The 55,022-nt window shown below is 70.8% G+C and carries 58 protein-coding genes (2 of these 58 only partly in view); 28 read left to right on the top strand and 30 right to left on the bottom strand.

Annotated elements, in window-relative coordinates:
- Window positions 1-454 carry the 5' portion of an FtsK/SpoIIIE domain-containing protein gene (locus tag BLT23_RS05040; RefSeq protein ID WP_090046121.1) on the bottom strand. Its footprint begins 1,724 nt before the window's first position, so the window shows 454 of its 2,178 coding nt (coding positions 1-454); its start codon is at window positions 452-454; its stop codon lies beyond the left edge, outside the window.
- Window positions 451-1,917, bottom strand: a complete 1,467-nt coding sequence (locus tag BLT23_RS05045; protein ID WP_090046123.1) for a type VII secretion protein EccC — start codon at window positions 1,915-1,917, stop codon at window positions 451-453. The genes BLT23_RS05040 and BLT23_RS05045 overlap by 4 nt, the downstream gene beginning before the upstream one ends.
- A gap of 88 nt (window positions 1,918-2,005) precedes the next feature.
- Between BLT23_RS05045 and BLT23_RS05050 the strand changes: the two genes are divergently transcribed.
- Complete coding sequence (locus BLT23_RS05050; RefSeq protein WP_425434354.1) at window positions 2,006-2,353, top strand: sterol carrier family protein; 348 nt, start codon at window positions 2,006-2,008, stop codon at window positions 2,351-2,353.
- A 261-nt stretch (window positions 2,354-2,614) separates the two neighbouring features.
- Here the strand turns inward: BLT23_RS05050 and BLT23_RS05055 are convergent, their stop codons facing one another.
- Complete coding sequence (locus BLT23_RS05055) at window positions 2,615-4,579, bottom strand: alpha/beta hydrolase (RefSeq protein ID WP_090046126.1); 1,965 nt, start codon at window positions 4,577-4,579, stop codon at window positions 2,615-2,617.
- Window positions 4,576-4,935: a type VII secretion target gene (locus tag BLT23_RS05060; RefSeq protein ID WP_245743635.1), complete on the bottom strand. Its 360-nt coding sequence runs from the start codon at window positions 4,933-4,935 to the stop codon at window positions 4,576-4,578. Before BLT23_RS05060 ends, BLT23_RS05055 begins: the two co-directional genes overlap by 4 nt.
- A gap of 66 nt (window positions 4,936-5,001) precedes the next feature.
- On the opposite strand from BLT23_RS05060, the gene BLT23_RS05065 reads away from it, so the two are divergent.
- From BLT23_RS05065 to arfB, 5 genes are all read left to right on the top strand, one after another.
- Complete coding sequence (locus BLT23_RS05065; RefSeq protein WP_245743639.1) at window positions 5,002-5,748, top strand: maleylpyruvate isomerase N-terminal domain-containing protein; 747 nt, start codon at window positions 5,002-5,004, stop codon at window positions 5,746-5,748.
- Window positions 5,748-6,089, top strand: a complete 342-nt coding sequence (locus BLT23_RS05070; RefSeq protein WP_090046128.1) for a hypothetical protein — start codon at window positions 5,748-5,750, stop codon at window positions 6,087-6,089. The genes BLT23_RS05065 and BLT23_RS05070 overlap by 1 nt, the downstream gene beginning before the upstream one ends.
- Before the next feature lie 143 nt (window positions 6,090-6,232).
- On the top strand, window positions 6,233-7,738 hold the full coding sequence (gene purF, locus BLT23_RS05075; protein ID WP_090046130.1) for an amidophosphoribosyltransferase: 1,506 nt from the start codon (window positions 6,233-6,235) through the stop codon (window positions 7,736-7,738).
- Window positions 7,739-7,787: 49 nt separating this feature from the next.
- A complete protein-coding gene (gene purM, locus BLT23_RS05080) occupies window positions 7,788-8,849 on the top strand; it encodes a phosphoribosylformylglycinamidine cyclo-ligase (RefSeq protein ID WP_090046132.1) in 1,062 nt (353 codons plus the stop codon).
- A gap of 140 nt (window positions 8,850-8,989) precedes the next feature.
- The gene (gene arfB / locus BLT23_RS05085) at window positions 8,990-9,412 is read left to right on the top strand and encodes an alternative ribosome rescue aminoacyl-tRNA hydrolase ArfB (protein WP_090046861.1); all 423 of its coding nucleotides are present in this window, start codon (window positions 8,990-8,992) and stop codon (window positions 9,410-9,412) included.
- Between the two features lie 12 nt (window positions 9,413-9,424).
- Here arfB and BLT23_RS05090 read toward each other — a convergent pair whose 3' ends face one another.
- On the bottom strand, window positions 9,425-10,918 hold the full coding sequence (locus tag BLT23_RS05090; protein ID WP_090046133.1) for a CoA-acylating methylmalonate-semialdehyde dehydrogenase: 1,494 nt from the start codon (window positions 10,916-10,918) through the stop codon (window positions 9,425-9,427).
- On the bottom strand, window positions 10,915-11,916 hold the full coding sequence (locus BLT23_RS05095) for a LacI family DNA-binding transcriptional regulator (protein ID WP_090046863.1): 1,002 nt from the start codon (window positions 11,914-11,916) through the stop codon (window positions 10,915-10,917). Before BLT23_RS05095 ends, BLT23_RS05090 begins: the two co-directional genes overlap by 4 nt.
- 112 nt (window positions 11,917-12,028) lie before the next feature.
- Between BLT23_RS05095 and BLT23_RS05100 the strand changes: the two genes are divergently transcribed.
- From BLT23_RS05100 to BLT23_RS05145, 10 genes are all read left to right on the top strand, one after another.
- Window positions 12,029-13,024, top strand: a complete 996-nt coding sequence (locus BLT23_RS05100; RefSeq protein WP_090046135.1) for a Gfo/Idh/MocA family protein — start codon at window positions 12,029-12,031, stop codon at window positions 13,022-13,024.
- 2 nt (window positions 13,025-13,026) lie between these two features.
- Entirely contained in the window at window positions 13,027-13,887 is an 861-nt protein-coding gene (locus BLT23_RS05105; protein WP_090046137.1) for a TIM barrel protein, read from the top strand.
- Window positions 13,888-13,901: 14 nt separating this feature from the next.
- Window positions 13,902-14,885, top strand: coding sequence for a sugar ABC transporter substrate-binding protein (locus BLT23_RS05110; protein ID WP_090046139.1), 984 nt, complete (start codon window positions 13,902-13,904; stop codon window positions 14,883-14,885).
- A 74-nt stretch (window positions 14,886-14,959) separates the two neighbouring features.
- The gene (locus BLT23_RS05115; RefSeq protein ID WP_425434355.1) at window positions 14,960-15,949 is read left to right on the top strand and encodes an ABC transporter permease; all 990 of its coding nucleotides are present in this window, start codon (window positions 14,960-14,962) and stop codon (window positions 15,947-15,949) included.
- On the top strand, window positions 15,946-16,716 hold the full coding sequence (locus tag BLT23_RS05120; RefSeq protein ID WP_090046142.1) for an ATP-binding cassette domain-containing protein: 771 nt from the start codon (window positions 15,946-15,948) through the stop codon (window positions 16,714-16,716). The genes BLT23_RS05115 and BLT23_RS05120 overlap by 4 nt, the downstream gene beginning before the upstream one ends.
- The gene (iolC, locus tag BLT23_RS05125) at window positions 16,713-17,645 is read left to right on the top strand and encodes a 5-dehydro-2-deoxygluconokinase (RefSeq protein WP_090046144.1); all 933 of its coding nucleotides are present in this window, start codon (window positions 16,713-16,715) and stop codon (window positions 17,643-17,645) included. Before BLT23_RS05120 ends, iolC begins: the two co-directional genes overlap by 4 nt.
- Window positions 17,642-18,547, top strand: coding sequence for a Cgl0159 family (beta/alpha)8-fold protein (locus BLT23_RS05130; RefSeq protein WP_090046146.1), 906 nt, complete (start codon window positions 17,642-17,644; stop codon window positions 18,545-18,547). Before iolC ends, BLT23_RS05130 begins: the two co-directional genes overlap by 4 nt.
- Window positions 18,544-19,431 carry a 5-deoxy-glucuronate isomerase gene (gene iolB / locus BLT23_RS05135; protein WP_090046148.1) on the top strand — a complete coding sequence of 296 codons (888 nt, stop codon included), beginning with the start codon at window positions 18,544-18,546 and terminating at the stop codon, window positions 19,429-19,431. The genes BLT23_RS05130 and iolB overlap by 4 nt, the downstream gene beginning before the upstream one ends.
- Entirely contained in the window at window positions 19,428-21,281 is a 1,854-nt protein-coding gene (gene iolD, locus BLT23_RS05140) for a 3D-(3,5/4)-trihydroxycyclohexane-1,2-dione acylhydrolase (decyclizing) (protein ID WP_090046150.1), read from the top strand. Before iolB ends, iolD begins: the two co-directional genes overlap by 4 nt.
- Before the next feature lie 116 nt (window positions 21,282-21,397).
- A complete protein-coding gene (locus tag BLT23_RS05145) occupies window positions 21,398-22,390 on the top strand; it encodes an NADH:flavin oxidoreductase/NADH oxidase (protein ID WP_090046151.1) in 993 nt (330 codons plus the stop codon).
- A gap of 72 nt (window positions 22,391-22,462) precedes the next feature.
- Here BLT23_RS05145 and BLT23_RS05150 read toward each other — a convergent pair whose 3' ends face one another.
- The gene (locus BLT23_RS05150; RefSeq protein WP_090046153.1) at window positions 22,463-22,648 is read right to left on the bottom strand and encodes a DUF3073 domain-containing protein; all 186 of its coding nucleotides are present in this window, start codon (window positions 22,646-22,648) and stop codon (window positions 22,463-22,465) included.
- A gap of 173 nt (window positions 22,649-22,821) precedes the next feature.
- On the opposite strand from BLT23_RS05150, the gene BLT23_RS05155 reads away from it, so the two are divergent.
- Window positions 22,822-23,682: a DUF8083 family protein gene (locus BLT23_RS05155; RefSeq protein WP_090046154.1), complete on the top strand. Its 861-nt coding sequence runs from the start codon at window positions 22,822-22,824 to the stop codon at window positions 23,680-23,682.
- Here the strand turns inward: BLT23_RS05155 and BLT23_RS05160 are convergent.
- From BLT23_RS05160 to BLT23_RS05180, 5 genes are read right to left on the bottom strand one after another with little or no spacing between them, the layout of a single operon-like run.
- On the bottom strand, window positions 23,625-24,806 hold the full coding sequence (locus tag BLT23_RS05160; protein ID WP_090046156.1) for an MFS transporter: 1,182 nt from the start codon (window positions 24,804-24,806) through the stop codon (window positions 23,625-23,627). The two genes, BLT23_RS05155 and BLT23_RS05160, sit on opposite strands and share 58 nt — an antisense overlap.
- Window positions 24,807-24,863: 57 nt before the next feature.
- Window positions 24,864-25,433, bottom strand: coding sequence for an RsiG family protein (locus BLT23_RS05165; protein WP_090046158.1), 570 nt, complete (start codon window positions 25,431-25,433; stop codon window positions 24,864-24,866).
- A gap of 60 nt (window positions 25,434-25,493) precedes the next feature.
- Complete coding sequence (locus tag BLT23_RS05170) at window positions 25,494-26,318, bottom strand: beta-keto acid cleavage family enzyme (protein WP_090046159.1); 825 nt, start codon at window positions 26,316-26,318, stop codon at window positions 25,494-25,496.
- A gap of 27 nt (window positions 26,319-26,345) precedes the next feature.
- Entirely contained in the window at window positions 26,346-27,407 is a 1,062-nt protein-coding gene (ygfZ, locus tag BLT23_RS05175; protein ID WP_090046161.1) for a CAF17-like 4Fe-4S cluster assembly/insertion protein YgfZ, read from the bottom strand.
- On the bottom strand, window positions 27,404-27,847 hold the full coding sequence (locus BLT23_RS05180; RefSeq protein ID WP_090046163.1) for a Fur family transcriptional regulator: 444 nt from the start codon (window positions 27,845-27,847) through the stop codon (window positions 27,404-27,406). The genes ygfZ and BLT23_RS05180 overlap by 4 nt, the downstream gene beginning before the upstream one ends.
- 27 nt (window positions 27,848-27,874) lie before the next feature.
- Between BLT23_RS05180 and BLT23_RS05185 the strand changes: the two genes are divergently transcribed.
- Window positions 27,875-28,717 (top strand): aminodeoxychorismate lyase, encoded by an 843-nt coding sequence (locus BLT23_RS05185; RefSeq protein WP_090046165.1) that lies wholly within the window; start codon window positions 27,875-27,877, stop codon window positions 28,715-28,717.
- Window position 28,718: 1 nt separating this feature from the next.
- On the opposite strand, the gene BLT23_RS05190 is transcribed toward BLT23_RS05185, so the two are convergent.
- The 11 genes from BLT23_RS05190 to BLT23_RS05235 all read right to left on the bottom strand — a co-directional run bounded on the left by BLT23_RS05190 (window position 28,719) and on the right by BLT23_RS05235 (window position 37,748).
- The gene (locus tag BLT23_RS05190) at window positions 28,719-31,253 is read right to left on the bottom strand and encodes a glycosyl hydrolase family 18 protein (protein WP_090046865.1); all 2,535 of its coding nucleotides are present in this window, start codon (window positions 31,251-31,253) and stop codon (window positions 28,719-28,721) included.
- A 63-nt stretch (window positions 31,254-31,316) separates the two neighbouring features.
- Window positions 31,317-32,168 (bottom strand): 5-oxoprolinase subunit C family protein, encoded by an 852-nt coding sequence (locus tag BLT23_RS05195; RefSeq protein ID WP_090046166.1) that lies wholly within the window; start codon window positions 32,166-32,168, stop codon window positions 31,317-31,319.
- Window positions 32,165-32,752, bottom strand: a complete 588-nt coding sequence (pxpB, locus tag BLT23_RS05200) for a 5-oxoprolinase subunit PxpB (RefSeq protein WP_090046867.1) — start codon at window positions 32,750-32,752, stop codon at window positions 32,165-32,167. Before pxpB ends, BLT23_RS05195 begins: the two co-directional genes overlap by 4 nt.
- Before the next feature lie 123 nt (window positions 32,753-32,875).
- A complete protein-coding gene (locus BLT23_RS05205; RefSeq protein WP_090046168.1) occupies window positions 32,876-33,499 on the bottom strand; it encodes a heme-binding beta-barrel domain-containing protein in 624 nt (207 codons plus the stop codon).
- A 416-nt stretch (window positions 33,500-33,915) separates the two neighbouring features.
- On the bottom strand, window positions 33,916-34,215 hold the full coding sequence (locus BLT23_RS05210; protein ID WP_090046869.1) for a DUF1416 domain-containing protein: 300 nt from the start codon (window positions 34,213-34,215) through the stop codon (window positions 33,916-33,918).
- A 5-nt stretch (window positions 34,216-34,220) separates the two neighbouring features.
- Window positions 34,221-35,066 carry a sulfurtransferase gene (locus tag BLT23_RS05215; protein WP_090046170.1) on the bottom strand — a complete coding sequence of 282 codons (846 nt, stop codon included), beginning with the start codon at window positions 35,064-35,066 and terminating at the stop codon, window positions 34,221-34,223.
- Between the two features lie 32 nt (window positions 35,067-35,098).
- Complete coding sequence (locus BLT23_RS05220) at window positions 35,099-35,536, bottom strand: DUF4395 domain-containing protein (RefSeq protein WP_090046172.1); 438 nt, start codon at window positions 35,534-35,536, stop codon at window positions 35,099-35,101.
- Window positions 35,537-35,607: 71 nt separating this feature from the next.
- Window positions 35,608-35,685, bottom strand: coding sequence for a putative leader peptide (locus BLT23_RS42235; RefSeq protein ID WP_425434356.1), 78 nt, complete (start codon window positions 35,683-35,685; stop codon window positions 35,608-35,610).
- Between the two features lie 88 nt (window positions 35,686-35,773).
- Window positions 35,774-36,184: a thioredoxin family protein gene (locus BLT23_RS05225; RefSeq protein ID WP_090046173.1), complete on the bottom strand. Its 411-nt coding sequence runs from the start codon at window positions 36,182-36,184 to the stop codon at window positions 35,774-35,776.
- On the bottom strand, window positions 36,181-37,014 hold the full coding sequence (locus BLT23_RS05230; RefSeq protein WP_090046175.1) for an LmeA family phospholipid-binding protein: 834 nt from the start codon (window positions 37,012-37,014) through the stop codon (window positions 36,181-36,183). The genes BLT23_RS05225 and BLT23_RS05230 overlap by 4 nt, the downstream gene beginning before the upstream one ends.
- A complete protein-coding gene (locus BLT23_RS05235; RefSeq protein ID WP_281248819.1) occupies window positions 37,011-37,748 on the bottom strand; it encodes an alpha/beta hydrolase family protein in 738 nt (245 codons plus the stop codon). The genes BLT23_RS05230 and BLT23_RS05235 overlap by 4 nt, the downstream gene beginning before the upstream one ends.
- Window positions 37,749-37,922: 174 nt before the next feature.
- Here BLT23_RS05235 and BLT23_RS05240 point away from each other — a divergent pair, with 174 nt between their 5' ends.
- The 7 genes from BLT23_RS05240 to BLT23_RS05270 all read left to right on the top strand — a co-directional run bounded on the left by BLT23_RS05240 (window position 37,923) and on the right by BLT23_RS05270 (window position 44,840).
- Complete coding sequence (locus BLT23_RS05240) at window positions 37,923-38,675, top strand: response regulator transcription factor (RefSeq protein WP_090046871.1); 753 nt, start codon at window positions 37,923-37,925, stop codon at window positions 38,673-38,675.
- 10 nt (window positions 38,676-38,685) lie between these two features.
- Window positions 38,686-39,561 (top strand): mycothiol synthase, encoded by an 876-nt coding sequence (gene mshD, locus BLT23_RS05245; RefSeq protein ID WP_090046178.1) that lies wholly within the window; start codon window positions 38,686-38,688, stop codon window positions 39,559-39,561.
- Window positions 39,562-39,747: 186 nt separating this feature from the next.
- Window positions 39,748-40,854: a phosphate ABC transporter substrate-binding protein PstS gene (gene pstS, locus BLT23_RS05250; protein WP_090046180.1), complete on the top strand. Its 1,107-nt coding sequence runs from the start codon at window positions 39,748-39,750 to the stop codon at window positions 40,852-40,854.
- A gap of 33 nt (window positions 40,855-40,887) precedes the next feature.
- Window positions 40,888-41,952 (top strand): phosphate ABC transporter permease subunit PstC, encoded by a 1,065-nt coding sequence (gene pstC, locus BLT23_RS05255; RefSeq protein WP_090046182.1) that lies wholly within the window; start codon window positions 40,888-40,890, stop codon window positions 41,950-41,952.
- Window positions 41,949-42,863: a phosphate ABC transporter permease PstA gene (gene pstA / locus BLT23_RS05260; RefSeq protein WP_090046184.1), complete on the top strand. Its 915-nt coding sequence runs from the start codon at window positions 41,949-41,951 to the stop codon at window positions 42,861-42,863. Before pstC ends, pstA begins: the two co-directional genes overlap by 4 nt.
- A gap of 10 nt (window positions 42,864-42,873) precedes the next feature.
- Entirely contained in the window at window positions 42,874-43,650 is a 777-nt protein-coding gene (gene pstB, locus BLT23_RS05265; protein ID WP_090046186.1) for a phosphate ABC transporter ATP-binding protein PstB, read from the top strand.
- 29 nt (window positions 43,651-43,679) lie between these two features.
- A complete protein-coding gene (locus tag BLT23_RS05270; RefSeq protein ID WP_090046187.1) occupies window positions 43,680-44,840 on the top strand; it encodes a hypothetical protein in 1,161 nt (386 codons plus the stop codon).
- A gap of 83 nt (window positions 44,841-44,923) precedes the next feature.
- On the opposite strand, the gene phoU is transcribed toward BLT23_RS05270, so the two are convergent.
- From phoU to BLT23_RS40560, 6 genes are all read right to left on the bottom strand, one after another.
- Window positions 44,924-45,589, bottom strand: coding sequence for a phosphate signaling complex protein PhoU (phoU, locus tag BLT23_RS05275; protein ID WP_090046188.1), 666 nt, complete (start codon window positions 45,587-45,589; stop codon window positions 44,924-44,926).
- Window positions 45,590-45,661: 72 nt separating this feature from the next.
- The gene (locus tag BLT23_RS05280) at window positions 45,662-48,712 is read right to left on the bottom strand and encodes an LCP family protein (RefSeq protein WP_090046190.1); all 3,051 of its coding nucleotides are present in this window, start codon (window positions 48,710-48,712) and stop codon (window positions 45,662-45,664) included.
- Window positions 48,713-49,010: 298 nt separating this feature from the next.
- Window positions 49,011-49,865, bottom strand: a complete 855-nt coding sequence (locus BLT23_RS05285; protein ID WP_090046872.1) for a GGDEF domain-containing protein — start codon at window positions 49,863-49,865, stop codon at window positions 49,011-49,013.
- Window positions 49,866-50,006: 141 nt separating this feature from the next.
- Window positions 50,007-50,459 (bottom strand): hypothetical protein, encoded by a 453-nt coding sequence (locus BLT23_RS05290; protein ID WP_090046191.1) that lies wholly within the window; start codon window positions 50,457-50,459, stop codon window positions 50,007-50,009.
- On the bottom strand, window positions 50,452-51,576 hold the full coding sequence (gene dusB / locus BLT23_RS05295) for a tRNA dihydrouridine synthase DusB (RefSeq protein ID WP_245743647.1): 1,125 nt from the start codon (window positions 51,574-51,576) through the stop codon (window positions 50,452-50,454). The genes BLT23_RS05290 and dusB overlap by 8 nt, the downstream gene beginning before the upstream one ends.
- Window positions 51,577-51,824: 248 nt before the next feature.
- Window positions 51,825-51,962 carry a hypothetical protein gene (locus BLT23_RS40560; protein WP_176946611.1) on the bottom strand — a complete coding sequence of 46 codons (138 nt, stop codon included), beginning with the start codon at window positions 51,960-51,962 and terminating at the stop codon, window positions 51,825-51,827.
- A 196-nt stretch (window positions 51,963-52,158) separates the two neighbouring features.
- Here BLT23_RS40560 and BLT23_RS05300 point away from each other — a divergent pair, with 196 nt between their 5' ends.
- Both BLT23_RS05300 and BLT23_RS05305 read left to right on the top strand, forming a co-directional pair.
- Entirely contained in the window at window positions 52,159-52,836 is a 678-nt protein-coding gene (locus BLT23_RS05300; protein WP_176946612.1) for a DUF4241 domain-containing protein, read from the top strand.
- A gap of 74 nt (window positions 52,837-52,910) precedes the next feature.
- Window positions 52,911-53,405: a DUF6328 family protein gene (locus BLT23_RS05305; protein WP_176946613.1), complete on the top strand. Its 495-nt coding sequence runs from the start codon at window positions 52,911-52,913 to the stop codon at window positions 53,403-53,405.
- Here the strand turns inward: BLT23_RS05305 and BLT23_RS05310 are convergent.
- On the bottom strand, window positions 53,352-54,047 hold the full coding sequence (locus BLT23_RS05310; protein WP_090046196.1) for a hypothetical protein: 696 nt from the start codon (window positions 54,045-54,047) through the stop codon (window positions 53,352-53,354). The genes BLT23_RS05305 and BLT23_RS05310 overlap by 54 nt on opposite strands.
- Before the next feature lie 336 nt (window positions 54,048-54,383).
- Here BLT23_RS05310 and BLT23_RS05315 point away from each other — a divergent pair, with 336 nt between their 5' ends.
- Window positions 54,384-55,022 carry the 5' end (the start) of an MDR family MFS transporter gene (locus BLT23_RS05315; RefSeq protein WP_090046198.1) on the top strand. The gene runs 801 nt beyond the window's last position, so 639 of the gene's 1,440 nt are visible here — the first part of the coding sequence; the start codon lies at window positions 54,384-54,386; its stop codon lies off the right edge, out of view.

Genomic DNA, 55,022 nt, shown 5'->3' on the forward strand with positions numbered 1-55,022 from the left:
TCGGCGAGTGGGTGGTCATCAGGCCCAGCACCAGGCTGCGCAGGGTGTCCCGGCTCGTCGTGTGCAGGTGCGCGCCGATCGGGTACTGCCCGTCGAAGCGGACGAGGTCCACCACCACCCGGTCGCCGTCGTACCCGACCGGGACGCTCGACCAGTCGCCCCGCCACGCCTCGGCCTTGGTGAAGCCGCTCAGGCCGTGCAGTGCGAGGAAGCTCGTCCGCACCCACGGCCGCAGGTGTTCCGGCACCTCGTCCGGGGTGCCGGCGGTGATGACCACCCGGACGTCGTGCCGTGTCGCGAGGATCCACCTGAGCGCCTCGGCGAGACCGGGATCGGTTGCGGCGCAGTGCTTCCAGTCGACCAGCAGCGTCGCGCCGGGTTCGGCCTCGCGTTCGAACCACGGCAGGAAGACGCGGCTGGGCGGTGAGTCGCGGCCCAGGTGGTACGTCCTCACGGCAGGGCGATCTGGACGGCGGTCTTGTCACGCACGGAAAGCCCGATGCCCGGCAGGTGCGGCACGGCCGCCGCGCTGCGCGGGTTGACCAGCGAGGTCGCCGGGTCGTCCAGGCGCAGCTCGACGCCCAGCGCCAGGCTGTCCCTGATGAACGGCGGCACCTGCTCCCACGTGCGTGCGGTGACGACGACGTGCCGTTGCGGGTCGAGAGGTTCGCCGGGACCGTCGAGCAGCTGGAAGGAGCCGAGGTCGCCGAGCACCGCCGCGAGCGTCCGCAGCGCCGTCGACTTGCCGGTGCCGGGTGCGCCGACGATCGCGCCGTGCCGCAGCTCGGCGGTGAACTCCGGCACCAGCACGTCCCGGCGGTGCTCGTACGGCTTGTCGAGCACCCCGATCGCGCCGGGCGGGAGCACGTCGAGCGGTAACGGCTCGCCGTCGTGGCCGAGCGGCGGGAGCAGGATCTCGCGCGCCGTCCCGGCACCGGGCGCGTGCGGCAGGAGGTCGAGCATCTCGTCCAGGTCGAACGTCGGCACGGCGAGCGGCCACTCCGGCAGCTCGTACGGGGTCCGCGGGTCGCCACCGGAGTACAGGACGTGCAGGCCCAGCGTCCGTCCGGCGCGCATGACCGAGAGCAGCACCTCGCGCAACACCGGCTCGCGGTGGAACACCGCCTCGGGCCCGTCGACGCAGACGAGCAGGTCCGGGGCCGGTTCGCCGGTCTTCCGCGCCTCCTGGCGCCTGCCGAGCTCACCGGCCAGCGCGTCCGCCAGGCGCGGCAGCGAGGTGTGGTCCGCCGGGGTGATCATGTGCGCGACCTGCGACGCGAACGACAACGGCTCGAAGACACCGCTGCCGGTGCCGTCCACCAGCAGGTACTGCAGGCGGTCCGCCGAGTGGGTCGCCATGAACCCCAGCAACGCGCACCGCAGCTGCTCGGGGGTGCCCCGGTGCACGGCGCCGCCGATGCCCAGGTTGAAGTCGACGGGCCAGCCGCGGTCGTCCACGCCGATCGTCGCCGTCAGGTCGTCGCGCAGCCACATGTCGCCGAGGTCGGCGTCGATCCCGTGCAGCGCGAGGAAGTCCGTCGGTTCGCCGTGCAGGTGCTTGCGCAGCCGGGGTGGGAGATCAGTCCACTTCCGCGCCGTGACAACGGTTTGCACGCCTCGCGCCGGTCCGAACGCGGCGATCCACTCGACGGTGCGGCCGAGTCCCGGGTCCTGCTGGGCGCACAACGACCAGTCGTCGACCAGCAGCACCGCACCGGTGCGGGCACCGCGCTCGAACCAGTCGAGCAGGGTCCGGCACCCCGACTGGTCGGCGGGGTCGAACGTGGCGGAGACGGGCAACGGGTCGGCGCCGCGGCCGATCCGGTAGACGGCCATGTCCGGCGCTGCCTGCAAAGCCGCCGTCAGCCGCTCCCTGGTCGCCTGCCCGGGACCGACGACGGCGAAGTTCCTGATCACAGCTCAGATATACCAACAGCGCGGGGACGGCCGCTGCCCCTTGGCTAATGTGGGCGGCGTGCCAGCGAAAGCCGTCGACCCCGCCGAGATGCGCGCCGCCGTCGAAGCCGTTCTCCCGTGGCTGCGCGGTGAGGCGGACCAGCCGGAACGTCCCGTGCTGGCCGCCGCGGTCCGGCTGAGCCTGCGCACCCTGGAGCAGATCGCGCCCGGCCGCAGCGTCGAGGTGCGCGTGCCGCCGTTCGCCGCCGTGCAGTGCGTCGAAGGCCCCCGCCACACCCGCGGCACGCCGCCGAACGTGGTGGAGACCGACGCCCGCACGTGGCTGGAGCTGGCGACCGGCGACCTGGGCTGGGAGGACGCCCTGGCCGGTGCGCGGGTGACCGCGTCCGGGACCAGGGCCGACCTCTCACCGCTGCTACCGGTCGTGCGCTTCTAGGCGCTGCGCCAGGAGCTCTGTCTCTCCCCCCGCCACACACCCACCCGCGTGTCACCCGTCCAGCGCTCCCGCCTCCCCAGCGTGACGTGGCTTTAGTACGCGGGGGCCCCGCGTACTGACCACGCGAACGCGGGGGCCCCGCGTGCGGCAGAGGAAACACGGAAGAGAGTTGCGGGCGGAGCGGGGGCGTTACGGACAGTGCTTCTGAAGCATGCCTGGGTCGTCAGCATGCCTGGGGCATCGTGCGCTTTCAGCGCGTTCCTAGAACCACGAGCCGACCTTCTTGATCGCGCCGCCGACGCCCTCGACGACGTCCCGGCCGAGCTCGACCACGTTGCCCACGGTGTCGACGACGACGTCACCGACGTCGCCCGCGACCTCCTTCGTCGTGTTCCAGGCGTGCCCGGCCGCGTCACCCCAGTTGCCCCGCGACACGTCCTCCACGACCTGGCCGCCGCCGCGCCAGAGGTCCTCGCCGATGTCGACGACCTCCTTGCCGGTGTTGACGCCCCAGTCGATGACGGGCCCGATGCCCGGCAGGTTCGACCCCGGCACCTCACGCGGCGTGGGCGCGTCCTGCCAGCGCTGCTCGGTGACGTCGCCGCCGTTGCCGTTGGCGATCTTCGCGAGGTTGCTGAGCGACTCCGACTCCTTGTCGTAGTACGACGAGTGCGCGTGCCCGATCCACGACTCGCCGGACGTGCCGAACGTCTTGGCGCCGAACGAGGAGTCGTAGGGGCCGGTGGACGAGCCGTCCTTGGTGAACCAGTCGCCACTGGTGGCCTGGATGACCGGGTCGTGCTCGGTGCCGCCGACGTAGACGTGCCCGGCACCCGCGGACAGCTGGTCCACGTTCGACGCCCCGACGCCCGGCGAGCCGACGAACACGATGTCGTCCGCCTTGAGGCCGTTGTCCATCGCCGAGTAGCCGACGACCGTGCTGCCGTAGCTGTGCCCGATGACCGTGACGTGCGCGTTGGGGTTCGCGACCCGGTAGCCCTCGACGTCCTGGGCGAGGATCGCGGCGCCCTCGCGGGCCTGCGCGGGGTCGTTCACCTGCCCCGGCAGGAACTCGGGCGCGTCGTAGCCGAGCCACTGGATCGCCGCGCCGTTCGCGCCCATCTCGGCGCTGAGGTTCGCGGCCTGGTCCAAGCCGAAGCTGCTGAGCTTGGACGTGGTGCCCGGCACGCAGACCGCGACGTTGTCGGCCGTGTCCGGGTTGCCGAACGCGACGGCGATCGCGCCCTCCTTGGCACCGGCGCCGTCGGGGCTCCAGGCGAGCACGTACGCGGGCTTGCCGATCTCGCGCGCCTTGTCGTCCGCCTCGACGAGCGCGGCGGCCGCGTCCGTGGAGTTCTTCGCGCGGCGGGACGCCTCGTCGTACTGCTCCAGCAGCCGGGCGCCCTGCGGGTCGTTGCGCAGCGCCCGCTGGCCTTCCGCCGAGTCGGGGTCCACGCCCAGTTCGGCCGCGCGGTCGGCGAGCCGTTGCTGCAGCTCGTTCTTCTGCTGGGTGAAGCGTTCGGCGTCCTGCTTGATCCGCTCGCGGTTGGCCTGGTCCAGCACCGGCGCGGGCAGGCCGCGCAGCTGGCCCAGCTCCTGGAACTTGGTCTTGAGCAGAGCGTCCTTCTCGGCCTGGCTGAGCTTGTTCCACCACTCGGCGACGGCCTTGGGGTCGGTGCCGGGCGGCGGCACGGCGGGCAGCGCCGTCGCGCCCCGCTGGACCGCGCGGGTCCAGCCGCCGTCCGACCGCGCGGACTCCTCGAAGCCGGGCGGGATCTTGGCGAGCGCGCCCGCGTAGGTGCGCAGCACGTTCTCGTACCCGGACTTGACCCTGGTCAGCGCGTCGTTGACCTGGTTGGCGAGCGTGCGCGTCTGCGCCTCGTCCAGGCCCGGCGGGCGGCTGCGCCACACGCTGATCGCCTGGTCGGCCGCGCCGCGCATCTGCCCGTACGCGCGCGAGGCGGCCTGCACGATGTCGACGCCCGCACCGAGGCGGTCACCGGCGGCCCTCGCGGCGGAGACGGACAGCTCGGCGCGCGCCGAGAACTTCGTCGCGGAGTCGCCGGTCCAGTTCGCGACCGCCGTGCTGCCGCCCTTCATGACCGACTGGCCCGCACGGCCCACGGCGCTGATGGCACCGGTGATCGGGTCCGCGGCGGCGGCGATCCGGCCGGGGTCGCCCGAGGCGAGGGGGCGGTAGAGGCTCTCCGGGTCCGTGTAGCTCACTTGCCGTCCCCCAGTCCCTGCATGAGCTTCACCATCGCGGACTCGTGCTCCTCGTCGGTGCGCTGGTAGGTCTCGGCGTTCGACACCAGCCCGTCGGCGGCGTCGGAGATCCACGCGGAACCGCGCTGGAGGTCCTGGGAGTGGGTGCCGACGAACTTCGCGAGCGCGTTCGCGAACTCGGCCGCGGCGTCGACCTGGCCCAGCGCCGAGGCGTCGAGCCTGAGCATCGAGATCATCTCCGCCGCCTCGCGCACCGCGTCGGAGCCGTTGACGAACTCCTTCGACGCGCTGCGCAGCTGTTCGGGCTCAACGCCGAACATCGCCATCGCCACCCCCAAGGTTGGTCTTTGATCCATGCGACGCAGAAGCATCATGGCCGGTTCCCCACTCGGCCGGGTCGCGTTTGGGGCACGATGACGCGCATGGTGCAGACAGGGTGGACGGCTCAGCGGTGGACCGCTGTGTTCATCGAACAGGCAGAGATGTTCCGCAAGGCAGTGGCGGAGGCCGACCCGGCCGCCGAGGTGCCCACGAGGCCGGGCTGGACCGTGCAGGACCTGGTCGTGCACGTCGCCCGCTTCCTGGAGACCTCCACCGTCTACCTGCGCACCGGCAGCCGCACCCAGCTCCAGCCGCCGTCCCCGCCCGCGGGGCTGGCGCCGCTCGAGTACCTGGACCTGCAGCTGACCGCCGCCGCCGAGATCCTCACCGCGGTCCCCGGCAACCGCCCGGCCTGGACGTTCTCCGCCGCCGCCCCCGACCTCGCGTGGGTCTGGCACCGCCGCATCGCCCACGAGACGGTGCTGCGCCGGTTCGACGCGCAGACCGTCGTCCGGCAGGTCGCCGCCACCGACCCGGACCTCTGCGTCGACGGCATCGACGAGGTGCTGACCACGATCGTCGCCGCGAAGCTCGAAGGCGACGTCCCGACCATCGCGCCCGGCACCGCCGTGGTGCGCACGACCGACCTGCCGGAGTCGTGGCTGATCTCGCTGCGGCCGGACGAGGCCCCCGAGATCCGCGCCGCCGCCCCCGGCGAGGAGGGCGACGCGCAGGTCACCGGGGAGGCCGAACTCGTCTACTTCTGGCTGTGGAACCGGATGAACCTCAAGGAGATGTCCGGCGACCAGCGGGTGCTGGACATCCTCCAGGTCGGGCGGGGGCACTGATGCGCAAGGTCGCCGCCGTCCTGCTGGCCTGCCTCGCGGTGGCGGGCTGCGCCTCCGACTGGCAGGAGCAGGTCACCTACGAGGTCGTCGAGGTCTACGACTACAAGATGGCCCCCAGCTCCGAACCGGAGAAGCGGGTCAGGCTGAAGCTCTCCGGCGACGCTCCGAGCGGCGTGCTGTCGAAGGACTCGCTGGCCTCGCAGGCCGTCGCGCTGTCCGACATCGGCGGCGGTGACGTGGCGGCCGGCGACACCGTCACGTGCACCGCGAAGCAGCACTCGTCGGGCGCGGTGCAGACCAACGAGATCAAGACCGAGCTGAGCGGGTGCCGCAGGGCCTGACGGGCCTGGTGGCCCTCATGCCTTCGTCCTGCGGCCGAAGGCATGAGTTTGGTCACCCTGCCAGGGGTTCGATGGGGGTCTACCACGGGGGGCTCCACTTACACTCGGGGTGCAGCAACCCCACTCGTGAGGGAGCCAACTCGGTGGTCGCCGACCATTCCCAGCCCGAACAGGAACCCCGTGAGGAGTGCGGCGTCTTCGGCGTCTGGGCTCCCGGTGAAGACGTCTCGAAGCTCACCTACTACGGCCTCTACGCACTGCAGCACCGCGGTCAGGAGGCGGCGGGCATCTCCGTCGGCGACGGCTCGCAGGTCGTCGTGTTCAAGGACCTCGGCCTCGTCAGCCAGGTCTTCGACGAACAGGTCCTGCAGTCGCTCAAGGGCCACGTGGCCGTCGGGCACTGCCGCTACTCGACGACCGGGTCCACGACCTGGGAGAACGCGCAGCCCACGTTCCGCACCACCGCCGCGGGCTCCGGCCTGAGCCTCGGCCACAACGGCAACCTGGTGAACACCGCCGAGCTGCTGGAGAAGGCCAAGGAGCTCGGCATCGTCGAGCGCAACGGCGCCACCACGGACTCGGACATCCTCTGCGGCCTGCTCGCGCACTCCGCGGCCGACAAGGGCATCGAGCAGGCCGCGCTGGAGCTGCTCCCGCTCGTCCGCGGCGCCTACTGCCTCACGTTCTCCGACGAGAGCACCCTCTACGCCGCCCGCGATCCGCACGGCGTGCGCCCGCTGGTGCTCGGCCGGCTCGAACGGGGCTGGGTCGTGGCCAGCGAGACCGCCGCGCTCGACATCGTCGGCGCGAGCTTCGTCCGCGAGGTCGAGCCCGGCGAGCTGATCGCCATCGACGAGGACGGCCTGCGGTCCAGCCGGTTCGCGACGCCCGAGCCCAAGGGCTGCGTCTTCGAGTACGTCTACCTGGCCCGTCCGGACACGACGATCTCCGGCCGCGGCGTGCACGCCACCCGCGTCGAGATCGGCCGCCGGCTCGCCAAGGAGCACCCGGTCGAGGCCGACCTGGTGATCCCGGTGCCGGAGTCCGGCACGCCCGCCGCCATCGGCTACGCGCAGGCCAGCGGCATCCCGTACGGGTCGGGCCTGGTCAAGAACGCCTACGTCGGCCGGACGTTCATCCAGCCGTCGCAGACCATCCGCCAGCTCGGCATCCGGTTGAAGCTCAACCCGTTGCGCGACGTCATCCGCGGCAAGCGCCTGGTCGTCGTGGACGACTCGATCGTGCGCGGCAACACCCAGCGCGCACTCGTGCGCATGCTGCGCGAGGCCGGTGCGCTCGAGGTGCACGTGCGGATCGCGTCGCCGCCCGTGAAGTGGCCGTGCTTCTACGGCATCGACTTCGCCTCGCGGGCGGAGCTCATCGCCAACGGCCTGGACGACGACGGCATCCGCCGGTCGGTCGGCGCCGACTCGCTGGGCTACGTGTCGCTGGAGCAGCTCATCGCGGCGACCGAGCAGCCCAAGACGCGGCTGTGCTCGGCCTGCTTCGACGGCGAGTACCCCATCGAGCTGCCGCAGGACGCGCTCATCGGCAAGCACCTGCTGGAGGGCCTGAAGGGCGTCTCGGGCTCGGCCGCTCCCGTTCTGCCGAACGGATATGGTGCCGAGGACGCCCTGCGTCGTCCCTAGTCCCGGGTACGTCCCTGAGCACCCCCAGATCCAAGTGGAAGAAGTTGACGTGACCGACAGCGCCAAGGCCACCTACGCCTCCGCCGGAGTCAGTATCGCCGCAGGTGACGAGGCGGTGGAGAAGCTGAAGCCGTGGGCGGCGAAGGCGCACCGCCCCGAGGTGCTCGGCGGCATCGGCGGCTTCGCGGGTCTCTTCCAGCTCAAGCTCGACCGCTGGAAGGAGCCGGTCCTCGCGTCCTCGACCGACGGCGTCGGCACGAAGATCGCGATCGCCCAGGCGCTCGACAAGCACGACACCATCGGCGTCGACCTGGTCGCCATGATCGTGGACGACCTGGTCGTCTGCGGCGCGGAGCCGTTGTTCGTGCAGGACTACATCGCCGTCGGCAAGGTCGTCCCCGACAAGATCGCGGCGCTGGTCAAGGGCATCGCCGAGGGCTGCGTCCAGGCGGGCTGCGCGCTGCTCGGCGGCGAGACGGCCGAGCACCCCGGCCTGATGGGCGAGGACGACTACGACATCTCCGGCACCGGCGTCGGCGTGGTCGAGCAGTCGAAGCTGCTCGGCCCCGACCGCGTCCGCGACGGCGACGTCGTGATCGCGATGGGCTCGTCCGGCCTGCACTCCAACGGCTACTCGCTCGCCAGGCACGTGCTGCTGGAGATCGCGCGGATGCCGCTGGAGGGCCACGTCGAGGAGTTCGGCCGCACCCTCGGCGAGGAGCTGCTGGAGCCCACCAAGATCTACGCCAAGGACTGCCTCGCGCTGATCGCCGAGACGGAGGTCCGCGGGTTCTCGCACGTCACCGGTGGCGGCCTGGCCGCGAACCTGGCCCGCGTGCTCCCCGACGGCCTGCACGCCCAGCTCGACCGCGGCACGTGGACGCCCGCGCCGGTCTTCCAGCTCATCGCCCAGCGCGGGCGCGTGGAGCGCGAGGAGATGGAGAAGGCGTTCAACATGGGCGTCGGCATGGTCGCCGTCGTCGCACCCGAGGACGTCGACCGCGCGCTGGCCGTCCTCACCGCCCGCCACGTCCCCGCGTGGGTGCTGGGCGAGATCACCAGGTCCGAGGAGGGCGGCGCCGCCCTCCTCGGCGACCACCCGCGCTTCTGAGGCAGCCTCCCGGCCCGGTCGCCGCGTACTCAGCGGCGACCGAGGGGGGGCAGTTGGACCGGGACCGCGAGTTCGCGGAGTTCGTCGACGCCCTGATAAAGATCGCGACACTTCCGGGCTCACCTTCTAACCTGGACAGCATGGACGACGTGACCGTGACGAGGACGCTGGTGCTGCCGGCGTCCGAGCTGCGCGAACGTTTCTCCAGGTCAGGCGGCCCAGGAGGGCAGGGCGTGAACACGGCGGACAGCCGCGTCGAGCTCTCGTTCGACGTGGCCGCCTCGCCGTCGATCCCCGAGCACCTGAAGGCCAGGATGCTCGACCGCCTGGGCAACCGCCTCGTCGACGGCGTCCTCACGATCGCCGCCTCCGAGCACCGCGCCCAGCTGCAGAACCGCGCCGCCGCACGGGAACGCCTCGCCGCGGTCCTGCGGGCGGCGGCCGCCCCGCCACCTCCGATGCGCAAGCCGACCAAGCCCACCAGGGGCTCGAAGGAACGCCGGATCGCGGGCAAGAAGCGCCGCGCGGAGACCAAGCGCGGCCGGTCGGGCTCTTGGGACTGACGCCACGGACTGTCAGCCGTGCGTCGGGAACCCGAGGTTCACGCCGTGCTGCTGCGGCCACCGGGCCGTGATCGCCTTGGCCCGCGTGTAGAACCGCACCCCCTCGGCCCCGTGCACGTGCGTGTCCCCGAACAGCGAGTCCTTCCACCCGCCGAACGAGTAGTAGGCCATCGGCACGGGGATCGGCACGTTGATGCCGACCATCCCGACGTGCACCCGCCGCTGGTACTCGCGCGCCGCCAGCCCGTCCCCGGTGTAGATCGCCGTGCCGTTGCCGTACGGGTTGGCGTTGACCAGTGCCAGGGCCTCCTCGAACGTCTCGGCGCGCACGACGCACAGCACCGGGCCGAAGATCTCGTCGGTGTAGATCGTCATGTCGGGCGTGACGTGGTCGAACAACGTGGGCGCGAGCCAGAACCCGCCCTCCGCACCGACAGGCGCATACCCACGACCGTCGACGACCAACGACGCCCCCGCCGATTCACCGGCGTCCACATAGGACAAAACCCGGTCCCGGTGCGCGCCGGTCACCAGCGGCCCCATCTGTGCGGACGGGTCGGTGCCCGGCAGCACCGCGGAGTGCAGGTCGCGGGTGCGGGACGCGATCTTCGAGACCAGCTCGTCGCCGGTCGCGCCCACCGACACGACGACGGAGATCGCCATGCAGCGCTCGCCCGCGGAGCCGTAACCAGCCGAAACAGCTGCGTCGGCGGCCACGTCGAGGTCGGCGTCCGGGAGGACGACCATGTGGTTCTTGGCGCCGCCGAGGGCCTGCACGCGTTTGCCCGCCGCCGTGCCGCGTGAGTAGACGTGCTTGGCGATCGGGGTCGAGCCGACGAACGACGCGGCGGCGACGTCCGGGTGGTCGAGCAGGGCGTTCACGGCGAAGGCGTCGCCTTGCAGGACGTTCAGCACGCCGTCGGGCAGGCCGGCCTCCTGGAACAGCTCGGCCAGCCGGACGGACGCCGACGGGTCGCGTTCGGAGGGCTTCAGGACGAACGTGTTGCCGCACGCGATGGCGATGGGGAACATCCACATCGGCACCATCACGGGGAAGTTGAACGGCGTGATGCCCGCGACCACGCCCAGCGGCTGGCGCACCGAGTACGCGTCCACGCCGCGCGAGACCTGTTCGGAGTGCTCGCCCTTCAGCAGTTGCGGGATGCCGCAGGCGAACTCGACCACTTCCAGGCCGCGTTGCACTTCGCCGGCCGCGTCGGAGAGCACCTTGCCGTGCTCGGACGTGATGATCGCGGCCAGTTCGTCGCGCGCCTCGTGCAGCAGGTGGCGGTAGGCGAACAGGATGCGCGACCTCGTGGCCAGCGACGACTCCGACCACGACTGCGCCGCCTTCAGCGACGACGAGACGGCCAGGTCGACGTCGGCCTGTTCGGCCAGCACGACCTGTGCGGCGACGGTGCCGGTGGCCGGGTTGAAGACGTCGGCGGTGCGGGACGACACCCCGGTGGTCCGGGCGCCGTCGATCCAGTGCGGGATGGTGCTCAACGCAAGCCTCCAGGTGGTGCTGTCGTGGTCCTGACGACGAGCGACGGGGTCAGCAGGTGGCGGACGGGCTCGGCGCGGTCGTCGCGAACCCGGTGCAGCAGAGCGGAAGCGGCCAGTCGTCCGAACTCGGCGCGCGGCTGGTCGACGGTGGTCAGCGAGACGTGCCGCAGCGCGGCCAGCGACGTGTTGTCGTAGCCGACGACGGAGATGTCCTCGGGGACACGAAGTCCGGCGTCCTCCAACGCCGAGATCGCGCCGACGGCGTTGAAGTCGTTGCAGGAGAAGATGGCTGTGGGCAAATCGTCCTCGGCGAGCAACCGGCGGATCGCCCGCGCCCCGGCCACGTCGGTGTACTCGGATGTCACGACCTGCGGGGCCAGCCCGTGCGACTCCATGGCGGCGACGTAGCCGCGACGGCGTGGCCCGGCCTGTGAGCCCTCGCCGCCGTCGAGGTGCGCGATTCGACTGTGTCCCAACGAGACCAAGTGCTCGACGGCCAGTCGTGCGCCCACCTCGCCGTCGTCGTTCACGGTGTCCACAGTGGATATACGAGACGATCGGGCCACGAGGACCACGGGAAGCTGGTCGGCGGCCTTGCCGATGGATGTCGCGGGCACGACGGGCGACAGCAGGATCAGCCCGGCGGGACGGAAGGACAGCAGGGACTCCAGCGCACGGCGTTCGCGTGCGGGTGAGCGGCCACCGGTGTTGATGATCAGCTCGAACCCCTGCTGGTGCGCGACCTCGTCGATGCCGTCGACGACCTCCGCGAAGAACGAGTTGTGCAGGTCGGACACCATCACGCCGAGCACGGTGGACGTGCGCGAGGCCAGGGAGCGCGCCATCGCGTGCGGCGAGTAGCCCAGTTCCTCCGCGGCCTTCAGGACGGCGCTGCGTCGCTGCTCGCTCACCTTGGGTGACCCGCGCATCACCAGTGAGACGAGGGCGCGGGACACGCCCGCGCGCAGCGCGACGTCCTCCATCGTCGGCCTGACCATCTCCGAACCCACCTGCCCTCTTGACACCTGTGTGGCGCAAGTTACAGGGTTAGAGCGCTCCAACCAATAGAGCGCTCTAACACATCACAGCCACGAACAGGGGAAACCTGCGATGCGGATCGGAGTAGCGGGTGTCGGCCGGATCGGCACCATGCATGCGACCAACCTCGCCGGGCTCGACCGCGTCGACGAGGTCCTCCTCTTCGACCCGGTGCCCGGTCGTGCCGCGCAGGCGTCGGCCGGGCTTCCCGGGACCAAGGCGGTGGACGACCTGGACGTGCTGCTGGGCAGCGTCGACGGCGTGCTGCTCGCCACCCCGACGGATACGCACCCGCAGATGCTGCGCGCCGCGATCGGGCGGGGTGTGCCGACGCTGTGCGAGAAGCCGATCGCGAGCGACGTCGACGAGATGGCGGCGCTGGTCGCGGACGTCGAGAAGTCCGGCGTCGAGGTGCTGGTGGGCTTCCAGCGCCGGTTCGACCCGGCGATCCACGAGCTGAACCGCCGCATCCGCGCGGGCGAGGTCGGCGACATCTACCTGGTCAGGGCCATCGGCAACGACGCGAACCCGCCGGACTTCTCCTACCTGCCCGGCTCCGGCGGCATCTTCCGCGACCTGCTGATCCACGACCTCGACTGCGTGCCGTGGCTCGTCGGCGAACCGGTCGTGGAGGTCTACGCGAGCGGGTCCGTGCTGGTGCACCAGGCGTTCGCGGACGCCGACGACGTGGACAACGCCGTGGTGGTGCTGAAGTTCGCGGGCGGCGCGCACGCCACGCTGGCCGGCGGGCGGCACGACCCGGTCGGCTACGACCACCGCATCGAGGTGCTGGGCAGCAAGGACTCGCTGGCCGCCGGTGTCGACCCGCGCACGCCGCTCACCTCGCTCGAACCCGGCGGGCACGTGGCAGGCGAGGACGCCTACCCCGGTTTCCCGGAGCGCTTCCACCGCGCGTACGTGAACGAGATGAACCTGTTCACGCAGGTCATCAGGGGAGAGGTCGCGAATCCCTCGCCGGCGCGAGAGAGTTTGATCAGCCTCCGGCTGGCCGTCGCGTGCGAGAGGTCGCGGCGCAGCGGCAAGCCGGTGAACATCGAGGGGAACTAGGCATGGCGAAGATCGCGGGAGCTCCGATCTCGTGGGGTGTGTGCGAGGTCCCCGGCTGGGGTGACGTCCTGCCGCCGGAGACGGTGCTGAGCGAGATGCGCGAGCTCGGCCTGGCCGCCACCGAACTGGGTCCGCCCGACTACCTGCCCGCCGACCCCGGTGCGTTGAAGGCGTTGCTGAGCGGCCACGACCTCACGCTGGTCGGTGGCTTCCTCGCGGTGACCTTGCACACGGACGTCCAGTCCACCTTGGACGAGGCCGACCGCGTGGCCGGGATCCTGAAGGCCGGTGGCGCCGAGGTGCTCGTGCTCGCCGCCGCCACCGGGCTCGACGGCTACGACGACAGGCCACAGCTGACGGACGACGAGTGGACCACGCTCGTCACCACCTGCGCGAAGATCCGCGAGATCGCCGCGAGGCACGGACTGCGGACCGTGCTGCACCCGCACGTGGGCACCCACGTCGAACGGGAGGCCGAGGTCGAACGGTTCCTCGTGGACTCCGACCTCCAGCTCTGCCTGGACACCGGTCACCTGCTCATCGGTGGCACGGACCCGGTCGAGCTGGCGCGCCGCCACCCGGACCGCATCGGCCACGTGCACCTCAAGGACGTGCGCGCCGAGATCGCGGCGAAGGTGCGCGGCGGCGAGCTCTCGTACACCGACGCGGTGGGGCAGGGCATCTACGTGCCGCTGGGGGACGGCGACGTGGACGTGGAAGCACTGGTGCGGCTCGTGCAGGATGCGGGTTACACCGGATGGTTCGTCCTGGAGCAGGACACACAGCTCAAGGACGGGGGTTCTGTGGACAAGCCACTGAAGGACACCTCGCGCAGCCTCGCGCACCTCGGAAAGATCCTCTGAAGGGACTGGAGACGATGAAGTCTCGCTTGGTCATCCGTGCGGGCGCCCTGCTCGCGGGTGCAGCTCTACTCGCCGCCTGCAGCGGTCCCACGGGAACGAGCTCGGAGAACACGAACGCCGACAGCGCACCGGCGAGCGGAGACCTGAAGGTCGCCGTGATCACGCACGGCACGGCGGGCGACGCGTTCTGGAGCGTGGTGAAGGTCGGCGCGGAGGACGCGGGCAAGCAGCTCGGCGTCGGCGTCACGTACAACTCCGACGGCGACCCCGGCGCCCAGGCCAAGCTGATCGACAACGCCGTGTCGCAGAAGGTCGGCGGCATCGTGGTGTCGATGGCGAACCCCGAGGCGCTCAAGACCTCGGTCGAGAACGCCGTGAAGGCGGGCATCCCGGTCATCAGCATCAACTCCGGCGGCGCGAAGAGCGCGGAGTTCGGCGCGATGGCGCACGTCGGCCAGGAGGAGTCGATCGCGGGTGAGGAGGCCGGCAAGAAGCTCAAGGCCGCCGGCAAGACCAAGCTGCTCTGCGTGATCCACGAGGCGGGCAACTCCGGTCTCAACGAGCGCTGCGACGGTGCCCGCACCGGCTTCGGCTCCGCCGTCGAGAACCTCCAGGTCGACATCTCGAACCCGACCGACATCGAGGCCCGCATCAAGGCCAAGCTGCAGTCCGACACCGCCGTCGACGGCGTGCTGGCGCTGAACCCGCAGGTCGCCGTCAACGCGGCCGCCGCCGTCAAGGGCGCGGGCTCCAAGGCGCAGGTCGCGACGTTCGACCTGAACGCGGACGTGGTCGACGCGATCAAGTCCGGCGAGGTGCTCTTCGCCGTCGACCAGCAGCAGTACCAGCAGGGCTACCTGCCGGTCGTGATGCTGAAGCTGTTCACCGACAACGCCAACACGCTCGGTGGCGGCAAGCCCGTCCTCACCGGTCCCGGCTTCGTCGACAAGTCCAACGTGGACAAGGTCGCGGAGTACGCCAAGAACGGCAAGAGGTAGGGGAAAGCGGGGAGATGATCGTGACAGCCACAGCTCCACCGGCTGCCGACGAACGGCTGGGCAGGCCGAAGCCGATGGACCAGCTGGTCAAGCGGCCGGAGATCGGCGCCATGCTCGGCGCGCTGCTCGTGTTCCTGTTCTTCTCGGTGACCACCGAGCAGTTCCTGAGCACGGGCGGAGCGGCGACGTGGCTGGACGACGCCTCGATGCTCGGCATCATGGCGGTCGCGGTGGCGATGCTCATGATCGGCGGCGAGTTCGACCTGTCCGCCGGTGTCATGACGGCGTCCACCGCGCTCGTCACGGCCCTCCTCGCGACGCGGCTGGGCCTCAACGTCTGGCTCGCGCTGCTGGTGTCGCTGGTCTTCGCGCTGGCGGTGGGGGCGTGGAACGGCTGGCTCGTGATGCGCACGGGCCTGCCGAGCTTCATCGTCACGCTCGGCACCTTCCTCGCGTTGCAGGGCCTCAACCTCGGCGTGACGCGCCTGGTCACCGGCAGCGTGCAGGTGTCGGGCATGCGCTCGGCCGACGGGTACGAGTCGGCCGGGTTCCTGTTCGCCTCGACGTTCCAGATCGGCGGCACGAGCTTCTACGTGTCGATCATCTGGTGGCTGCTGTTCACCGTGGTGGCCTCGACGGTGCTGCTGCGCACCCGCTTCGGCAACTGGATCTTCGCGATCGGCGGTGCGGCGCAGAGCTCGCGCGCGGTCGGCGTGCCGGTCGTGCGGTCGAAGATCCTGCTGTTCATGACGACCGCGTTCGCCGCGTGGCTGGTCGGGTCGATCAACATCCTGCGGTACGCGAGCGTGCAGGCGAACCAGGGCATCGGCCTGGAGTTCCAGTACATCATCGCGGCGGTGATCGGCGGCTGCCTGCTCACCGGCGGGTTCGGCTCCGCAGTCGGCGCGGCGATCGGCGCGCTCATCTTCGGCATGGCCCGGCAGGGCATCGTCTACGCGGGCTGGAACAGCGACTGGTTCCAGCTGTTCCTCGGCGTGATGCTGCTGGCCGCCGTGCTGGTGAACAACATGCTGCGGCGCCGGGCGGAAAGGGTGAAGCGATGACCCCGCTCATCGAGGTCGAGGACATCGGCAAGACCTACGGCAGCGTCATCGCGCTGAGCGACGTGTCCACCGTGGTCAACGCGGGTGAGGTCACCTGCGTGCTCGGCGACAACGGCGCGGGCAAGTCGACGCTGATCAAGATCCTCGCGGGCGTGCACCAGCACGACAGGGGCACGTTCCGGGTCGACGGCGAGGAGGTCACGTTCTCCTCTCCGCGCGACGCCCTGGACCGCGGCATCGCGACGGTCTACCAGGACCTCGCGGTCGTGCCGCTGATGTCGGTGTGGCGCAACTTCTTCCTCGGCTCCGAGCCGACGACAAGGTTCGGCTTCCTGGATCGGAAGAAGGGCCGCGAGATCACTCGGAAGGCGTTGTCCGACATGGGCATCGACCTGCGGGACGTGGAACAGCCGGTCGGCACGCTGTCCGGCGGCGAACGGCAGTGCGTCGCCATCGCCCGCGCCGTCCACTTCGGTGCCAAGGTGCTGATCCTCGACGAACCGACGGCGGCGCTCGGCGTGAAGCAGGCCGGTGTGGTGCTGAAGTACGTGGCCCAGGCGCGTGATCGCGGCCTCGGCGTCGTGCTGATCACCCACAACCCGCACCACGCCTACCCGGTCGGCAACCGGTTCCTGCTGCTCAAGCGCGGCCGTGCGCTGGGCAGCTACGAGAAGGACGAGATCGACATCGGCGAGCTGACCCGGCAGATGGCGGGCGGTGCCGAGCTGGAGGCCCTGGAGCACGAGCTGCGGGGTGTCGAGGCGTGACAGCGCTGGAGGTGCTGACCGTCGGGCGGGTCGGTGTCGACCTCTACCCGGAGCAGTCCGGGGTGCCGCTCTCCCAGGTCGGCACGTTCGCCAAGTCGCTCGGCGGCACCGCGACCAACGTCGCGGTCGCCGCCGCCCGGCTCGGCCGCCGCACGGGCGTGCTCACCAAGGTCGGGCCGGACGGGTTCGGCACGTACGTCCGCGAGGCGCTGGAGGGCTTCGGGGTGTCGGCGGAGCACGTCGGCACGTCGCCGGACCTGCTGACGCCGGTGGTGTTCTGCGAGCTGAACCCGCCCGCCGACCCGCCGCTGCTGTTCTACCGGCTGCCGGTCGCGCCGGACCTCACGCTCGGCGAGGACGACGTGCCGTGGTCGCTCGTGCGGGACGTCCCCCTGCTGTGGGTGACGGGAACCGGGGTGTCCGCCGAGCCCGCGCGGGGCACCCAGCGGATGATGCTGGGAAGCCGCGCCCGCGACGGGCACACCGTGCTGGACCTCGACTACCGGCCCATGTTCTGGCCGGACGTCAAGACCGCGCGTGCCGAGATCAGCTGGATGCTCGACTACGTCACGGTCGCCGTGGGCAACCGGACGGAGTGCGAGATCGCGGTCGGCACGTCCGACCCGGACGAGGCCGCCGACCGGCTGCTGGCGCGCGGGATCTCGCTGGCACTGGTCAAGAAGGGCGCGGACGGCGTGCTCGTGGCCACGCCGGAAGACCGCTGGACCGTCGAGCCGAACCCCGTCGAGGTCGTCTGCGGCCTGGGCGCGGGTGACGCGTTCGGCGGGGCGGTGGCGCACGGCCTGCTGGCCGGCTGGGACCCGGTGAAGATCGCCCGGTACGCGAACGCGGCGGGCGCGATCGTGGCGTCCCGGCTCGCCTGCGCGGACGCGATGCCGAGCCTGAGCGAGATCGAGGACGTGCTGTGATCACTGACGGGCAGTGGCGGGAACTGCTGTGGCGGCGCGCGGAGGACCCCGGCTCGATCAGACGGGCCTACCAGTCGCGCAAACGCCGCCACTCGTTGCTCAACGGCAAGTCCACGCTGTTCCTGGTGGCGGCGGACCACCCGGCGCGCGGTGCGCTCGGCGTCGGCGGCGACTCGCTGGCGATGGCCGACCGGCGGCAGCTGCTGTCCCGGTTGCTGACGGCGCTGGCGAACCCCGACGTCGACGGAGTGCTGGGCACGCCGGACGTGATCGAGGACCTGCTGCTGCTCGACGGCCTGAACGAACGCGTGGTCATCGGGTCGATGAACCGCGGCGGCCTGGCCGGTGCGGACTGGGAGATCGACGACAGGTTCACCGCCTACGACGCCGCGTCCATCGCGACGTTCGGGCTCGACGGTGGCAAGATGCTGCTGCGCCTGGACGACTCGGACCCCGGCACGATCCCGACGCTGGAGGGCTGCGCCCGAGCCGTCACGGAGCTGGCCGAGCACGGCCTGATGGCGATGGTGGAACCGCTGCCCTACCAGCGCGACGACGACGGCAAGCTGATGTTGCAGAAGGACTCCGCGGCGCTGTCACGGGCGTCGGCCGTCGCGGCGGGCCTGGGGTCGACGTCGGCCTACACCTGGCTGAAGCTGCCCGCCCCCGACGAACCCGAGGTCGTGCTGGACACGACCGCGCTGCCCGCCTTGGTGCTCGGCGGCGTCCCGTCGGAACGGCCGCAGGACGACCTGGAGTCGTGGGGCAGGTCCCTGCGCCACCCGACCGTGCGCGGCCTGGTCGTCGGCCGTGCCCTGCTCTACCCGCCGGACGGCGACGTCGCCGCCGCCGTGGCCGCCGCAGCCGAAGTCCTCCGTGCCGCGAAGGGGATCCGGGAATGACCCTGCACCGTCCACACGGGACGCTTTCGACCGCTTCCGACGTCGTGTTCCTGACACCGCGCGACGCGCGCTGGACCTACACGGGCCTGCGCGTGCTGAAGATCGAGGCCGGTGGCACGCGCACGGTCGAGACGGGCCAGTTCGAGGCGTTCGTGCTGCCGCTCGCCGGTTCGCTGGTGGTCGAGGTCGACGGTGAGCGGTTCGAGCTGCAAGGCCGCGAGTCGGTGTTCACCCGCGTCACGGACTTCGCGTACGTGCCACGGGACGCGGTGGTCACGCTGTCCTCTGTGGACGGATGCGAGATCGCGTTGCCGATGGCGCGCTGCACGAAACGCCTGGCGCCCAAGTACGGACCGGCCGACGGAGTTCCCGTCGAGGTGCGCGGCTCCGGCAACGCGACCAGGCAGGTCACGAACTTCGGCGTGCCGGGCGTCTGGGACCACGCCGACAAGCTCAACGCGTGCGAGCTGATCACCCCGGACGGCAACTGGTCCTCGTACCCGCCGCACAAGCACGACGCGTCCGAGCCGTGCGAGGTCGAGAACGAGGAGATCTACTACTTCCGCATCGCCGGCCGCGACGGGGTGACGCCGTCGCGCACCGGGTTCGGGTTCCACCGCACGTACACCGACGACGGCACGATCGACGAGGACGTGACCGTGCGGGACGGCGACGTGTTCCTCATCCCCCGCGGCTACCACGGCCCGTGCGTCGCGGCGCCGGGCTATCCCATGTACTACCTCAACGTTCTGGCCGGTCCTGGCTCGGAGCGTTCGATGGCGTTCTGCGACGACCCGGCGCACACCTGGGTCCGCGACAGCTGGGCGGCGCAGGAGCTGGACCCGCGCTGCCCCGTCACGACGGCAGAGGGGCGGGTCAAGTGAAGCTCACGACCTCGCAGGCGCTGGTCCGCTGGATCCTGGCCCAGCGCACCGAGCTCTTCGACGGCACGCACGCGCCGCTGTTCCCCGGCGTGTTCGCGATCTTCGGGCACGGCAACGTGCTCGGTCTCGGCAACGCCCTGGAGGAGGTCCGCGACCGCCTGCCGGTGTGGCGCGGCCAGAACGAGCAGGGCATGGCGCTGGCCGCCGTCGGCATCGGCAAGGCCACGCACCGCCGCCAGGTCGGCGTCGCCACGTCGTCGATCGGCCCCGGCGCGCTGAACATGGTCACCGCCGCCGGGGTGGCCCACGCGAACCGCCTGCCGCTGCTCCTGCTGCCGGGCGACACGTTCACCGGCCGCGCGCCGGACCCCGTGCTGCAACAGGTCGAGCACTTCCACGACCCGACCGCGACGGTGAACGACGCGTTCCGCGCGGTCAGCCGCTACTTCGACCGCGTGACCCGCCCCGAGCAGCTGCTCTCGACGCTCCCGCAGGTCGCGCGGGTGCTCACCGACCCGGCGGACTGCGGTCCCGTCACCCTGGCGCTGCCGCAGGACGTGCAGGCCGAGTCGTACGACTTCCCCGAGTCGCTGTTCCGCGAGGTCGTCCACCGCCCGCTGCGCCCGCGCCCGGACGTGCGCGCGCTCGCCGAGGCCGCCGAGACGATCCGCGCCGCCTCCCGCCCGCTGCTCGTGCTGGGCGGCGGCGTCCGCTACTCCGGTGCCGCCGGCCGGGCCCTGCGCTTCGCCGAGCAGCACGGCCTCCCGGTCGTCGAGACCACCGCGGGCCGCACGCTGGTCCCGCACGGGCACCCGCTGCACGCGGGCCCGCTGGGCATCACCGGCTCCACCTCGGCGAACGTCCTCGCGGCGGAGGCCGACGTGGTGATCGCGGCGGGAACGAGGCTGCAGGACTTCACCACGGCCTCCTGGACCGTGTTCTCCCCGGACGTGCGCCTGGTGTCGCTGAACGCGGCCCGGTTCGACGCCGTGAAGCACGGCTCGTCCGCCCTGGTCGCCGACGCCGACGAGGGCCTGCGCGAGCTGACCGACGTCCTGGGCGCCTGGCGGGCCCCGGCTTCGTGGACGGCACGGGCCGAGACCGAGCGCACGAAGTGGGACGCGCACATCACGTCGTTGCGGGCGCCTTCCTCGGGTCTCCCGACGTACGCGCAGGTCGTGGGCGTGGTGAACGACGTCAGCGGTCCGGCCGACTACGTCATGACCGCGTCCGGCGGCCTGCCCGGCGAGCTGATCGGCGGCTGGCGCGCCACCGGCGTGTCCACGATGGACGTCGAGTACGGCTTCTCCTGCATGGGCTACGAGCTGGCCGGGGCCTGGGGCGCCGCCATCGCGCACCGGGAGGGCGTCGTGACGACGCTGCTCGGCGACGGCTCGTACCTGATGCTGAACTCCGAGCTCTTCTCCGCCGCGTTCGCGGGCCACGGCTTCGTCGCGGTCGTCTGCGACAACGACGGCTACGCCGTGATCCACCGCCTGCAGACCGGCCAGGGCGGCGCGGGCTTCAACAACCTCTACCCGGACTGCGCGACGAGCCACGCCGAACCCCCGCGCACCGACTTCGCGGCCCACGCGGCGGCGCTGGGCTGCGCGGTCTTCCCCGCCGACTCGCTGGGCGACCTGGAGGGCGCGTACCGCAAGGCCCGCGAGGCCGCGGTGGCGGAGCGGCGCCCGGCCGTGGTCGTGGTCCGCACGCACCCGTCGGCGTGGACGGAGGCCGGGGCGTGGTGGGAGGTCGGCGTGCCGGAGGTGTCGCACCGGCAGGAGATCGCGTCGGCCAGGGACGAGGTCCTGGAGGGCAAGGCCCGGCAGGTCCGCTATCTGGGCTGAGGCCGTGTCCCTGCGTCACCGCCCAGTGACTGAGACAAGCCCCACCCCGGGAACAACACGCCCGCGCGGCTCCCTTGAACTGTTGGTTAGGAACACGAACGTTCAAGGGAGCTCTAGTGAGCCTGCTCTTCTCGCCACTGACCCTGCGCTCGGTGACGCTGCCCAACCGGATCGCGGTCAGCCCGATGTGCCAGTACTCGGCGAACGACGACGGCGTGCCCACCGACTGGCACCTCGTCCACCTGGGCTCGCGCGCGTCCGGCGGTGCCGGGCTCGTGATGGCGGAGGCCACCGCCGTCGAGGCGCGCGGGCGCATCTCGGCGCAGGACGTCGGCATCTGGAACGACGCGCAGGTCGAGGCGTGGAAGCCGATCACCGCGTTCATCAAGAGCCAGGGCTCGGTGCCCGGCATCCAGCTCGCGCACGCGGGACGGAAGGCGGTCGGCGACTGGGTGCCCGTCGCGCCGACGACCGAGCCGTTCCCCGGGCTTAACACGCCCGAGAAGCTGACCAGCCACAGTGAGATCGTGAAGGCGTTCGTCGACGGTGCGCTCAGGGCGGTCGAGGCCGGCTTCGAGGTGCTCGAGGTCCACGCCGCCCACGGCTACCTGCTCCACGAGTACTACTCACCGCTCACGAACGAGGGCAGCACGGAGGAACGCATCGCCCCCTCCGTCGAGGTCACGGCCGCGGTGCGCGCGGCGGTGGGCCCGGACGTGCCGGTGTTCGTCCGCATCAGCGGCACCGACTGGGTGGAGGGCGGGTGGACCGCCGACGACAGCGTCGTGCTGGCACAGGCGCTCAAGGCCGCGGGTGCGGACCTGATCGACGTGTCCAGCGGTGGCAACACCGCGCAGGCGGACATCCCGATCGGGCCCGGCTACCAGGTGCCGCTCGCCGAGGCGGTGCGACGCAAGGCAGACGTGCCCACGGGTGCGGTCGGCCTGATCACTGATCCGAAGCAGGCCGAACAGGTGTTGACGGACTCGTCCGCCGACCTGGTGCTGCTCGGACGCGAACTGCTCCGCGACCCGTACTGGCCGCTGCACGCGGCACAGCAGTTGGGTGTGGAGGTCAGGGCGCCGAAGCAGTACGCCAGGGCGTTCTGAAACAGCCCTCAGAGTTCAAGGGCTGGGCGCCGGAGGACCGGCAGCCCAACCCTTGAGCTCCGAGGGCTGGATTCAGCGACGGTAGTCGTCGTAGTCGTCGTACGGGTCGTCGTGGCTCTCTTCGCCACCACGCCCGTTCGGCGACCTTTCGTCACCAGACAGCTCGCGCTGCAGCGCAGCGAAGTCGGTCTCATGAGAGCTGTACTTGAGCTCCCTGGCGACCTTCGTCTGCTTGGCCTTCGCTCGGCCGCGCCCCATGGCTCGACCCCCTCGCACAGGGACGGGGGCGGCCGGGGGAACGGCGGCCCCACTCGTCTCGACAACTAGTTCCTGGTAACTACCGTACCGTGCCGATGGGGTTCCTCGCGACGCGGTAGGGGTGACACGTACCGCCAAATCTCACGGCCGCCCTCCCGTGGAAGGATGCACAGGTGCCAAGACCGTTCGTCGCCTACCTGAGGGTGTACGAACCGTTATCGGTGTTGGACGCACCGCTAGCGGCCAAGGTGGGAAAAGCCCTGGAAAAGGGTCCAATCCCCCGGTCGGCCGCAGGGGAGCGCGAACGGGAGCTGTGGTTGCGATCACAGTTGGGCCGCAAGCTCCTCCCGGGCGAGTCGTTCGACGTGATGACGATCAGCCCGGCCGAGGTTCCGACGTCCGAGGCGGCCCGTGTCGGGCCAGGACCGCTCGTCTGCCCTCTCGACCTCCGCGCCCGTTCCGCGGCCGCCCTGGTGGGCTTCCTGGCGTCCTCCCCGCCGATCTTGCAGGACGCCGCGCTCGGCCTCTCCCCGGAGACGGTCAGGGCCCGTGCGTCGGCCGTGATGGCCGAGCTGTCCGCCGGGGCGGTCCACGTGATCTCCACGACGTGGACGGTGCCGCTGCCGTGGTTCGCCATCGTGGACCCCGCCCAACGCCGTGTGGTGCTCGCCGAGGCCCAGGACGACCCGGAACGCCAGGTGTCGTGGCGCGTGGCGATGGCGGACGCCCGGCGCAGGGTGGCGAGGGCGCTCAAGGTCGTGAAGGGCGCCCTGGGCGAGGACGGGCCCGCCACGATCCTCGCCGACACCGGTCGCTGGCTGGAGCACTTCCACCCGCACTCCGCCGTCGAGCTCGACTACGGCGGCCTGGTGCAGCTGATGCCGGACAAGGACCTGCTGGAGGACACCTCGGCGGCCGACGTCAACGCGATCGTCGACGCGCTGGAGTCCGGTGACGCCGAGGAGGTCGCGCTGCGCTACGAGACGCTGCGCGAGTTCTGGGGCGAGCTGGCCCGCAGGGAGCGCCACGGCTGAAGCAGCACCCGCGCGGCCGCGGCCGCGACGGCCGCCAGCAGCATCGCCGCGGGCCACCCCACGTGCACGGCGACGAAGGCCGCCACGAACGGCGTGGTCGCGGCGCTGAGGTAGTTCGCCGAGTTCTGCATGGCGATCGCGGTGGCGCTGCGGCCGTCCGGCGCGAGCTCGCCCGCCTCGGTGACGGCCAGGCCGTTCCAGCACAGCGCGAGCACCGCCGTCGGCACCAGCACGGCCACCAGCACCGGCAGCGGCGCCTGGTCGAGCACCGCGACCAGCACGAACCCGCCCGCGGTGAGCACCGACACGACCTTCAGCGGCCCGATCCGGCTGCGCGCCCGGTCCGACCACACGCCGGCGGCGAGCCGTCCGGCCCCGCCGAGCGCCTGGGCGACGGCGAAGACCACCGCGGCCGTCGTGACGCCCATGCCGCGGTGCTCGTGCAGCAGCGGCACCATCAGGGCGGTGGCGGTGAACTGGGGCACGACGAGCAGCCCGCTGGCGAGGGAGAGCCGCAGCAGTCTCGGGTCCTTCAGCACCAGCCCGTGCTCGGACCCGCCCCGGACGGCGCCGGGTGGTTCCCTGACCAGCAGCGCCACCGCGAACGCCACGAACGCCGTCACGCTCGCCAGCACGACGAACGCAGTCGGCACCCCGGCCGAGATCGCGATGCCGGGCAGCACGGCCGCGGTGAGGGCGGCACCGAGCGGGGTCGCCGTCTGCCGGACCCCCATCGCGAGGCCGCGCGACTCCTTGGCGAACCACGACATCACCGCCCGGCCGCTGGCCGCGTTGACGCTGGCCCCGAACAGGCCCGCGCCGAGCAGGGCGAGCCCGGCGACCCAGGCGTTGCCCAGCGCCGCGGACAGCAGGCAGACGGCGGCACCCGCCCCGCCGATGGTCATCGCGACCCGTTCGCCACGCCGGTCCGCGAAGACGCCCCACGGCACGATGGCGATCATGGTGCCCAGGTTGACCGCGCCCAGCAGCAGCCCGACCTGGGGCAACGTCAGCGAGAAGTGGTCCCGCAACTGCGGGCTGATCGCGGGCAGGCCGAGGAAGACGGCCGCGTTGACGCCCTGCGCCAGCGCGCCGATGCCCAGCACGACCCAGCGGTACCCCATGAGGGCACGCTAGGTCGGCGGCTCAGAAAGTGGAACGACACTCCCAGAGTCTGGGAGTCAGCTCTTGCGGCGGTGGTGACCGCGCTCGGCGGCCAGCAGCTCGTCGACCGAGGCGCTGCCGCGCTGGTAGCGGGACGCGATCTCGGCGTTCAGCCGGTCCACGACCACCTGCACCTCGCGGCGCCGCACCGACACCGAGGCTTCCTCCGAGACGAGCGTCTCCAGCACCTCGCCGAGGCGGTCGTCGGCCAGTGAGCTCACGTCGGACAGGTCCACGTCGGAGATGAGCGCCTCCACGTGGCGCTGGTGCGCGTCGGCCCGTGACGGCTCGTGGGTCTGGTACCGGCCGAGACCGGTCGCCGGACCGACGGCGTTCGTCGACAGGATCGTGGCCAGCTGGTCGACCACGGCCGACCCGCCCGTGCTGCGGCGCTCCTGTTCCGCGCGCACGATGTCGATCCGCGCGTGCAGCAACCGCCGCAGGTAGGACAGGTCGGTCTCTTCCTGCGCTGCCTCGTCGCGGAGCTCGCGCACCTCCACGAGCGGGCGCTGCTCGACGCCCTCCGTGTAGTCGGGGGCCAGCACCCGGTCGATTCGGCGGCGCCCGCCAGGACGCACCTCGATCACGTGTCCATCCTGCGGTAGATCCTCCTCACCCGCCAACACATCCCAGGCACCAAACTTGTCTCAAATGTGCACGCCGAGCAGTTTCCTCGCCTCGTCGGGGGTCAGCGCGGGCCGTTGGGCGATCTTCGCGAGGCCCGCGGCACGTGCCACGAGCTGTGCGTTGTCCCGCACGGGCACCCCCCGTGAGTAGCTGATGGTGTCTTCCATACCCACTCGCAGGTGGCCACCCGCACCGAGTGCGGTGAACATCACCGGCAGCGTGGTCCTGCCGATCCCGGTGGCGGAGAACGATGCTCCGTCCGGCAGAGCGGCGGCTGCGGCGACCAGCGTCGCGGCGTCGCCGGGCATGCCGCCGGGCACGCCCATGACGAAGTCGACGTGCACGTGCCCGCCCGCGGGAAGGCCGTGCTGGTCCAGCAGGCGCTTCAGCGACGCCAGCTGACCGAGGTCGAAGATCTCGTACTCCGGCACGATGCCGCGTTCCCGCATGTCCTTGTGCAGGGCGACGATGAACTCCCAGCGGTTCATGAACACGTCGTCACCGAAGTTGACGGTGCCCATCGTGCAGGACGCCGAGTCCGGCATGGCCTCCAGCACGCGCAGCCGGTCGGCCTCCGGGTCGTGCACCGACCCGCCCGTCGACAGCTGCACGACCAGGTTCGTCTCCGACCGCAGCGCCTCGACGGTGGCCTTCAGCCGGCCGAGGTCGAGCGTGGGCTTCGTGTCCTCGCCGCGGATGTGGACGTGGATCATCGCCGCGCCGACCTGCTCGCAGCTCTGTGCCGTCGCGACCAGCTCTTCCAGGGTCACCGGAAGCTGTGGGACGTCGGCCTTGGCGTGTTCGGCTCCGGTGGGAGCGACAGTGATGAGCGTGCCCTGGGACATGGTCGGGACTGTAGCGGTCCCGGCGGCTCAGCCCCGCAGGTTGCGGGCCGCCTCACGGCCGAGGCCGGGGGTGTCCGGCGGCACCGAGTCGGGGTCGATCCTGGCGGCGGCCTCTCGCTCGGGAGCACCGGCCGTCAGCGTCGACTCGACCGGAACGGACCGCTTGACCAGCGCCAACGCGATCGGTCCCAGCTCGTGGTGCTGCACCACGCTGCCCACCCGGCCGACCACGCGGCCGTCCAGCGCCACCGGGTCGCCGGGCTCCGGCAGCGCGTCGGCAGAACCATCCAGGTGGAGTAGGAGCATCCGGCGCGGGGGACGTCCCACGTTGTGGACCTTCGCGACCGTCTCCTGGCCGCGGTAGCAGCCCTTGTTCAGGTGCACCGCGCTGTCGATCAGGTTGACCTCGTGCGGGATCGTGCGCTCGTCGGTGTCCACGCCCTGGCGCGGCCTCAGCGCCTCGACCCGCAGCGCCTCGAACGCGAGGCTGCCCGCCGGGCGTGCGCCCGCGTCGGTGATCCGCTGCCACCAGTCGCCCAGCTCGGCCCGCGGGACCAGCAGGTCGACCGCGTCCCTGCCCGGCCACGACACCCGGCGCACGAAGCCCTCGCCCAGCGGCGCCGCGTCCGCGGGCACCGCCACGCCGACCCTGTCCAGCACCGCGGGCGTCTCCGGCCCGGCGACCGTCAGCAGGGCGAACTCGGCCGTGGCGTCGCGCGGCTCGACCTTCGACCAGAAGACCATCTTCTTCAGGTACGCGAGCAGGCCGTCGACCTCCTCGACGTCCAGGAACACCGTGCCGCCGACGTTCGCGACCACCGCGTGGTGCTCCAGCCGGCCCTGCGCGTCGAGGATCAGCGCCTCGGTGGCGGCGTTCTCACCCAGCTGCTCGAAGTGCTGGCTCGTGAGCTGGTGCAACCAGGTGAGCCGGTCCTCGCCGGGAACCGCGACGACCCCGCGGTTCGAGCGGTCGAACACGACGGCGGACCGCGCGGCCGAGCGCTGCTCGGCGAACGGGTCGCCGTAGTGCCAGGCGACGCCCGCGTCGATCGACTCGTCGGGCGGGGGGACGGCTCCTGGAAGGCTCACTCGGACTCCTGCTCCTGCTTCAGACAGTCGCGGCACGTGCCGGACAGGGCGAGATGGCTCGCGTCCAGTTCGAACCCGTCGCGCTCCCGCAATGTTCCGACCAGCGGGTCGAGCAGCTCACACGGGATCTCCCGGACGCTCCCGCAGACGTGGCAGACCAGGTGCACGTGCTGGTGCTCGTCGACCGAGTAGCTCGGCGCGCCGTGGCCCAGGTGCGTGTGCCGGACGAGCCCGAGCCGGTCGAGCAGGTCGAGCGTGCGGTAGATCGTCGTGATGTTGACCGTCGGCGCCGTCTCCTGGACACGCGCGCAGATCTGCTCGGGAGTGGCGTGCTCCAGCTCCCGCACGGCGTCCAGCACGAGCTGACGCTGCGGCGTCATCCTCATCCCGCGCTCGTGCAGCGTTTTCCGCAGTGCCCTTGCGGTTCCCACGTCGGCCATGTTAGTTGCTGCCAGTAAGCTCTGCGCATGCGCGTGCTGGCACTGCTCGACGGAACCCTCGCTGACCCCGACTCGCCGCAGATCCGGGTCGACGACCTGGGGCTCCTGCGCGGCGACGGCGTCTTCGAGACGATCCTCGTGGTCGACGGGAAGCCCCGCGAGCTGACGCCCCACCTCGACCGCCTCGACCGGTCGGCGGCCATGCTCGACATGGTGCCGCCGTCGCGCGCGGAGTTCGAGCGCGCGGTCGAGCTCGTCATCGGCAACTGGACCGGTGGCAGCGAGTTCGCCCTCAAGCTCGTCTACACCCGCGGCGTCGAGGGCGGTGACGGCACGCCCACCGGGTTCGCGCTCGGCGTGGAGATCGCCGCGAAGGTGCTCAAGCAGCGCACCGAGGGCCTGACGGCGGTGACGCTCGACCGCGGCATCGACGCCGACCTGGCCGACCGCGCGCCGTGGCTGCTGCTGGGCGCGAAGTCGCTGTCGTACGCCATCAACATGGCCGCGCTGCGCGAGGCCGAGCGCCGCGGCGCCACCGAGGTCATCTTCACGACGTCGGACGGGTCGGTGCTCGAAGGCCCGACGTCGACGGTGATCCTGGTGCGCGGCAAGACCCTCGTCACGCCGCCGTCGAAGTTCGGCATCCTGCCGGGCACCACGCAGTACGCGCTGTTCCGCGCCGCCGAGCGCGCCGGCTGGACCGTGCTCGTCGAGCCGGTCCAGACCAGCGAGCTCTACGACGCCGAGGGCGTGTTCCTCGCGTCCAGCGTCCGCAAGATCACGCGGGTGAACGTGCTGGACGGCAAGCAGCTGCCCGACTCGTCGGCCCTGCTGGCCGAGCTGCAGGGCCTGTACGAGTCGGAGTACTGAGCTACCGGAGTCCCGCGTCGACCGCGGCCAGCAACGGGCCGCGGTCGCCGGACATCTCCCAGAACATCGCGCCCAGCAGGTTCTTCGACTTGAGCCACGCGGTCTTGCGCGCGATCGACCACGCGTCGTCGAAGGTCCACCACTGGTTGCCGGTGTAGCAGGACGTCGCGACGGCCACCTCGTCGTGGAACACCGTGCAGTTCGGCACGGACGCGACGAGGTTGGCGTACCCGCGCGTGCCCGCCTCCTCCGGGAACTGCCCCGGTGCCGCGCCTCCCGCGGCCTGCCACTCGCCGTTCTTGCCGCCGTTCACGACGTTCTGCCAGCCGCGGCCGTAGAACGCGAGCCCGAGCGTGATCTTGCGTGACGGCACCCCGGCGTCGAGGTACGCCTGCACGGTGCTCTCCACGCTGAACTTCGTCGTGTACGGGTCGTCCGGGTCCGGGTACAGGTTGCCCTGGTGGCCGGTCCGGTTCGGCTCCCACGAGTTGTCGCTGCCGGAGCCGTGGAAGTCGTAGCCCTGGACGTTGAAGATGTCCATCGACCGCGCGACCCGTCCCAGCTCCCAGCCCGCCTCGATCTTCGCGGGGTCGGCCGGGGTGAACGCGGTGAGCTGGTAGCGCTTGCCCGTGGTGGCGCCCAGCGCGTCCATCTGCCGCCGGAACTCCTCGATCAGCAGGGTGTTGTTGACCTTGTCCTGCGGGCCGAAGTGGTTGCCCGCGTGGCCCTCGGCGCCGGGCCACTCCCAGTCGAGGTCGAAGCCGTCGAAGATGCCCGCCGCCGTGCCGGGGCCGCCCGCGCCGTTGTAGACGGGCAGGTTCCCCTTGAGGTAGACGTCGATGCACGACGACACGAACTTCTTGCGTGCCGCGTCGGTCGCCGCGACGTCGGAGAAGTACTTCGAGTACGTCCAGCCGCCGAGCGAGATCAGCACCTTCAGATGCGGGAACTTCGCCTTGAGCTTGCGCAGCTGGTTGTAGTTGCCGCGCAACGGTTCCCAGCCGCTGTCCGCCACGCCGTCGACGGACTGGGCCGCACTCATCGGCCTGCTGTAGTCGGCCTCCGCGTCCCCCGCGCCGTCACCCTGGTTCGGGTCCTGCGGGTCAGGGCTGGTGCCCTTCGTGACGCCGTGCAGGCACGTCAGGTTGACCGGGTCGATGTTGCCGAACGCATAGTTGACGTGCGTCAGCTTCGCCGCGTCCATGTCCTTCACGAAGTACTGGCGCCCGTAGATGCCCCACTGCACGAAGTACCCGACACGGGCGTAGCCGTCGACGATGTCACCAGTGCGTTCGGTGAGTGCGTTGCTCGCCCCGGACACGTTGTCGTAGATGTCCCTGGCCCTGACCGTGAAGGTGTAGCCGGTCGACGGCGAGAGGCCGCTCACGACCGCGGTGGTGCCGGAGACCGTCTGCTTCACATCCGAACCGACGTAGACGTCGTAGTTCGCGACGCCCCGGTTGTCCGTGGAAGCGTTCCACGCCAACGAGATGCTGCCCGCGTCCTTCGCTGTGACACGCAGGTTCGTCGGTGTGCTCGGTGGCGTGGTGTCGTCGGCGGGGTTGTTGGTCGTGACGGTTACAGCCGTGCTGGGTGCGCTCTGCGTGCCCTTGGAGTCCTTGGCGCGCACCGTGAACGAGTACGCGGTGTTCGGGCTCAGTCCGGTGATGATCGCGGACGTCGTGGTGGAGCTGCCTGCCAGCGTCGAGCCGTTGTAGACGTCGTAGCCGACGATCGGGAGCGAGCCCGCCGTGGATGCGTTCCACTGCAACGTGACCGTGCGCGTGGTCTTCGTCGGTGACACCAGATCCGTTGGGGCGCTTGGTGGCGTGTCCGCACTGCCGTCGCAGTTGGCGTTGTTGATGCGGCACGTCACCGGTTCGGCGTTGGAGCTGATGGAGAACGCCGGACTGTATGGCTCGGTGCTGCCGCCCGCGGCCACCGTCTTGTTGTAGTGCGCCGGGGTCACCGTGACCTGGTTGCCGTTCTGGGTGACAGTGCCGTTCTGCGCGTTGCCGACGGTGACGCCGCTGGGCAGCGTGAAGCTGATCGACCAGTCGGTGACGGCTGTGGTGGTGTGGTTGCGGACGACGAACTTCGCCGTGCCGCCGGAGACCGAGTAGTCGGCGGTGAGACCGGTCGGCTTCGGCGCGGGGTCGCCCGTGCCGTCGCAGGCCATGTTGTTGACCGTGCAGGAGGTCGGGTCGGCCGCGGCGCTCAGCGTGAACGCCGGGCTGTACGGCTCGGTGTCGCGCCCGGCGGGGAGGGTCGCGATGTAGTGGGCAGGGGTGAGCGTGACTCTGGTGCCGTTCTGGGTGGTCGTCGCGTTCTGGACGTTGCCGACCGTGACACCGGCGGGCAGGTCGAACTTGAGCGACCACCCGGTGAGCGCGGCCGTGCTCGCGTTGGCGACCACGAACTTGGCGCTCGTGCCGGTGCGGGAGAACGTCGCGGTGATGCCCGTGGCAGCGGTGGCAGGGACCGCCAAGGCGACTGTCGCGACGAGAACCGCCAGCAGTGCAGGGATTCGGCGCATGCGGAGCTCCAGGTGGTAGAGGTCCGCGGCGGCCTGACAGTTACGGTATTTGGTCTGGACCACTCACGTCAACGGCCGGAAGCGCACGGTGGTGCCCGGCCGTGCCTGACCGAGGAACCGGAGGTGGTCGCGGTCCACGACACCGATGACGGGATAGCCGCCCGTCGTCGGGTGGTCGTTGAGGAACACCACCGGCTGCCCGTCCGGCGGCACCTGGACCGCGCCGGTGACCATGCCCTCGCTCGGGATCTCCCCGTCCCTGCGGCTCAGCCTGGTCCCGTTCAGCCGCGTGCCGACCCGGTTGCTGCGGTCCGAGACCGTCCAGGTGCCCTGGCGCAGCTGGGTCTCCGCGTCCTCGAACCAGTCGTCGCGCGGGCCGAGGAAGATCGGGACGACCAGCGTGTGCGGGGCGTGGTGCGGCGGCACGACGTCGGCACCCGCCGCCGGGCCGGGCGTGCCGAGAGGCAGGACGTCATCGGCGTTCAGGGGGTCCGGGCCGATGCCGGAGAGCAGGTCGGTGGAGCGGCTGCCCAGCTCGGCGGGGACGTCGATGCCGCCGGAGATCGCCACGTACGTGCGCAGTCCCGTCCGCGGTGTGCCGACCGCGAGGGTGTCGCCGCGGCTCAGGTGGACCGGCTGGTGCGAGTCGGCGAGCCGGTCGTTGACCCGGACCTCGGTGGACGGCCCGGTGACGGCGACCGTGCAGCTCGCGTCCGCCCGGAGGGTCAGGCCGCCGAGCAGGAGCTCCAGGCAGGCGGCGGTCTCGGCGTTGCCGACGAGCCGGTTGGCCAGGGTCAGCGAGTGCGGGTCGACGGCACCGGACGGCGGCACGCCCAGGTGCGCGTTGCCGGGGCGGCCGAGGTCCTGGACCAGGGCCTGCGGACCGGTCCTCAGGATCGTGACGCTGCGGCTCATGCGACCACGAACCTGACCTGGTCGCCGGGCTGGAGCAGCGCGGGCTGCCCGGCCCGGGGGTCGAACAGGGTGATCTCGGTGCGGCCGAGGAGCCGCCAGCCGCCCGGCGTGGCCCTGGGGTAGGCGGCGGTGAACTCGCCCGCGATGCCGACCGACCCCTGCGGGACCTTCGTGCGCGGGGAGTCGAGCCTGGGTTGGTGCAGCTGCGGCGGCAGGCCGGTGAGGTAGCCGAAGCCGGGGGCGAAGCCGCAGAACGCGACCTCGTAGGTCGCCTCGGCGTGCAGCTTCACGACCTCGTCCTCGGTGATGCCGGCTGTTTCCGCGACGAGGGCCAGATCGGGGCCGTCGTAGACGACGGGGATGGTGACCTCCCTCGACCTGCTCTCCGGCTTGCGGGTGAGGTCGACGGTCTTCAGCGCGTCCCTGACGTCGTGCAGGGCGCCCTTGACCAGGACTGTCCGCGCGGCGGGGACGAGCTCCTCGATGCCGTCGAGGTCCTGGAGGGCGGCGCGCACGGCCGCGACCTCCGTCAGTGAGCCGACCTCGACGAGGAGGGCGTCCGGTCCGCAGCGCCGCAGGAACATGTGACCCATGATACGGGGGATCGTGGGATTGTTGAACAATCCGACACGCCTCGGTCGTTCAACGATCCAGCGATGTGATTGCCGGATCGTTGAACGATCGAGGCGGTGTGAAGCCGGGTGGAACTAGCCCACGACGCGCTTGAGCTGCGCGGACGCGTGCGGCTGCATGCTCTGGCCGACCATCGCGCGCTCCTCGACGTACGCCAGGTCGCCGTTGTTGACGATGCCGTACAGCCGCTGCGCCGCCTTGACGTCCTTGGCCGTGGCCGTGCGGACCACCGCGTCGGTCTCGAACTCCCACGACGTCTGGGTGCGCACCTTGCCGTAGAACAGCTCGATGATCCCCGTGGCGTGGGTGAGCAGCAGCTCGATGGTGTCGTCCGCCTGAGGCCGCCAGAACCCCTGCTCGCGCGCGGCGGGCCTGATCACCTCGCCGGCCTCGTTCAACAGCCACGACCGGGCCTCGTAGACCAGGAACGGCCGGCCGTCGTGGGCGAACGTGATCTGCTGGCCGAAGCGGAACGGGCCGTCGATCGTCGGGTAGACGATCTCGCCCTCACCGCGCCACACCCCCACCAGCGGCAGGACGCCCAGAAGAGCGTCGTGCAGGTTCGCGCCCTCGCGCAGGTTCGCCGTGTCGCCCGCGATGGGCATGTCGGTGAACTGGGGGAGGTTGCGCTCACGGGTGGCGGCCGCGCGTTCTTCTGCCAGGCGGATGGCCTCGTCGCCGCTTCCTGGGACGGTCATCGCTGGTCTGAGTAGAGGCGGTAGACGACGTAGCCGGAGAACCACATGACGGCGATCGTCACTAGTACCAGGAGTCCTGTGAAGAAGTGTTCCACGTTGGTCAGGATATCTCCCGGGCGGTGACGTGCAGTGTTGTGGTGGTGCAGGACACCGGGGTTCGCCGGGTTCCGGGGCTGATCGAGGACCGGGCCGGCGCTGCGGGCGGGGAGAGGGCACGCCAGGGGCCACCGCGGCCGTGCGTTGCGTCGTGGGTGGTCCGGCATCGCGGCTTGGCTGCGCCGCAGAACACCGGACGAGATTCCTGCCACCACCACCGGGTGTCCCGATCACCGTCCCACCGCCCGGCCCCGCCCGGTACGCGCGTCGGCCCCCGGCAGGAGTGCTGCCGGGGGCCGACGCGGGTGGTGCGCTGGAGGCTAGGCGACCGCGATCTCCACCGCGTGCACGCCGGGGCCCTCCGCCGACACGGCCGCCTGGCCGTTGCCGGTGCGGTGCAGGGCCCGCACGGTCCAGGTGCCGGGGGCCGCGAAGAAGCGGAAGTCGCCCTCCGGGGAGGAGACGACCTCGGCGGTGAACTCGCCGGTCGAGTCCAGGAGGCGGACGAACGCGCCGCCCACCGGGGTGCCTTCGGAGAGGACCTTGCCTTCGAGGACCGTTTCGGTGCTCGCGACTTCGATCGTGCCGCCCTGGGTGGGGGCGCCGCAGCCGTTGGTCATGGTGGTCATGCCTCCTTGCCGGAACCGAGCTCGATCGGCACGCCGATGAGGGAGCCGTACTCGGTCCAGGAGCCGTCGTAGTTCTTGACGTCCTCGTAGCCGAGCAGCTCGCGCAGGGCGAACCAGCTGTGGGAGGAGCGCTCGCCGATGCGGCAGTAGGCGATGGTCTTGCGGCTGCCGTCGAAGCCCGCCTCTTCGTAGAGGGCGCGGAGCTCCTCGTCGGACTTGAAGGTGCCGTCCTCGTTGGCCGCCTTGGACCACGGGATGTTCACCGCGGACGGGATGTGGCCGCCGCGCTGGGCCTGCTCCTGCGGGAGGTGGGCCGGGGCGAGGAGCTTGCCGGAGAACTCGTCGGGGGAGCGGACGTCGACGAGGTTCTTGTTGCCGATGGCCTCGACGACCTCGTCGCGGAACGCGCGGATCGAGAGGTCCTGCTCCTGGGCCTTGTAGTCGGTGGCCGGGCGGACGACCTCCTCCTTGTCCAGGGGGCGGCCGTCGAGCTCCCACTTCTTGCGGCCGCCGTCGAGCAGCTTCACGTTCTGGTGGCCGTAGAGCTTGAAGTACCAGTAGGCGTAGGCGGCGAACCAGTTGTTGTTGCCGCCGTAGAGGACGACGGTGTCGTCGTTGGAGATGCCCTTGGCCGAGAGCAGCTTCTCGAAGCCCTCGCGGTCGACGAAGTCGCGGCGGACCGGGTCCTGGAGGTCGTTCCGCCAGTCGATCTTCACCGCGCCGGGGATGTGACCGCCGTCGTACGCGGTGGTGTCCTCGTCGACCTCCGCGAAGACGACACCGGGCGTCTGGAGGTTCTCCTCGGACCAGGCGGCCGAGACCAGCACGTTCTCACGGCTCATGGGACATTGCTCCTGTTGGTAGTGCGTGGCTTCTATTGCGGACGTGCGTTGGCGGGTGCGTACCGGCGCAGCAGCAGGTACATCTCGCACCCGAGGCACAGGCCGACCGCCGCGTTGAGCAGCGCTGCGACGAGTGCCAACCCGGTCGCCACCTGGCCGAGGGTCGTGAGGCCGGTGGCGTAGCCGAGGGTGCCGACGAGGGCGAACACGAAACCGACGCCCTGCGCGAACCGCAGGGGTGCGGCTTCCTCGCGTTCGGTGGTCGGGGCGAGGCGGGGCTGGATCGCGAAGCGGTAGACGTGACCCCACGGGTTCAGCTTCAAGGAGATGAACGCGCACATCGCGAAGAGCACCGTCTGGGCGGCGAGCAGGCGCCACCAGCCGGTGAGCAGCACGACGGCCAGGATGACCGTGGTCATCCAGGCGGAGAAGCGCGGTCCACGCGGGTCAACGGGTAAGTCTTGGGGCACGACGACCTCCGGGCATGCGGACGAGTGCGTTCAGTCCGGCAGAGGAGGCTGACGGGCGTCAAGTGGCCCAGTCAGCCTGTCGTGCGACACAGGCTGCTGCGCACGCGGCACAGGTCAACCGCGCGTCGCTTCGTGAGCAGCATGGTCATGCCAGCGAGGGTAGCTCTCAATCCCTCGGTCCGGGAGGTATGTCCATCTGGTGGAACAACGCGGTTTCACCCGACTGGCCCAAGCGACTTATGGCAGGTGAGGACGCAGGGCGTCCAGCAGCGAGTCGCGCTTGGGGACGCCGCCGACGCGCAGGATCTCGGTGCCGTCGGACGCCAGCGCGAGCGTCGTCGGGGTGCGCATGATGCCGAGCCTTGTCGTCACGTCCGGGAGGTTCGTGACGTCGAGCTCGGCGTGGGTGAGGCCCTCGGTGCGGTCCGCGAGATCGCGCAGGAGCACCTTCGCGTGGCGGCACGGCGCGCAGAACGTCGTGGAGAGCTGGACCAGCGTGACCCCCGGCGTGAGCAGCTCACGCACGGGGGCGGGCAGGTCGGCGGACGGGGTGGTGCGCCGGGAGATGCGGCCCTCGCGGACCTTGAGCAGCACGGCGAGCGCGCCGGCCACGGCCAGCGCGCCCACCAGGGCCCAGACTCCGGTCATCGCTGTTCCAGCGGCACGTCGGTGATCTCGCCGGACAGCTTGAACGCGCCGCTCTCCACCTCGACGGCGGTCGGCGTCGCGCCGAACGGGAGGGTGCCGGGGTCGATCTTGATCGCGAGCGCCTGGCGCAGCTGCGGGATGATCTGCTTGAGCGACGTGTCGTCCAGCTCGATGTCGTCGATGGTGATCTGGATGGCACCGCTGGCCAGGGCGATCTGGCCGTACGCGGTGATCGTGACGTTGCGGCCGGCCACGTTGGTCTGACCGGAGAGCTTGATCGCGGCGGTCGTCTTGGGTGCCTGCGGGTCGGCGGGCGGGGTCGTGGTGACCCGGTTGTCCGGTTCGATCGAGAGCTTGTCGAACGGCGTCACCTGGTTCGCGAGCCGGTTCAGGTCCATCGCCTTGATCCGGACGCTGCCCTTGACGGTGTCGATGGTCGCCTTGGAGACGTTGCCCGCGAGCAGGTCGGACAGCTCGACGCGGGTGTGCAGGAGGTCGGCCTCGACGTCGAGGTCGCGCAGGTCGACGCCCTGCTGCTCGTCCTTGATCGGCACGCCGTACGCGCGGATCTCCACGTGCTGGTAGTCGCCGCGCAGCGCCTGGAGCGTGAACGGGAACCCGTTGATCCGCACCGACGGGTCCTCGTCGAGCTGGAGTTTCTCGCGCATCCGCTGCGCGATCTGGTACTCGCCCGCCGCCGCCAGCGCGAAGTCGGCAGCGACGAGCAGCACGCCCAGCACGATGACCGTGATGACGAGGAACTTGCCGCGCCTCGACTTCTTCTTCGGCCGGGCGCGTGCCGGGGTCTGGCCGGAAAACCCTGCAGTCATCCCTCGTCCTTCGGGCTCAGGTGCTCGATCTTCGCGGCGGTCCACGCCGCCATCCGGTCTACCAGGTCGGGGGTCGAGGCCGACTCGGCGTGCCGCATGCCCTTCTCGATCCACAGCTCGCCATGTCCCGAGGACGCGCGGTGCAGCGACTCGGCGTGCTCCACGTGGAAATAGTGGTCCAGGTCACCGTGCACGATCAGCAGCGGGGTGGGCTTGATGCGACCCACCACCTCCAGCGGGCTTTCCGGCACCTGTACCCAGCTGTCGCCGAGCCGAACCCCGATCGCCCGCGCGGCGAGCTTGCCGTGGGGCTGCTCCAGCAGCCAGTGCACCCGCCGCATGGGAGCGGTCTCGCGCGACCACCACCTGGCGGGCCCGCTCACCGAGATGACGGCGTCCGGCTTCGTCTCGCCGAGCGCGGCGTGCCGCAGGACGATCGACGCGCCCATCGAGAACCCGATCGTGGCGACCCTGCGGTAGCCGAGCGAGTGGGCCTTGCGGACCGCCGCCTCGATGTCGTGGATCTCGTCCGCGCCGACCGTGCACTGCCCGCCGGACCTCCCGTGGCCGCGGAAGTCGAACGCGACGACACCGCCGTGCCGGGCCAGTCTGGCCAGCACGCGGGCCACGTAGGGCTTGGTCACGTTGTTCGTGATCCCGTGTCCCACAACGAATGCGAGGTCGCTGTCGGCCCGGTGGTGGACGCCGTGGAGACGTACGCCGTCATGTGACATGGATGTAACAGGCGTGACGCTTGTGGAAACAACTGTGAGCACGGCTTCTTGACCTGGGACTTTCTCGGGTTGCACCGGTATTGTCTCCGTCATCCGCAGGCAACGGGGCCCGGTCACCGTACGCCGCTGGTCTGGTCCAGGTGACCGTCCACGGCCGATTTGGAGGGCGCCGCGATGAGCATCGACGTGCTTCTGCTGACGACAGACCCCGACCCCGAGGCGGTGCTTCCCGCGCTGGCGCTGCTCCCGCACGCCGTGCGTCCGCTCCGCCCGGAGGTCTCCGCGCTGCTGGAGGCGGGCCCGCACGACATCGTGCTGGTCGACGCCCGCACGGACCTGGTCGGCGCCCGCTCGCTGTGCCGCCTGCTCGACTCGTCCGGCGTGGACGTGCCCGTGGTGGCCGTCGTCACCGAGGGCGGTCTGGTCGCCGTCAACTCCGACTGGTCGGTCGATGAGATCCTGCTCCCCGCCTCCGGCCCCGCCGAGGTCGACGCCCGCCTGCGCCTGGTGCGCTCGCGCCGCGGCGCCACCCAGCCGGGTGGTGACGGCGCGTTGCAGCTCGGCGACCTGGTGATCGACGAGGCCACCTACACCGCCCGCCTGCGCGGCCGCCCGCTCGACCTCACCTACAAGGAGTTCGAGCTGCTCAAGTACCTCGCGCAGCACGCGGGCCGGGTCTTCACCCGTGCCCAGCTGCTGCAGGAGGTCTGGGGCTACGACTTCTTCGGCGGCACCCGCACCGTCGACGTCCACGTGCGACGGCTGCGCGCCAAGCTCGGCCCCGAGCACGAGGCGCTGATCGGCACCGTGCGCAACGTCGGCTACAAGTTCGTCCGCCCGCCGCGTCCCGGCTCGACGCGTCGTCCCGAGATCACCGAGGTCGACGACACCGTCCGAGTCCTGGATGAGCGTCTGATGGCGCGGTAGGTTCGCCTTTGTGGCGCAACTGAGCTGGTACGACGAGCTGACGACCGAACTGGCCGCCGAGGCCGGTGAGCTGCTGGCCGCCGCCGAGGGCCTCGACGGCGTGGCACCGGTCGGCGAGGCCGTGCGCCTGCGGATGCGGCCCGGCGCCACCGGCAGCAGGCACCTCTTCGCACGGGTGGACGGCGAGCTCGCCGGGTACGCGCACGTCGACCTCCTCGGCGACTCGGGTGGCAACAAGGTCGCCGAGCTGGCCGTGCACCCGACGTACCGCCATCAGGGCGTCGGCGAGGCGCTGGTGCAGGCGCTCCCCCAGGACGACCTGCGGATCTGGGCGCACGGCGGCCACCCGGACGCCGAGAAGCTCGCCGACAAGCTGGGCTTCCGCAAGGTCCGCGAACTGCTGCGGATGCGCCTGCGCGTCGACGCCGACCTGCCGCGGCCGGTGCTGCCGGAAGGCGTGACGCTGCGGGCGTTCGTCCCCGGCAAGGACGAGGCCGCGGTCGTCTACGTGAACCACCGCGCCTTCGACTGGCACCCCGAGCAGGGCTCGATGTCCATCGAGGACGTGCGCGCGAAGGAAGAAGAGGAGTGGTTCGACCCGCAGGGGTTCCTCCTCGCGTTCGACGCCGACGACAAGCTCCTGGGCTTCCACTGGACGAAGGTGCACACGCCCGCGCTGGGCGAGGTGTACGTGGTGGGCGTCGACCCGGCCAGCCAGGGCGGCGGTCTCGGCAAGGCGCTGACCCTCGCCGGCCTGCACCACCTGCGGGAACAGGGCGTCGAACAGGTGATGCTCTACGTCGAGTCGGACAACGCGGCGGCCGTCCGCGTGTACACGAAGCTCGGCTTCACGCTGTGGGACGCCGACGTCCAGTACAGCCGCTAGACACACACCGTCACGGGTCGCGTACGCGCTGGTCACGCCGACCGTGGGGCCTGTCACTTCCCATGCGGTGTTCACCTCCCGTTCATCCGTCCTAGGTGGTCTGTCCACCCTGGCTACCTACCTTCCCTAGCGAGCGGCGACGTCCGTCGCGAAACCGCTAAAGCTTCCGCAAGGTGGAGGACCAAGGTGAAGATCCAGCGGCATGGCGCCGTGCTCGGCCTCGTCACGGCCGGCGCGCTTCTGCTCAGCGCGTGTGGCAGCGACGACAACTCCGGTGCCACGGGCGGCACGAACACGCCCGCCGCGTCCGGTGTCGAGTGCGGTGGCAAGACGAAGCTCAACGCCGAGGGTTCCTCCGCGCAGAAGAACGCGGTCGACGCGTTCGTGCAGGCTTACCAGGCCGCCTGCCCCGGCGTGGACCTCGCCTACAACCCGTCCGGCTCCGGCGCGGGCGTGAAGAACTTCAACGCGGGCCAGGTCGACTTCGGCGGCTCCGACTCCGCCCTCAAGGCGGGCGCGGAGACCGAGGCCGCCGCGAAGCGCTGCCAGGACAACCCCGCCTGGAACCTGCCGCTCGTCTTCGGCCCCGTCGCGGTCGGCTACAAGCTGTCCGGTGTCGAGGACCTCGTGCTCGACGCCAAGACCACCGCCGCGATCTTCTCCGGCGAGGTCAAGAAGTGGAACGACCCGGCCATCAAGGCCCTCAACGGCTCCGCGTCCCTGCCGGACAAGGAGATCGCGGTCATCTACCGCTCCGACGAGTCGGGCACGACCGACAACTTCCAGAAGTACCTGAAGGTCGCGGGCGGCTGGACCAAGGGTGACGGCAAGCAGTTCAAGGGCGGTGTCGGCGAGGGCAAGGAGAAGTCCGCCGGTGTCGCGCAGGCCGTCGGCTCCATCGACGGTGCCATCACCTACGTCGAGTGGTCGTTCGCGCAGGACAACAAGCTCTCGATGGCCAAGATCGACTCCGGTTCCGGCGCCGTCGAGCTGACCGCGGAGACGGCCGGCAAGGCCATCGACGAGGCGAAGGTCAAGGGCGAGGGCAACGACCTGGTCCTCGACCTCGACTCCATCTACGGCTCGAAGGCCGCCGGTGCCTACCCGCTGCTGCTCGCGACCTACGAGATCGTGTGCTCGAAGGGCTACGACGCCGACACCGCGAAGGCCGTCAAGGCGTTCCTCACGGTGGCCGCGACCACCGGCCAGGCCCAGCTCGCCGAGGCGGGCTACGTGCCGCTGCCCAAGGCGTTCCAGGAGAAGCTCCTCACCGCCGTGAAGGCGATCGCCTGACGGTGGTGCGAAACTTCGGTTGACGCAGACGCGATGAACGATCCTGTCGTGGCCAGGCGCCCCGCCCGCTCCGGTGAGCCCGGAGCGGAGCGGGGCGTCCCGGCTGCTCCCCACGCCTCGGAGGCTCCGATTCCCCCGACACCGGAAGCGCCACAAACGCCGAAGGCACCGCACGTACGGCCCGGTGACCGCGTCTTCCGCGGTCTCGCGACGGGGTCCGGTGTCTTCATCGTCGCGCTGATCGGCGCGATCGGCCTGTTCCTCGTCGTCCAGGCGATCCCGTCGCTCGGGCTGGACCAGGTCAACTTCCTCACCAGTCGCGAGTGGAACACCTCCGACCCGGCGAACCTGCGGTTCGGCATCCTCGACCTGCTGCTGGTCACGATCGTCGTCTCGCTGCTGGCGCTGCTGATCGCGATGCCGATCGCGCTCGGCATCGCCCTGTTCCTCACGCAGTACGCGCCGCGCCAGCTCGCCCGGCCGTTCGCCTACGTCATCGACCTGCTCGCCGCCGTGCCGTCGATCGTCTTCGGCCTGTGGGGACTGTTCGTGCTCGGCCCGGTGCTGTACCCGGTCTCCGAGTGGCTGATCGAGCACCTCGGCTGGATCCCGTTCTTCGCCAAGGGCAACGTGAACGTGCAGCTCGGCGGCACCGTCTTCACCGCGGGCATCGTCGTCGCGGTGATGATCCTGCCGATCATCACCGCCGTCAGCCGCGAGGTCTTCGAACGCACGCCCACGATGCACGTCGAGGGCGCCATCGCGCTCGGCGCGACCAAGTGGGAGGTCGTGCGCACGACCGTCCTGCCGTTCGGCAAGGCCGGGTACGTCAGCGCGTCGATGCTCGGCCTCGGTCGCGCGCTCGGCGAGACCATCGCGGTCATGATCATCCTGAGCACGGCGACCTCGGCGTTCGGCTGGTCGCTCTTCGACGGCGGCGCCACGTTCGCCTCGAAGATCGCCCTGGCCGCGCCGGAGTTCAACGACCCGCGCTCGGCCGGCGCCTACATCGCGGCCGGTCTGGTGCTGTTCGTGCTGACCTTCGTCGTGAACGCCATCGCGCGCTCGATCGTCGCCGGCCACAAGGAGTACGAGTGAGCACCAACCTCGCGGACCCCGCGCGCCTCGCGACGCCGCCGACGTTCCAGTCGGTCAGCCTGTCCCGCCGGATCAAGAACGGTGTCGCGACCGCGCTCGTGTGGACGGCGTTCCTGATCGCGGTCATCCCGCTCGTGTGGGTGCTCTACACGGTGGTGCAGCGCGGTTTCCCGGTCATCCTCGACGGTGACTGGTGGCAGAAGTCGCTGTCCGGCCTGCTCGCCCGCCAGCAGGGCGGCGGCGCGTACCACGCGATCTACGGCACCCTGGTGCAGGGCCTCGTCTGCGCCCTCATCTCCGTGCCGGTCGGCATCATGATCGCCATCTACCTCGTCGAGTACGGCGGTCGCACGCGGCTCGCGAAGGCGACGACGTTCATGGTGGACATCCTCACCGGTGTGCCGTCGATCGTCGCCGCGCTGTTCATCTACACGGTCTGGATCACCTACGCGGGCTTCGGCCGCAGCGCGTTCGCCGTGTCGCTCGCCCTCGTGCTGCTGATGGTGCCGGTCGTCGTGCGCACGACCGAGGAGATGCTCAAGATCGTCCCGGACGAGCTGCGCGAAGCCTCCTACGCGCTCGGCATCCCGAAGTGGAAGACGATCGTCAAGATCGTCATCCCCACCGCGCTGTCCGGCATCCTGACCGGCATCATGCTGGCGCTGGCCCGCGTCATGGGCGAGACCGCGCCGGTGCTGGTGCTCGCCGCCTACGCGCCGTTCATCAACTACAACCTCTTCGACGGCCCGATGGCGTCGCTGCCGCTGATGATGGTGAACGAGCGCAACAACCCGACAGAGGCGGGCTTCGAGCGGCTGTGGGGCGCGGCCATCACCCTCGTCCTCATCATCACCCTGTTCAACCTGCTGGCCACCGTGATCTCGCGGGTGCTGGCGCCGAAGACGAAGTGAGCGGGCGGACATGGCCAAGCGACTCGACATCAAGGACCTGAACCTCTACTACGGCAAGTTCCACGCCGTGGAGAACGTCTCGCTCGCGGTGCCGCCGAGGAACGTCACGGCGTTCATCGGCCCCTCCGGCTGCGGCAAGTCGACCGTGCTGCGGTCGCTCAACCGCATGCACGAGGTCGCCCCCGGCGCGCGCGTCGAAGGCAAGGTGCTGCTCGACGGCGAGGACATCTACGCGTCCACTGTGGACCCGGTCGAGGTGCGCCGCACGATCGGCATGGTGTTCCAGCGCCCCAACCCGTTCCCCACGATGTCCATCCGCGACAACGTGGTGGCGGGCCTGAAGCTCGCGGGCGTGAAGAACAAGAAGGAGCTCGACGAGGTCGCGGAGCGCTCGTTGCGCGGCGCGAACCTGTGGAACGAGGTCAAGGACCGCCTCGACCGCCCCGGCGGCGGCCTCTCCGGCGGCCAGCAGCAGCGCCTGTGCATCGCCCGCGCCATCGCCGTGCAGCCCGACGTGCTGCTGATGGACGAGCCCTGCTCCGCCCTGGACCCGATCTCCACGCTGGCGATCGAGGACCTGATCACGGAGCTGAAGAAGGACTACACGATCGTCATCGTCACCCACAACATGCAGCAGGCGGCGCGCGTGTCCGACCAGACCGCGTTCTTCAACCTGCTGGGCGTGGGCCAGCCCGGTCAGCTGATCGAGGTCGACGACACCGAGAAGATCTTCTCCAACCCCGGCCAGAAGGCCACCGAGGACTACATCTCGGGCCGGTTCGGCTAAATGCCGGAGGAGTCGCTAGATTCCGGAGCGTGAGCCCGCAGAGCAAGTCGCGCAAGAAGAAGCAAGGCAAGGCACCCGGCCGCCGGCGGGAGCAGCAGTCCCCGTACGGGGCGCTGCTCGAGTCGGCGGCCGCCGTGCGTTCGGAGTCGTGGCTGCTCGCGGACGCCTGGGCGAGTGAGCTCTACGCCACGCTCTGGCTCGCGGGCTCCGGCAGCGCGCCCCTGGTCGAGGCGCTGAAGGAGATGGACGACCCGGCTGCGCTCACCGCGCTGCGCGCACTGTCCGGTGTGGGCTCCGCGGACGACAGGGCCGCCGCCTTCGCGGCCGCCGAAACCGTTGCGGCGCGCGGGGTCGCGGAACCGTCCTGGTACGTCCCCGGTGCGGCGCTGGAGTTCCGCGACGCGTACCTCGTCACGAACCTGCTGGGAGACGTCGAGGTCGTCGCGATCACCCAGGACCGCGCCGACTCGGCCGAGACCGTGCTGTTCATGCGCCAGCCGGTGCTCGGCGCCACCGCGATCGAGCTGTTCTCCACGCCCGACGAGGGCACCGTGGCGCTGTTGCAGGACATGATCGCCTCCACGCCCGAGGCGTTCCGCGACGAGATCACGCCGCTGAGCGCGACCGACGTCTACGACCGCCTCTGGCCGGACGTCGAGCAGTTCTGGGAGGACGGCCCCGACGAGGAGGCCGAGGAGGGCCTGATCGGGTCCGAGGACGTGCGGCACCCCGTCCAGCTGATCGCGCTGGCCGACGCCCGCGTCAGCTCGCTGGTGCCTGCCGAGTACGAGATCCCCGCGATCGGTCCGGAAAGGACGGACGAGGCCGTCGAGGCGTTCCTGGCCTCGGACCACGGGATCGCGGACGTCGAGGCCGCACGGGCGTTCGCGCGGATCGTCGCCTCCGCCGCGGTGGAGCAGAACCGCGACCCGGTGGTCTACGGCCCGGCCTCGCTCACCGCCGTGCTGATCCTGCACATCGCCGCGAAGCTGCACGTCTCGGACGAGGACCTCGCGTTGCTGCCGGACATCGTCCGCGCGTGGGCCTACTTCACCGCGGACGCCAGGGACCTGCCGCACGACGAGGCACGGGCGGCGTGGGACGCCGAACTGCCCACCGTGCTCGCCGAGTTCTCCGAGGCGTACGCCGATCCGGAGCTGGCGCAGGAACGCGAAGGCCAGTTCCGCTGACCCCCTCCCCCCGCGCACTCCTCATCGCACGCGGGGCCCTTTCGTACTGTCACACAGTACGAAAGGGCCCCGCGTGCGACTGACTACAGCTTCTCGTCGCCGCCGTAGCCGGGCATCCGGCCGGTGACGACGAAGACCGTGCGCTTGGCGACCGAGACGGCGTGGTCGCCGTAGCGCTCGTAGAACCGGCCGAGCAGCGTCACGTCCACCGCGGTGGGAACACCGTGCTGCCAGTCCTTGTCCATGATCACGGAGAAGAGGTGGCGGTGGATGTCGTCCATCGCGTCGTCCGCCTCTTCGAGGCTGCGCGCGCGGTCGACGTCCTTGTGCCGGATGATCTCGGCCGCCTCCTGCGCGAGCTTCACCGCGATGGTGCCCATCTCGGTGAAGTACGGCTTGACGTCCTCTGGCAGCGCCGACGCCGGGTGACGCCGGCGCGCGGCCTTGGCCACGTGCAGGGCGAGGTCGCCCATGCGCTCGACGCTCTCCGCGGCGTGGATCACCGCGAGCACCGTGCGCAGGTCGGTCGCGACCGGTGCCTGCAACGCGAGCAGCGCGTACGACTGCTCCTCGATGCTGGAGCGGACGTCGTCGACCTTCTGGTCCCCGCTGATGACCTGTTCCGCGAGACCGAGGTCGGCCTCCAGCAGGGCGGTGGTCGCGTTCCGCATCGCCTCGGCGACCATGCCTGTCATGTCGGCCAGTCGTTCGGCGAGCTCTTCTAGCTGGTCGTGGTAGGCCTCGCGCATGGCGCTCAGCCTACGTCCCGACCACGACCTCAGCGACATGCCGAGATGAACCGCGGATGAACCCCAGGCGAATCACTTCGGCGCGCAGGGGTCCTGAGCCGCGTTCACCACGGACAGGTCGGGGGCGGTCTCCCCCTGGTTGCCCGCGTTGCCCTGCTGGGTGCCCTCCTGCGGCCCCACGATCTTGTCGTCGAAGTCCGCGCCCAGCGTCAGCACGACCGCGCCGCCCATCTCCGGGGCCTCCACCAGCTCGGCGCTCGGAACCGCGGCCTTGAGCGTGGCCGCCTTGTTCTCGTTGCCCTTCGAGTACCGGATGGTGGTCTTGGCCGCGTTCTCCGGGGCGTTGCCCCGCGTCGCGACCTTGAAGCCCTTCTGCTGCAACGCGTTCGACGTCCGGTCGGCCGCGCCGCCGTTCGTCGGGTCGCCGTTGAACACCTGGATCGTGACCTCCTTGGGGTCGATCACGGTTCCCGGCTGTTGCTGCGGAGGGGCTTCCCCGGTGTTCGACTCGGCCGGCTTCTCCTGCGGCAGCGGCAAGCCGTCGATGATCGTCTGGAACAGCTCCTTGACGCCGTCGTCCTTCAGGCGCTCGATGTTGTCGTCGTTCGACAGCGTCGGGCCCTCGTCGGTCCAGTGCGGCATCGTCACGAACGTGACGCGGCCCGCGTCGAGGCTCTGCAGCGAGTTCGCGAGTTCCAGCAGCGAGGCGACGTCGATGTTGTCGCCGGCCGTGGAGCTCGTGAGCGCGTTGATGAAGTTGTTGAGCTTCGACGGGCTCAGCAGCACCTCGTTGGACAGCGACTGGCGCAGCATCGCCGACAGGAACGTCTGCTGCCGCTTGATCCGGTCGAAGTCGGTGCCGCTGTCACCGGCGACCTTGCGGGCGCGCACGTACTGCAACGCCTGGTCGCCCTTGAGCACGTGCCTGCCCGGCTTGTCGATGACGACGCCGAGCTCGTCGTCGACGATCTTCGTGGGCGTGCAGATCTCCACGCCGCCGATCGCCGTCGACATCTCGCGGAAGCCGACGAAGTCGATGCTCACGAAGTGGTTGATCTTGAGCCCGGACAGCTGCGTCATCATGTTGGCGACGCACTCGGGACCACCCTCGGCGTAGACGGAGTTCGCCATGACCTCCTTCGCCGGGGCCAGCGCCTCGCCGTACTGCCCGGTGTCCGAGTCCCAGGACCGGCACGCCGGTCGGTCGACGCGCACGTCCCGCGGCAGCGACACGACGACCATGCGCTTCCGGTCGGCGGGGATGTGCGCGAGCATGATCACGTCCGACCGCGCGCCCCCCTCCTGGTCCGCGGTGCCGACGTTGTCACTCGGCTTCGCGCCCGCCCTGGTGTCCGAGCCGACCAGCAGGAAGTTCTCGTCGCCGAGCTGCTTCTCCGCCTGGTGCACGGCCTCGGAGTTGCCGCCGAGCGCCTCGATCTTCTGGAACTTGGAGTCGGCCCACAGCGTCGCGGCCCAGCCGATGCCGGTCGACGCGAACACCACGGCCGCGGCGGCGACCGCCGAGACCTTGGCGCCGCGCATCAGCCTGCGCTGCTTGGGCGTGCGGCCGGGCATGCCCGGCCTGCGGGGGCCGCCGGAGTCGACGACGACGGGGTCGGCGTACTGCGTCGCCTCCTCGTCCTCCTCTTCCTTGACCCACGGCATGAGCTTGGCGCGCCGTTCCTTGCGCAGCCGCTCCTGCTCCAGCAGCTCGTCGTGGACCGCGGAGAACCGGGCGAGCGTGTGGTCCACCTCGCGCCGCTTCTTCACCTCGTCACCGATGGGTTCCATCTCGGTGGTGAGGCTGAGCGGGTCCATCTCCTCCCGCTTCTCGACCTGGGGAGCGGAGACCGCGGCAGCGATCTGCGTGTCCTCCTGGCCGGGGTCCTCCGCCGGAGCGTCGGCGCCGAGCCGGTTCGCGATGCCGGGCGCCGGGCGGGGACCGCTCGACTCCGCGCGCGGCGGCATCGGCCGGGGCCCGCTCGACTCGGCCCGAGCCGGGGGCGCGGGACGGCGGCCGGTGGGCTCACCCTCACCGGGCACCGGGGGGCGCGGGATGGCGTTGGACGACGGCGCCTCGCCCGGCAGCAGGCGACGCGGCGCGGGGCCGTCCGGTGCGGGCGGGCGCTTGAGGCCGGTGTGCCCCGCGTCGGCGCCGGGTGCGGCGGGACGCGGGATGCCCGCGGACGACGGCGTGTCGCCGGGCACCGGGCGCGGGATGGCGTTGGCGGAGGGGGCGTCGCCGGGGGCGAGCCTGCGCGGCGGTGCGCCGTTCGGCTCGGGCCTGCGCGCGGGGGCCTCGGGTGCTCCGCCGGGCGCGGGACGGCGCGGGATGCCGTTCGCGGACGGGACGTCGCCGGGCGGCATCCGCCGCGGGTCGCCACCGGGGGCCGGCGGTCGCTTCTGGCCGGCGTCCGGGCGCGGGATGCCCGCGGACGACGGCACGTCACCCGGAACCGGGCGCGGGATCGCGTTGGCCGAGGGGGCGTCGCCGGGGGGAACCCTGCGCGGCGGCGTGCCACCGGGGCCCATCTCGCCGGGAGCGGGACGGCGCCGGGTACCGGTCGCGTCCGCCTCGGGAGGCCGGACGGCACCGCTGTGCGGGCCGGGAGCCGCTCGGCGCGCACCGGCGTCCGGCCGCGGTCGCTGGCCGGTCTGCTCGGCGGGGGGCCGCCCGGTGTTCGCGGGCGCGCCGGTGGGAGGCGCGGCCTTCGGCGGTGCGGCCTTCGGGGGCACACCGTTCGGCGGCCCGGCCTTGGGCGGCACGGCGTTCGGCGGCACGGCGGGAGCGTCCGGCGCGCGTCGCCTGCCGGTCGGCTCACCGGGGAAGTGCTGCGGGGCGGCCTGGTCCGGCCGCGGGCGCTGGCCGGTCTGCTCACCCGGCCGGTGGGCGGACGGCGGCTGCTGCCGCGGTGCCTGAGGCGGCTGGGCCTGAGGCTGCGGGGCCTGCGGGGCCGGTGGTTCGGGCAGCGCGCGCCTGCCCGTGGCGGGTGGGTCCGGCAGGGCGCGCCTGCCGGTCGTCGTGGAGTTGTCGGGCGGTACAGGCGGGACGGGCCGGGGGATGTTCGTCCTGCTGTGCTGCTCGATGAGGTCCGAGACGCTCAGGCCCCCAGAGCCTTCCATCGAGCGACGTCTACGGCCGGTCGGCTGGTCGTGCTGGGGATCCTGATCACCGCGGGAAGAGGGGCCGCCACGTCGGGGGTCGTCGGGCACCCAATCTCCCTTCTGGGTCAGAAGCAAAAGTGGTTCGTCATTACGAAGTGACGACGACCGGGACACAAGGGTTGCACCACCGGCGTGTCAGTTGCGCCCGCGATACTACGGATGCAGCCGACTTCTGACGACCACTCCGGGTGATCCAGCTGGGATCAGTACGCGAATTCGCGCAGTCTGCTTGCCCTGAACGGGTGAGCCATGTCACTCAGTAGTAACCGAGAACACGCGATTCGGCGATGCCGCGCCTGCCCGCGGCCCTGCCGGCGAGGCGAACCCGTCCGTCGGCACGGTACGCCACGGCGTTGCGACCTGACTGCTTGGCCGTGTACAGGAGGCTGTCCGCGCGCAGCAGCTGCTGCTCGGCGCTGACCGCCGGACGCCCCGGCGCCTCGTGCGCGGGCGGCTCGTACGCGAGGCCCGCGCTGACCGTCACGCGGAGGTCCGGGGCGATCTCGTCCCAGGGGTGACGCTCGACACGTTCCCGCGCCGCCTCGGCGACCGCGACGGCCGTCACGGCGTCGACTCTCGGCAGCACCAGGACGAACTCCTCGCCGCCGTAGCGGGCGCAGAAGGCGTCCTCCGGCAGCTCCTGCTGCAGCAGCTCCACGACGCGCTGCAGCACGCGGTCGCCGAGCAGGTGGCCGAACGTGTCGTTGACCTGCTTGAACCAGTCGAGGTCGATCAGCGCGATGGCGAGCCCGTGCCGGCACGCGCCGTGCTCCGTCAGCAGGTCCATGAGCCGTTCGTCGAGGTAGCGGCGGTTGTAGGAGTCGGTGAGGCTGTCGCGCAGGCTCTGCTCGCGCGCCTCGGCGTGCTCCCGCCGCAGCCGGTCGACCTCGCGCCGGAGCTGTTCGGGCACGTGCGGCTGCTCGACCTGGTCGGCGTGGACGAGGTCGAGGGCGGAGCGGAGGTGCTCGTACGCCTGGCGCCACTGGCCCCGGGAGGCGAGCAACGTCGCGATGGACTCGTGCAGCCCGACGAGCCCGGGACCCTGGCGGCCGAGGCCGTCGTCGGTCTCCTGGGCCATCTGCTGGGCGGTTTCGGGTCGCAGTGCGGTCATCGCGGTCACCTCCTTACTTGGCAGGTGTCGTCTCCCAAGAGGCGGTGCTTGAGCTACAAGGACACGAGCGGGTGAGATTTCCCCCGTCCGGTTGACCGTCCCCTGCTCCGATCCAGTGAGCTTGGAAGATCGACTATCCGTTCAGCCACCGAGACAGGGCGCGAACCCGTACACCTCGTCGTCGAGGAGCACGACGTGCAGCGACCCGATCTGGCTGCCAATCACCGCGTCCCCCTGGCGAAGGGTGATGGTGACCGCCACGACGTAGACGTCACCGCGCGGATGGGCCTTGTCACCGGGGGGTGCCCAGTCGGCGTCGACCCGAAGCGTGGACCAGGTCGGTTCCACCTTGATGGTGGCGCCCCGCAGGTCGCAGACCTTCTGCCGGAAGTCCGGGTGCTGGGTCTCGCGCAGCAGCTTCGACTGCTGGGTCGCGCCTTCGTCGCCCGCCTTGTTCAGGCGCTCGTAGAACTCCTTGAACCTGACCTTGTCGGCGTCGCTGAGGGTCGCGGGCCGTGCCGTGCCCGCGACGGGACCGGAGCAGCCCGCGAGGAGCACGAGCGAGACGAGGAGGAGCGCGATGCGGTCAGCCACCGGAGTGCATCACGTCCGCACCGGCGGGCACCGTCGCGTCCTCGGGGTCGTCGAGCCACCCCTCCGGCAGCACGACCTTCGCCGCGGACCCCTGCCTGCCGCGCGGCCCCTCCGCGTTCACGGGGAACGGCACGTCCGGGTCGAGCTGCCCGATGAGGTCCTCCAGCTGCTGCAGGCTCGACACCATCGCGAACGCGCGCCGCGTGTCACCGCCGACCGGGAAGCCGTGCCAGTACCAGGCCATGTGCTTGCGCAGGTCCCGCAGACCCTTGTCCTCGCCGTAGTGCGCGGCGAGCAGCCGGGCGTGGGTGCGCAGGACCGCCGCGACCTCGCCCAGGCTGGGCCCCTCCGGGATCGGCTCACCCCGGAACGCCGCCTGCAGGTCCCGGAACAGCCACGGCCTGCCGAGGCACCCGCGCCCGACGACCACGCCGTCGCAACCGGTCGCCGCGACCATGTCGAGCGCGTCCTGGGCGCTGAAGATGTCGCCGTTGCCGAGCACCGGGATGCCTGTGACGGCCTCCTTGAGCCGCGCGATGGCCGACCAGTCGGCCTTGCCGGAGTAGCGCTGCGACGCGGTGCGCGCGTGCAGCGCCACGGCCTGGGCGCCCTCGTCCTGCGCGATGCGGCCCGCGTCGAGGTACGTCAGGTGCTCGTCGTCGATGCCGATGCGGAACTTCACGGTGACCGGCATGTCCCCGGCGTTGCGCACCGCGGCCCGCACGATCTGCCGGAACAGCTCCCGCTTGTACGGCAGCGCCGCCCCACCGCCCTTGCGCGTCACCTTGGGCACCGGGCAGCCGAAGTTCATGTCCATGTGGTCGGCGAGGTTCTCGTCCACGATCATCTTCGTGGCCTCGCCGACGTTGCGCGGGTCGACGCCGTAGAGCTGCATGGAACGCGGCGATTCGTCCTCCGCGAACGTGATCATGTGCATGGTCATCGCGTCGCGCTCGACGAGAGCCCTGGCGGTGATCATCTCGCAGACGTAGAGCCCGGCCCCGTACTGACGGCACAGCTGCCGGAACGCCACGTTCGTGATGCCCGCCATCGGGGCGAGCACGACGGGCGGGTCGACGGCGAACGGGCCGATCTTCAAGGTGGACGGAACGGACACGCCCACCAGGTTACGGCACTGGTCAGCCGTGATCTTGACTGAGCCTTGGGGCCAAGGGGACCGCGAGAAGAGGCGCGGCAACGGGATCAGGGCTTGACGAGCTGGCTGACCCGTTGAAAGGACAGTCCCAGCACATCGCCGGCCTCGCGCCGGGAGAGACCTTGCGAGAGCAAAGCCCTGATGGCGGCCCGATTCTCCTCGGCCGCCTCGGCTCTCGCCGACCTCGTCGTGGCGCGGAACCGGGATCATCACGCACTGAGTTCGAACACCGTGTGGTTCGCGCCCTCGCGCACCAGCTTCCAGTCCGCACCTTGGTGCTTGGCTTCCGCTGCGATCTTCTTGAACAGGTCGCTCCGCGCGATGCGTCCAGTGCGCTCTGGACGCAAGCGTCAACCCCAGGCTGGACGACTGGCTTGATCGAGTGCTGTTTCGCCTCGTCAACCGGTGCGCGGGAGCTGTCCCGCGTCGGCTTCAAGCGGTCGACGCTCATGTTTCGCCGTGTTAACCGACAGCGAACACCCGTGGTGCCCCGATCGGGTGTCGGGGGCTTCTGCCAACATGCCCTCAGGAGGTGGCCTACCTGTGGGGGCGGTTGAACTGATCAGGACCGGGTTCGAACGGTTCTTCGTCGACGGACCGGTGGGCAAGCCGACCGGAGGCGGTGAACAGCAGGTCGTCGCGGTGCACCAGGCCGGTGAGCTGGCCCTGCCGACGGGACGGCTCGTCGCCGCGGACCCGTTCGTCATCTGGCCGGAGGACGCGGAGCCGTTCACCGAGGAGGTCCCGCCCGGCTCGTACCCCGTGACCGTCTCGATGGTCTCGTGGGTCGACGGCGACGGCTTCCCCGACCTGCGGCAGGGCTACCGCGTCGCCGCCGCCAAGGTGACGGTGCGGGACGAGCCCGCCTACTCCTGGCGACCCGCCGTGGTGCCCGGCGAGCACGTGCCGATGCTGCCCGTGATGCCCGAGTTCGGCTACGAGGTCAAGTCGAGCACCGGCGCGTTCTTCGACCTGTCCGCCGCGGAGGCGCTCGACCGGCTGGCGAGCGACGACGAGGTGGGCAACTGCGACCTCATCGACGCGCTCGGCGCCGTGGGCGGTGGCCGCGGTCCCGCCAACGTCACCGACCCCCGGTCCGGCCTGAACGTCGTGGCGTTCTCGACCGGCTGGGGCGACGGCCGCTACCCCACGTGGGTCGGCCGCAACACGGCGGGCGAGGCCGTCGCGTTCGTCACCGACTTCTTCGTGATCAACCGCTGACCTGATCAACCGGGGAAGGGTGGAACACCGGCGGGCCGGTGTTTCAATTGGGCGGTGACGGGTAGGTGAGTCCGGTGAGCGAAGCCGAGGAGTCCCACCAACGCAGACTCGCGCGCAACATGAACGAGCTGATGCAGGAGTTGCGCGTCGCCCAAGCCGGTGTGCAGATCCTGTTTGGTTTCCTCCTCTCCATCGCGTTCACCGACAAGTACGCCTCGACCGGCGACTACGTCCGCGTGACGCACCTGGTCACGGTGCTGTGCGCCGCTGTGGCCGTCGCGTTCTTCACCGCTCCCGCGGCGTGGCACCGCGTCCTGTTCCGTCAGGGCCGCCGCGAGGACGTCGTCCGCTGGGGCAACAGGTTCGCGCTGACGGGCCTCGTCTTCCTCGCCCTCGCGATGACCGGCACCGTTCTGCTGATGGCCGAGGTGATCCTCGGGCTCTGGGCGTCCGTCGCCGTCGGTTCCCTGGCCTTCTTGATCTTCACGGGCATCTGGTTCGCGTGGCCGTTCGCCTCATCCGAGCGAGCTCACGACGGCGAGGGCGCCGATTCCGAGGACGACGGGTAACGCCACCAGCACGGTCTTCCCGCTGGGTCGCGGCTGCCCGGCGAGCACCCGGACCCCGAGCGGCACCAGCGCGACGCACAACCCGGCCGCCCCGGCGACCGACAGCAGCTCGGTTCCCTTCAGCACCCCCAGCGGCATCAGCGCGGCGCTCGCCAGCGCCACCGCGCGCACCCCGTCCAGCTCGCCGCCCAGACGGGCCGCGACCGCCAGCACCACCCAGCCGGCCATGATCGTGAACGACAGGAAGCTGAACAGGTGCAGCTCGCCGTACCCGGCGGCGACCAGTTCGGTGGCCCGCTCGGCACCGAGGTGCTCCACCGCCGAGAACGCCGCGTGGTCCACCCCGGCGTGGAACGTCCGCTCGAACAGCCCGACCGTCACGAGTACGCCCGCCCACGCCGCCCACCCCGGCCGTCTCTCCCCGATCCGGTGCGCGAGATGCGCCACCGCCGCCCACAGCACGACGTTCCCCGCCAGGAACGCCGTGTAGGACGCCGTCATCAACGCCGGGTGCTCGGCGACCGCCCGCAGCTGGTCAGGGAAGAAGAAGGGGAACGGCGACCTCAGCAGCACGCCCGCCAGCAGCAGCACCGGCCCGGCCACGAGAGCCGTGCCGCCCACCCACTCGTTCGGAAACCTCATGTCCGGCAACGCTTCCACCGTTCGCGTCCGTCCGGATCGGCCCTCGGTCCGAAGCTGTTCTCAGCCCGTGGTCCGAGAACGGGTGAGGGACGTCACAACTCGGCCTCAAGCGGATGTCGATCGGCGTCTCGGCTGTTCGACGTGGTTGTGGAGGGGCGAGAACGGAGTCCGCCGAGGGCGGAATTCGGATGAGGAGCGCCGGGCGATGGGGAACACTTCGGGTACACCGATGAGTTCTGTCAGAGCTGCCGGTCTCCACCGGTGTCACCCAGAGCGTCGACGCCGGCTGCCCCTGCCGCGAGACGACCGCGCCAGCTACCTAGTGAGGGCCTGACAATGCCTGCTGCGATCAAGGAACGACCGACCGCCGAAGCGGGCCGAACACCGCTCGTCGTGCGCCTGCTGGTGCTGGCCACGTTCGTCGTGATCCTCAACGAGACGTTGATGATCAACGCGATTCCCAGCCTGATGGAGTCGATGAGGGTCACCGAGCAGGCGGCGCAGTGGGTCTCGACGGCGTTCATGCTGACGATGGCGGCCGTCATCCCGATCACCGGCTGGTTCCTGCAGCGCGTCACGACCCGCCAGGGCTACGTGATCGCGATGGGCGTGTTCCTGGCGGGCACCGCGCTGTCCGCGGTCGCGCCCACGTTCGCCGTCCTGCTGGTGGGCCGCATCGTCCAGGCCGCCGGCACCGCGGTGATGATGCCGCTGCTGATGACCACGCTGATGACCGTCGTCCCGAAGCAGGACCGCGGCCGCGTGATGGGCAACGTGACGCTGGCGATCTCGGTGGCCCCCGCCCTCGGCCCCGCCATCTCCGGCCTGATCCTGCAGTTCGGCTCGTGGCGCCTGCTGTTCGTCGCGGTCCTGCCCATCGCGGGCGCCGTGACGTACTTCGGCCTGCGTCAGCTCAAGAACATCGGTGAGCCGAAGGTCAGCACCATCGACTGGGCGAGCGCGGCCATGGCGACC

It is taken from the genome of Lentzea fradiae (genome assembly GCF_900100955.1).
GTDB classification, from domain to species: domain Bacteria; phylum Actinomycetota; class Actinomycetes; order Mycobacteriales; family Pseudonocardiaceae; genus Lentzea; species Lentzea fradiae.

Excerpts from the sequence above, each read along its gene's own strand:
- BLT23_RS05235 (WP_281248819.1), bottom strand. The coding sequence starts at position 37,748 with ATGTCACATGACGGCGTACGTCTCCACGGCGTCCACCACCGGGCCGAC.
- BLT23_RS05095 (WP_090046863.1), bottom strand. The coding sequence starts at position 11,916 with ATGGTCAGGCCGACGATGGAGGACGTCGCGCTGCGCGCGGGCGTGTCC.
- BLT23_RS05210 (WP_090046869.1), bottom strand. The coding sequence starts at position 34,215 with ATGACCAACGGCTGCGGCGCCCCCACCCAGGGCGGCACGATCGAAGTC.
- iolB (WP_090046148.1), top strand. The coding sequence starts at position 18,544 with ATGACCCTGCACCGTCCACACGGGACGCTTTCGACCGCTTCCGACGTC.
- BLT23_RS05310 (WP_090046196.1), bottom strand. The coding sequence starts at position 54,047 with ATGAGGTTTCCGAACGAGTGGGTGGGCGGCACGGCTCTCGTGGCCGGG.
- BLT23_RS05115 (WP_425434355.1), top strand. The coding sequence starts at position 14,960 with ATGGACCAGCTGGTCAAGCGGCCGGAGATCGGCGCCATGCTCGGCGCG.
- BLT23_RS05065 (WP_245743639.1), top strand. The coding sequence starts at position 5,002 with ATGGTGCAGACAGGGTGGACGGCTCAGCGGTGGACCGCTGTGTTCATC.
- BLT23_RS05195 (WP_090046166.1), bottom strand. The coding sequence starts at position 32,168 with ATGAGCCGCAGCGTCACGATCCTGAGGACCGGTCCGCAGGCCCTGGTC.
- BLT23_RS05170 (WP_090046159.1), bottom strand. The coding sequence starts at position 26,318 with ATGTCCCAGGGCACGCTCATCACTGTCGCTCCCACCGGAGCCGAACAC.
- BLT23_RS05150 (WP_090046153.1), bottom strand. The coding sequence starts at position 22,648 with ATGGGGCGCGGCCGAGCGAAGGCCAAGCAGACGAAGGTCGCCAGGGAG.
- BLT23_RS05280 (WP_090046190.1), bottom strand. The coding sequence starts at position 48,712 with ATGGAAGGCTCTGGGGGCCTGAGCGTCTCGGACCTCATCGAGCAGCAC.
- BLT23_RS05050 (WP_425434354.1), top strand. The coding sequence starts at position 2,006 with ATGCGCGCCGCCGTCGAAGCCGTTCTCCCGTGGCTGCGCGGTGAGGCG.
- BLT23_RS05185 (WP_090046165.1), top strand. The coding sequence starts at position 27,875 with ATGCGCGTGCTGGCACTGCTCGACGGAACCCTCGCTGACCCCGACTCG.
- pxpB (WP_090046867.1), bottom strand. The coding sequence starts at position 32,752 with ATGTTCCTGCGGCGCTGCGGACCGGACGCCCTCCTCGTCGAGGTCGGC.
- BLT23_RS42235 (WP_425434356.1), bottom strand. The coding sequence starts at position 35,685 with ATGACCATGCTGCTCACGAAGCGACGCGCGGTTGACCTGTGCCGCGTG.
- BLT23_RS05070 (WP_090046128.1), top strand. The coding sequence starts at position 5,748 with ATGCGCAAGGTCGCCGCCGTCCTGCTGGCCTGCCTCGCGGTGGCGGGC.
- pstB (WP_090046186.1), top strand. The coding sequence starts at position 42,874 with ATGGCCAAGCGACTCGACATCAAGGACCTGAACCTCTACTACGGCAAG.
- BLT23_RS05190 (WP_090046865.1), bottom strand. The coding sequence starts at position 31,253 with ATGCGCCGAATCCCTGCACTGCTGGCGGTTCTCGTCGCGACAGTCGCC.
- pstC (WP_090046182.1), top strand. The coding sequence starts at position 40,888 with ATGAACGATCCTGTCGTGGCCAGGCGCCCCGCCCGCTCCGGTGAGCCC.
- BLT23_RS05205 (WP_090046168.1), bottom strand. The coding sequence starts at position 33,499 with ATGACCGTCCCAGGAAGCGGCGACGAGGCCATCCGCCTGGCAGAAGAA.
- arfB (WP_090046861.1), top strand. The coding sequence starts at position 8,990 with ATGGACGACGTGACCGTGACGAGGACGCTGGTGCTGCCGGCGTCCGAG.
- BLT23_RS05285 (WP_090046872.1), bottom strand. The coding sequence starts at position 49,865 with ATGACCGCACTGCGACCCGAAACCGCCCAGCAGATGGCCCAGGAGACC.
- phoU (WP_090046188.1), bottom strand. The coding sequence starts at position 45,589 with ATGCGCGAGGCCTACCACGACCAGCTAGAAGAGCTCGCCGAACGACTG.
- BLT23_RS05060 (WP_245743635.1), bottom strand. The coding sequence starts at position 4,935 with ATGGATCAAAGACCAACCTTGGGGGTGGCGATGGCGATGTTCGGCGTT.
- BLT23_RS05120 (WP_090046142.1), top strand. The coding sequence starts at position 15,946 with ATGACCCCGCTCATCGAGGTCGAGGACATCGGCAAGACCTACGGCAGC.
- BLT23_RS05230 (WP_090046175.1), bottom strand. The coding sequence starts at position 37,014 with ATGACTGCAGGGTTTTCCGGCCAGACCCCGGCACGCGCCCGGCCGAAG.
- BLT23_RS05110 (WP_090046139.1), top strand. The coding sequence starts at position 13,902 with ATGAAGTCTCGCTTGGTCATCCGTGCGGGCGCCCTGCTCGCGGGTGCA.
- BLT23_RS05240 (WP_090046871.1), top strand. The coding sequence starts at position 37,923 with ATGAGCATCGACGTGCTTCTGCTGACGACAGACCCCGACCCCGAGGCG.
- BLT23_RS05225 (WP_090046173.1), bottom strand. The coding sequence starts at position 36,184 with ATGACCGGAGTCTGGGCCCTGGTGGGCGCGCTGGCCGTGGCCGGCGCG.
- BLT23_RS05100 (WP_090046135.1), top strand. The coding sequence starts at position 12,029 with ATGCGGATCGGAGTAGCGGGTGTCGGCCGGATCGGCACCATGCATGCG.
- BLT23_RS05180 (WP_090046163.1), bottom strand. The coding sequence starts at position 27,847 with ATGGCCGACGTGGGAACCGCAAGGGCACTGCGGAAAACGCTGCACGAG.
- BLT23_RS05160 (WP_090046156.1), bottom strand. The coding sequence starts at position 24,806 with ATGGGGTACCGCTGGGTCGTGCTGGGCATCGGCGCGCTGGCGCAGGGC.
- BLT23_RS05215 (WP_090046170.1), bottom strand. The coding sequence starts at position 35,066 with ATGAGCCGTGAGAACGTGCTGGTCTCGGCCGCCTGGTCCGAGGAGAAC.
- BLT23_RS05105 (WP_090046137.1), top strand. The coding sequence starts at position 13,027 with ATGGCGAAGATCGCGGGAGCTCCGATCTCGTGGGGTGTGTGCGAGGTC.